The sequence below is a fragment of the Methylobacterium sp. Leaf88 genome (assembly GCF_001422795.1).
Classification (GTDB): Bacteria; Pseudomonadota; Alphaproteobacteria; order Rhizobiales; family Beijerinckiaceae; genus Methylobacterium.
Window position 1 is genome coordinate 58,928 of sequence record NZ_LMMK01000005.1, and the last position, 48,258, is coordinate 107,185.

The 48,258-nt window shown below is 69.9% G+C and carries 48 protein-coding genes; 16 read left to right on the top strand and 32 right to left on the bottom strand.

What is annotated here, in order from left to right; all coding sequences use genetic code 11:
* The 4 genes from ASF20_RS24835 to tesB form a co-directional block, all read right to left on the bottom strand.
* On the bottom strand, positions 1–1,518 hold a 1,518-nt coding region (locus ASF20_RS24835), incomplete at its 3' end, for a DNA translocase FtsK 4TM domain-containing protein (protein ID WP_244476314.1).
* Positions 1,519–1,831: 313 nt separating this feature from the next.
* Positions 1,832–3,337: an ammonium transporter gene (locus ASF20_RS03440; RefSeq protein ID WP_056212514.1), complete on the bottom strand. Its 1,506-nt coding sequence runs from the start codon at positions 3,335–3,337 to the stop codon at positions 1,832–1,834.
* 90 nt (positions 3,338–3,427) lie between these two features.
* Positions 3,428–3,766 (bottom strand): P-II family nitrogen regulator, encoded by a 339-nt coding sequence (locus ASF20_RS03445; protein WP_055948310.1) that lies wholly within the window; start codon positions 3,764–3,766, stop codon positions 3,428–3,430.
* A 342-nt stretch (positions 3,767–4,108) separates the two neighbouring features.
* Positions 4,109–4,987 (bottom strand): acyl-CoA thioesterase II, encoded by an 879-nt coding sequence (gene tesB / locus ASF20_RS03450; protein WP_056270824.1) that lies wholly within the window; start codon positions 4,985–4,987, stop codon positions 4,109–4,111.
* 261 nt (positions 4,988–5,248) lie between these two features.
* On the opposite strand from tesB, the gene ASF20_RS03455 reads away from it, so the two are divergent.
* The gene (locus ASF20_RS03455) at positions 5,249–6,505 is read left to right on the top strand and encodes an FAD-dependent monooxygenase (protein WP_056270827.1); all 1,257 of its coding nucleotides are present in this window, start codon (positions 5,249–5,251) and stop codon (positions 6,503–6,505) included.
* An 82-nt stretch (positions 6,506–6,587) separates the two neighbouring features.
* Here ASF20_RS03455 and ppa read toward each other — a convergent pair whose 3' ends face one another.
* The 3 genes from ppa to ASF20_RS03470 form a co-directional block, all read right to left on the bottom strand.
* Positions 6,588–7,136, bottom strand: a complete 549-nt coding sequence (gene ppa / locus ASF20_RS03460) for an inorganic diphosphatase (RefSeq protein ID WP_056270831.1) — start codon at positions 7,134–7,136, stop codon at positions 6,588–6,590.
* Positions 7,137–7,260: 124 nt separating this feature from the next.
* Complete coding sequence (locus tag ASF20_RS03465; RefSeq protein WP_056212522.1) at positions 7,261–7,590, bottom strand: hypothetical protein; 330 nt, start codon at positions 7,588–7,590, stop codon at positions 7,261–7,263.
* A gap of 75 nt (positions 7,591–7,665) precedes the next feature.
* Complete coding sequence (locus ASF20_RS03470) at positions 7,666–8,172, bottom strand: GNAT family N-acetyltransferase (protein WP_056270834.1); 507 nt, start codon at positions 8,170–8,172, stop codon at positions 7,666–7,668.
* A 214-nt stretch (positions 8,173–8,386) separates the two neighbouring features.
* Between ASF20_RS03470 and ASF20_RS03475 the strand changes: the two genes are divergently transcribed.
* Positions 8,387–9,112 carry a tyrosine-protein phosphatase gene (locus ASF20_RS03475; RefSeq protein ID WP_056270838.1) on the top strand — a complete coding sequence of 242 codons (726 nt, stop codon included), beginning with the start codon at positions 8,387–8,389 and terminating at the stop codon, positions 9,110–9,112.
* A gap of 85 nt (positions 9,113–9,197) precedes the next feature.
* Here the strand turns inward: ASF20_RS03475 and ASF20_RS23770 are convergent, their stop codons facing one another.
* The 5 genes from ASF20_RS23770 to ASF20_RS03495 form a co-directional block, all read right to left on the bottom strand.
* On the bottom strand, positions 9,198–9,356 hold the full coding sequence (locus ASF20_RS23770) for a hypothetical protein (RefSeq protein ID WP_156389716.1): 159 nt from the start codon (positions 9,354–9,356) through the stop codon (positions 9,198–9,200).
* 234 nt (positions 9,357–9,590) lie between these two features.
* A complete protein-coding gene (locus tag ASF20_RS03480; protein WP_244476315.1) occupies positions 9,591–9,866 on the bottom strand; it encodes a hypothetical protein in 276 nt (91 codons plus the stop codon).
* Between the two features lie 48 nt (positions 9,867–9,914).
* Positions 9,915–11,201, bottom strand: a complete 1,287-nt coding sequence (gene oxlT / locus ASF20_RS03485) for an oxalate/formate MFS antiporter (protein ID WP_056271049.1) — start codon at positions 11,199–11,201, stop codon at positions 9,915–9,917.
* Between the two features lie 304 nt (positions 11,202–11,505).
* The gene (locus ASF20_RS03490) at positions 11,506–12,363 is read right to left on the bottom strand and encodes a prephenate dehydratase (protein WP_056270842.1); all 858 of its coding nucleotides are present in this window, start codon (positions 12,361–12,363) and stop codon (positions 11,506–11,508) included.
* 24 nt (positions 12,364–12,387) lie between these two features.
* Positions 12,388–13,131 (bottom strand): 3-deoxy-manno-octulosonate cytidylyltransferase, encoded by a 744-nt coding sequence (locus ASF20_RS03495; protein WP_056270845.1) that lies wholly within the window; start codon positions 13,129–13,131, stop codon positions 12,388–12,390.
* Between the two features lie 315 nt (positions 13,132–13,446).
* On the opposite strand from ASF20_RS03495, the gene ASF20_RS23035 reads away from it, so the two are divergent.
* Positions 13,447–14,325, top strand: a complete 879-nt coding sequence (locus tag ASF20_RS23035; RefSeq protein ID WP_082501149.1) for a cytochrome c family protein — start codon at positions 13,447–13,449, stop codon at positions 14,323–14,325.
* A 102-nt stretch (positions 14,326–14,427) separates the two neighbouring features.
* On the opposite strand, the gene ASF20_RS03505 is transcribed toward ASF20_RS23035, so the two are convergent.
* Complete coding sequence (locus ASF20_RS03505) at positions 14,428–14,763, bottom strand: type II toxin-antitoxin system PemK/MazF family toxin (protein ID WP_244476316.1); 336 nt, start codon at positions 14,761–14,763, stop codon at positions 14,428–14,430.
* A gap of 40 nt (positions 14,764–14,803) precedes the next feature.
* Positions 14,804–14,971 carry a hypothetical protein gene (locus tag ASF20_RS23775; RefSeq protein ID WP_156647938.1) on the bottom strand — a complete coding sequence of 56 codons (168 nt, stop codon included), beginning with the start codon at positions 14,969–14,971 and terminating at the stop codon, positions 14,804–14,806.
* Positions 14,972–15,191: 220 nt separating this feature from the next.
* Here ASF20_RS23775 and ASF20_RS03510 point away from each other — a divergent pair, with 220 nt between their 5' ends.
* Genes ASF20_RS03510 through ASF20_RS03530 form a run of 5 tightly spaced genes read left to right on the top strand, consistent with a single transcriptional unit; the run spans position 15,192 to position 21,478 of the window.
* On the top strand, positions 15,192–17,075 hold the full coding sequence (locus ASF20_RS03510) for an extracellular solute-binding protein (RefSeq protein ID WP_056270848.1): 1,884 nt from the start codon (positions 15,192–15,194) through the stop codon (positions 17,073–17,075).
* Positions 17,072–18,931, top strand: a complete 1,860-nt coding sequence (locus tag ASF20_RS03515; RefSeq protein WP_056270851.1) for an extracellular solute-binding protein — start codon at positions 17,072–17,074, stop codon at positions 18,929–18,931. Before ASF20_RS03510 ends, ASF20_RS03515 begins: the two co-directional genes overlap by 4 nt.
* 9 nt (positions 18,932–18,940) lie before the next feature.
* Positions 18,941–20,044: a microcin C ABC transporter permease YejB gene (locus tag ASF20_RS03520; RefSeq protein WP_056212538.1), complete on the top strand. Its 1,104-nt coding sequence runs from the start codon at positions 18,941–18,943 to the stop codon at positions 20,042–20,044.
* Complete coding sequence (locus ASF20_RS03525) at positions 20,041–20,544, top strand: N-acetyltransferase (RefSeq protein ID WP_056270856.1); 504 nt, start codon at positions 20,041–20,043, stop codon at positions 20,542–20,544. The genes ASF20_RS03520 and ASF20_RS03525 overlap by 4 nt, the downstream gene beginning before the upstream one ends.
* Positions 20,545–20,587: 43 nt before the next feature.
* The gene (locus ASF20_RS03530) at positions 20,588–21,478 is read left to right on the top strand and encodes an alpha/beta hydrolase (protein WP_056270859.1); all 891 of its coding nucleotides are present in this window, start codon (positions 20,588–20,590) and stop codon (positions 21,476–21,478) included.
* A gap of 4 nt (positions 21,479–21,482) precedes the next feature.
* On the opposite strand, the gene ASF20_RS03535 is transcribed toward ASF20_RS03530, so the two are convergent.
* Genes ASF20_RS03535 through ASF20_RS03550 form a run of 4 tightly spaced genes read right to left on the bottom strand, consistent with a single transcriptional unit; the run spans position 21,483 to position 28,369 of the window.
* Entirely contained in the window at positions 21,483–23,567 is a 2,085-nt protein-coding gene (locus ASF20_RS03535; protein WP_056270862.1) for a hypothetical protein, read from the bottom strand.
* A gap of 28 nt (positions 23,568–23,595) precedes the next feature.
* Complete coding sequence (locus ASF20_RS03540; protein ID WP_056270865.1) at positions 23,596–26,415, bottom strand: DUF4159 domain-containing protein; 2,820 nt, start codon at positions 26,413–26,415, stop codon at positions 23,596–23,598.
* 10 nt (positions 26,416–26,425) lie between these two features.
* The gene (locus ASF20_RS03545) at positions 26,426–27,361 is read right to left on the bottom strand and encodes a DUF58 domain-containing protein (protein WP_056270869.1); all 936 of its coding nucleotides are present in this window, start codon (positions 27,359–27,361) and stop codon (positions 26,426–26,428) included.
* Between the two features lie 3 nt (positions 27,362–27,364).
* Positions 27,365–28,369 (bottom strand): MoxR family ATPase, encoded by a 1,005-nt coding sequence (locus tag ASF20_RS03550; RefSeq protein ID WP_056270872.1) that lies wholly within the window; start codon positions 28,367–28,369, stop codon positions 27,365–27,367.
* A 239-nt stretch (positions 28,370–28,608) separates the two neighbouring features.
* Between ASF20_RS03550 and ASF20_RS03555 the strand changes: the two genes are divergently transcribed.
* The 4 genes from ASF20_RS03555 to ASF20_RS03570 are packed head-to-tail and all read left to right on the top strand — an operon-like array spanning position 28,609 to position 31,352.
* Complete coding sequence (locus ASF20_RS03555) at positions 28,609–29,187, top strand: DUF1285 domain-containing protein (protein WP_056270876.1); 579 nt, start codon at positions 28,609–28,611, stop codon at positions 29,185–29,187.
* Positions 29,184–29,825, top strand: coding sequence for a CoA pyrophosphatase (locus tag ASF20_RS03560; RefSeq protein ID WP_056270879.1), 642 nt, complete (start codon positions 29,184–29,186; stop codon positions 29,823–29,825). The genes ASF20_RS03555 and ASF20_RS03560 overlap by 4 nt, the downstream gene beginning before the upstream one ends.
* A 34-nt stretch (positions 29,826–29,859) precedes the next feature.
* Positions 29,860–30,117, top strand: coding sequence for a DUF6111 family protein (locus ASF20_RS03565; RefSeq protein WP_056212558.1), 258 nt, complete (start codon positions 29,860–29,862; stop codon positions 30,115–30,117).
* A complete protein-coding gene (locus tag ASF20_RS03570) occupies positions 30,114–31,352 on the top strand; it encodes a CCA tRNA nucleotidyltransferase (RefSeq protein WP_056270882.1) in 1,239 nt (412 codons plus the stop codon). The genes ASF20_RS03565 and ASF20_RS03570 overlap by 4 nt, the downstream gene beginning before the upstream one ends.
* A 21-nt stretch (positions 31,353–31,373) precedes the next feature.
* Here ASF20_RS03570 and atpC read toward each other — a convergent pair whose 3' ends face one another.
* The 8 genes from atpC to ASF20_RS03610 all read right to left on the bottom strand — a co-directional run bounded on the left by atpC (position 31,374) and on the right by ASF20_RS03610 (position 38,482).
* Positions 31,374–31,775 carry an ATP synthase F1 subunit epsilon gene (atpC, locus tag ASF20_RS03575; RefSeq protein ID WP_056212562.1) on the bottom strand — a complete coding sequence of 134 codons (402 nt, stop codon included), beginning with the start codon at positions 31,773–31,775 and terminating at the stop codon, positions 31,374–31,376.
* 84 nt (positions 31,776–31,859) lie between these two features.
* Positions 31,860–32,108 carry a hypothetical protein gene (locus tag ASF20_RS03580; protein ID WP_056270886.1) on the bottom strand — a complete coding sequence of 83 codons (249 nt, stop codon included), beginning with the start codon at positions 32,106–32,108 and terminating at the stop codon, positions 31,860–31,862.
* A 4-nt stretch (positions 32,109–32,112) separates the two neighbouring features.
* A complete protein-coding gene (gene atpD, locus ASF20_RS03585) occupies positions 32,113–33,573 on the bottom strand; it encodes a F0F1 ATP synthase subunit beta (RefSeq protein WP_056212566.1) in 1,461 nt (486 codons plus the stop codon).
* Positions 33,574–33,618: 45 nt separating this feature from the next.
* A complete protein-coding gene (locus ASF20_RS03590; protein ID WP_056270891.1) occupies positions 33,619–34,494 on the bottom strand; it encodes a F0F1 ATP synthase subunit gamma in 876 nt (291 codons plus the stop codon).
* 121 nt (positions 34,495–34,615) lie between these two features.
* Entirely contained in the window at positions 34,616–36,145 is a 1,530-nt protein-coding gene (gene atpA, locus ASF20_RS03595) for a F0F1 ATP synthase subunit alpha (RefSeq protein ID WP_056179751.1), read from the bottom strand.
* A 69-nt stretch (positions 36,146–36,214) separates the two neighbouring features.
* Positions 36,215–36,787, bottom strand: coding sequence for a F0F1 ATP synthase subunit delta (locus ASF20_RS03600; protein WP_056212570.1), 573 nt, complete (start codon positions 36,785–36,787; stop codon positions 36,215–36,217).
* 255 nt (positions 36,788–37,042) lie between these two features.
* Complete coding sequence (locus ASF20_RS03605; protein ID WP_056270895.1) at positions 37,043–37,753, bottom strand: DsbA family protein; 711 nt, start codon at positions 37,751–37,753, stop codon at positions 37,043–37,045.
* Positions 37,754–37,855: 102 nt separating this feature from the next.
* Positions 37,856–38,482, bottom strand: a complete 627-nt coding sequence (locus ASF20_RS03610; RefSeq protein WP_056212574.1) for a 2-hydroxychromene-2-carboxylate isomerase — start codon at positions 38,480–38,482, stop codon at positions 37,856–37,858.
* 208 nt (positions 38,483–38,690) lie between these two features.
* Here ASF20_RS03610 and ASF20_RS03615 point away from each other — a divergent pair, with 208 nt between their 5' ends.
* Complete coding sequence (locus ASF20_RS03615; protein WP_056270898.1) at positions 38,691–39,932, top strand: argininosuccinate synthase; 1,242 nt, start codon at positions 38,691–38,693, stop codon at positions 39,930–39,932.
* Positions 39,933–39,970: 38 nt separating this feature from the next.
* On the opposite strand, the gene ASF20_RS03620 is transcribed toward ASF20_RS03615, so the two are convergent.
* The 4 genes from ASF20_RS03620 to mtgA form a co-directional block, all read right to left on the bottom strand.
* Complete coding sequence (locus ASF20_RS03620; RefSeq protein WP_056270903.1) at positions 39,971–40,867, bottom strand: NAD(P)H-hydrate dehydratase; 897 nt, start codon at positions 40,865–40,867, stop codon at positions 39,971–39,973.
* Positions 40,864–41,628 (bottom strand): histidine phosphatase family protein, encoded by a 765-nt coding sequence (locus ASF20_RS03625; protein ID WP_056270906.1) that lies wholly within the window; start codon positions 41,626–41,628, stop codon positions 40,864–40,866. Before ASF20_RS03625 ends, ASF20_RS03620 begins: the two co-directional genes overlap by 4 nt.
* A gap of 80 nt (positions 41,629–41,708) precedes the next feature.
* The gene (locus ASF20_RS03630) at positions 41,709–42,275 is read right to left on the bottom strand and encodes a hypothetical protein (RefSeq protein ID WP_056212582.1); all 567 of its coding nucleotides are present in this window, start codon (positions 42,273–42,275) and stop codon (positions 41,709–41,711) included.
* Between the two features lie 104 nt (positions 42,276–42,379).
* Positions 42,380–43,078, bottom strand: a complete 699-nt coding sequence (gene mtgA / locus ASF20_RS03635; RefSeq protein WP_082501157.1) for a monofunctional biosynthetic peptidoglycan transglycosylase — start codon at positions 43,076–43,078, stop codon at positions 42,380–42,382.
* 117 nt (positions 43,079–43,195) lie between these two features.
* Between mtgA and ASF20_RS03640 the strand changes: the two genes are divergently transcribed.
* Together ASF20_RS03640 and leuB are read left to right on the top strand one after the other, a co-directional pair.
* Positions 43,196–44,158, top strand: a complete 963-nt coding sequence (locus tag ASF20_RS03640; protein ID WP_056212584.1) for a polyprenyl synthetase family protein — start codon at positions 43,196–43,198, stop codon at positions 44,156–44,158.
* A 63-nt stretch (positions 44,159–44,221) separates the two neighbouring features.
* On the top strand, positions 44,222–45,328 hold the full coding sequence (gene leuB / locus ASF20_RS03645) for a 3-isopropylmalate dehydrogenase (protein ID WP_056270911.1): 1,107 nt from the start codon (positions 44,222–44,224) through the stop codon (positions 45,326–45,328).
* An 88-nt stretch (positions 45,329–45,416) separates the two neighbouring features.
* Here leuB and ASF20_RS03650 read toward each other — a convergent pair whose 3' ends face one another.
* Together ASF20_RS03650 and ASF20_RS03655 are read right to left on the bottom strand one after the other, a co-directional pair.
* A complete protein-coding gene (locus ASF20_RS03650; RefSeq protein WP_056212588.1) occupies positions 45,417–45,824 on the bottom strand; it encodes a hypothetical protein in 408 nt (135 codons plus the stop codon).
* 140 nt (positions 45,825–45,964) lie between these two features.
* Positions 45,965–46,660: a hypothetical protein gene (locus ASF20_RS03655; protein ID WP_056270914.1), complete on the bottom strand. Its 696-nt coding sequence runs from the start codon at positions 46,658–46,660 to the stop codon at positions 45,965–45,967.
* Between the two features lie 401 nt (positions 46,661–47,061).
* Between ASF20_RS03655 and ASF20_RS03660 the strand changes: the two genes are divergently transcribed.
* Positions 47,062–48,075: an LLM class flavin-dependent oxidoreductase gene (locus ASF20_RS03660; protein WP_056270918.1), complete on the top strand. Its 1,014-nt coding sequence runs from the start codon at positions 47,062–47,064 to the stop codon at positions 48,073–48,075.
* Positions 48,076–48,258 lie beyond the last annotated feature (183 nt).

Below are 48,258 nucleotides of genomic sequence, written 5' to 3' on the forward strand. Positions count from 1 at the left end.
AAGGCTCTGCTTGGTCTCGGCGAAATCGGCGGAGGCCAGCAATTCGCGCAAGTACACCGTCTCGCGCCGGGCGTTCGGCAGCTCGATGCCGATGGCGTTGCGGCCGGGGACCACGGCGACGCGGGCGGAGACCGCCGACATCGAGCGGGCGATGTCGTCGGCGAGCGAGATCACGCGGCTCGACTTGGTGCCAGGCGCCGGCTCCAGCTCGTAGAGGGTGACGACGGGTCCGGGACGCACGGCCAGGATGTCGCCGCGCACGCCGAAGTCGCTGAGGGTCGCCTCCAGCAGGGTGGCGTTCTGCTCCAGGGCCTCCGACGAGATCTGGCTCGAGGCAGGCAGGCGCGGCGCGTCGGCGAGGAGCTCCAGGGCGGGATGCCGGTAGTTCTCGGCATTCAGGGGTTGGGGCGGAGCCGCGCGACGGGCGGCGGCCGGGACGGGCGGCGGGGCCGCGGGCGCCACCCGGGAGCGCGCCGGCGCGGCGGCCTCGACGGGCGCGGCCTCGACCTCGTCCGTGTCGTCGGCCTCCTCGTCGCCGTGATGCACGGGCACCGGAGGGCGCCGCGACGCGGACGGCGCCTGCGGCGGCGCGTCGAAGACCGGCTCGCGCCGGCCGTCCGACGAGGCCACCCGGGCATCGGGGGCGTGAGTCGCCCAGGGGGCGTCCTCAGGGGCCGCGAAGGCGCGCTGCGCGGCGAGGGCCGGCGAGGCGCCCGCATAGGCGAGCTCTGTGGCGGCGGCCGCGCGCTCGGCGCGCCAATCGGCGATGCGCGCCGCCAGGGCTGTGCGCCCGCCCATCAGGGCCTGCGCCATCGCCCCGAGGGAGACGATGCCCAGGCTCGGCTCGTCGTCCTCGTAGCGTCCGTCCTGGCTGGCGTCGGGCCGGCCGCGCGCGGGCTGGCGCACGGGGGCCGGCGGCGCGTCGTAGGCGTCGAGATCCTCCGCATCGAGCTCGCCGACCCGGCAGGCCCCCGTGAGGCACAGGATCGCGACGCCGGCGAAGAGGAAGCCCGCGAAGGCGCGGAACGGGGTCGCCACGATCCCGAGCATCGTGCGGGCGGCATGCATCAGCGCGTCGCCGGCGACGCCGCCGAGGCCGGTGGGCAGGGGCCAGCGCGCCGTCGAGGGCAGCGCGCTCGCCACCGCGCTCGCGGCGAAGAATCCGATGATCCACAGGGTCAGGCGCAGGCCGCCCCGGGGCAGCGCCCGCGTGCGCATCAACTGGATGCCCCAGAGCGCCGGGGGCAGCACGAAGGCCAGGGAGCCGAGCCCCAGGAGCTGCATCGCGAGGTCCGAGACCACGGCGCCGCCGGTGCCCAGGACGTTGTGGGCAGGGTGGTCGGTGGCGTGGTTGAGGCTCGGATCGTCGATCGACCACGTCGCCAGGGCGACCGTCAGCGCGGTGGCACCGGCAAACAGCACGAGACCGCCCAACTCCGTCATTCGCTTGGCCAGGAACGGGCGAAAGCTGTCGACGAAAGTATCGTAGGGCGATGCGGAACGGCGAAGCGAGCGCATGCGGTACCAGACACGATGGGGAACTGTCCGGCGACGGTAGCGTCGCCGGAGTTAACGGCTGGCTAAGGTTGAGACTTCCCTGCGCGCACCGTTGCAATTCCGTCCTTCCCTGGGTCGCTCCGGCATCGAGTCATTCCGGTGCGGTGGGCGCTTCGCGGGCAGGTGGCGCGCGACCGGGCAGGTCCCGTCTCACGGCCCCGTGAGGCCGCGGGACGCCTGCGCAGAGCCCGCTCGACTGGGGGGCCGGAACGAGAAAGGCCCCGGTCGCGGGGACCGGGGCCTTTCCGTCCGACGCCCGGGGGCGTCGTATGGCTCAGTAGTTGTAGGCGCGCTCGCCGTGATCGGCGATGTCGAGGCCCTCGCGCTCCTCGTCCTGGGTGACGCGCAGGCCGATGGTGAGATCGACGAGCTTGTACAGGATGGCGGAGCCGACACCCGACCAGACGATTGTGAAGCCGACAGCCTTGATCTGGCTCATCAGGGCGGCGCTGGTCTCGTAGGCGCCGACCGCGAGTTCACCGGGCTTGGAGGTGTAGTCGGGCAGGCCGACGCCGCCGAAGTCCGGGTTCACGAGCAGGCCCGTGGCGATGGCGCCCAGGATGCCGCCGATGCAGTGGACGCCGAACACGTCGAGGGAGTCGTCGTAGCCGAGGGCGTTCTTCACCGTGGAGCACATGATGAAGCAGACCGCGCCGGCGACGAGGCCGAGGATGATCGAGCCCATCGGGCCGGCGAAGCCGGCGGCCGGGGTGACGGCCACGAGGCCGGCGATGGCGCCCGACAGCATGCCGAGGAGGGACGGCTTGCCCTTCAGCATCCACTCCACGAACAGCCAGGAAAGGGCTGCGGCGGCGGTGGCCACGAAGGTGTTGAGCATGGCCATGGCGGCGGTGCCGTTGGACTCGAGGTTCGAGCCGGCGTTGAAGCCGAACCAACCCACCCAGAGGAGCGAGGCGCCGATCGCCGTCATGGTCAGGGAGTGCGGGGCGAGCAGGTCACGGCCGTAGCCGATGCGCTTGCCGAGCATGAGGCAGCCGACGAATCCCGCGATCCCGGCGTTGATGTGCACCACGGTGCCGCCGGCGAAGTCGAGGGCGCCCCACTTGAAGAGCAGGCCGGCATCGGCATTCACCGCGTCGAGGGCCGCCTGGGCGGTCGCCTTCGAGGCGTCGTCGGTGGCGGCGGCCAGCGCCTTGGCGGCGTTGCCGACCGCGTCCGGGCCACCCCAGTACCAGACCATGTGCGCCATCGGGAAGTAGATCAGCGTGGTCCAGAGGATCATGAACACGACCAGGGCCGAGAACTTCATCCGCTCGGCGAAGGCGCCGACGATGAGGGCCGGGGTGATCATCGCGAACGTCATCTGGAAGCAGATGTAGACGTATTCGGGGATCACGACGCCGTTCGAGAAGGTGGCGACGGTGGAGTTCGCGTCGATGCCCTTCAGGAAGGCCTTGGACAGGCCGCCGACGAAGTCGTTGAGGCCGCCGCCGTTGGTGAAGGCAAGGCTGTAGCCGAAGATCACGAACAGCAGGCAGGAGATGCAGGCGATGGCGAAGACCTGCGTCAGGACGGAGAGCATGTTCTTGGTGCGAACGAGGCCGCCGTAGAACAGGGCGAGGCCGGGCACAACCATCAGCAGCACCAGGGCGCTGGAGATGAGCATCCAGGCGGTGTCGCCCTTGTTCGGGACGGGCGCGGCGCTCGCGGCGGCCGTCACGGCCTCCGCCGTGGGCGTCTGCGCAAGGGATGGCTCGATGAACAGGAGTGCCAGCGCGGCACCCCCCAGCCCGAGCGCCAGGGCATTGCGAAGCTTCATGGAAACGAGACTCCCGATCGCGGTGCGATGTTGATGTGAAGGGGACGTGTCAGGGGCGCCCGGACGCGATCGTCCGGACAGGCGGTCGCCTCAGAGGGCGTCGACGTCGGTCTCGCCGGTGCGGATGCGGACGGCCTTCTCGAGGGGCACGACGAAGATCTTGCCGTCGCCGATCTGGCCCGTGCGGGCGGCGGCCGCGATCGCGTCGATCACGCTCGCGACCAGGTCGGAGGCCACGGCCACCTCGATCTTGAGCTTGGGCAGGAAGCTCACGGCGTACTCGGCGCCCCGGTAGATCTCGGTGTGGCCCTTCTGGCGTCCGTAGCCTTTCACCTCGGTCACGGTCAGGCCGTGGACGCCGATGCCGGTCAGAGCGTCGCGGACCTCCTCCAGCTTGAACGGCTTGATGATGGCCATCACGATTTTCATGGGCGACGCCCCCTTAAGCTACGAGTTGAGTTCGACGAGGTGAACCGAGTGGACAGACACATGCGCGCGTGGAGGCCACCGGCCGGCGCACGCAAGCGTCGCGACACGATCGGACCGGCCGGTGCGCCCGGGCCGCTTCCGACCCGTTCACCCGCACCCATATTCAAGGACTATGCCAACGGAACTTTTTTGCCGAACCCACATCTGCCCAAGAAGTATCCGGTCACTGACTCATGACGCGGCGTTTCAACGGCCAAGTTTGCCCGCAGATTAGGCACAGAGCCGACCAGGCAGGCAATTCGTGCACGGCGCAGGCGTTTTTCGCCGGTTGCGCCGAGCCTGTCAGGCCTCGGCGCGGCGCGGCCGGATCATGCCTTCCTGGGCCACGGACGCCACGAGGGTGCCGTCGCGCGTGAAGATCTGACCGCGCGCGAAGCCCCGGGCCCCGTCGGCGCTCGGGCTGTCCTGGGCGTAGAGCAGCCAGTCGTCGGCCCGGAACGGCCGGTGGAACCAGAGGGCGTGGTCGAGGCTCGCCGACTGGATCTCCGGGTCGAACACGGTCTGGCCGTGCGGGATCAGGGTGGCGTCGAGGAGCGTCATGTCAGAGGCGTAGGCGAGGACGGCGCGGTGGATCGCCGGATCGTCGGGCAGGCGGTCGACGGCGCGCATCCAGACGTGGAAGCGCGGCTCCCGCGGCGCCCGGCGCAGGTAGCGCTCGATCTCGACGGGCCGCAGCTCGATGGGCCGGCGCCGGCCGAAATAGGAGAGGATCGGCGCCGGGATCGCGAGCCCGCGCCGGGCGGCGTCGGCGGTGGCGGCAGGCGCCTCCGGCACCTCCTCCGGGGGAGCCACGTCCGGCATGGTCGCCTGATGGGTCGCGCCCGCCTCCGCGTCATGGAAGGAGACCGACATCGCGAAGATCGCCCGGCCGTGCTGGTGCGCGACGACGCGGCGGGTGGTGAAGCTGCGGCCGTCGCGGATGCGCTCCACCACGTAGTCGATGGGGGCCTTCGGATCGCCGCCGAGGAGGAAGTAGGCGTGGAGCGAGTGCGGCGGCCGGGTCTCCGGCACCGTACGGGTCGCCGCCACCAGCGCCTGCGCCACGACCTGCCCGCCGAAGACCCGGAACCAGCCCGTCTGCAGGCTCTCGCCCCGGTAGAGATCCGGCTTCAGGCTCTTCAGGTCGAGGATGTCGAGGAGTTCGGTGACGATGCCGGTCATGCCGCTTCCCTGGTCGCCCGGCGATCCGCGAGCCGGGTGGGCGCCGCGGCGCCACGGGCGATCCTTCACATGTGAACCATTCCGATGGCAAGGATCGGATCGCGAGGATCGGATCGCGAGGATCGGATGGCACGGCTTCGGGCCGGTTTCGGCGACCGGCCCCAGCGACGATGGCGCGGGCCCGATCCCTGACGCCGCGCGTTGCCCCCGGCGCCGGGGAATGGCACTCCCTCCCTGGCAGCGAGGGCGGCGGGGATCGGCATGGACGGATCGGAGAAGCGCGGAAACCGGCGCAGCGTGGTCATCGCCGGCGCTGGCATTCCCGGCCTGACGCTCGCCCTTGCGCTGGCCCAGGCCAACGGCCCGGCCTTGACGGTCACGGTCTGCGATCCCGCTCTGAGCGCCGGCGCGGCGCGCCATGCCGGGCGAGCCTACGCGGTGGCGGCCGGCGGCCGGCGCATGTTCGCGCGCCTCGGCATCTGGGATGCGGCGCAGGGGGCGGCGCAGCCGATCCACGACATGGTGGTGAGCGACAGCCGCCTGTCGGACCCGGTGCGCCCGGTCTTCCTCACCTTTGCGCAGGAGGCGGAGGCCGGCGCGCCCTTCGCCCATATGGTCGAGGCCGAGCCCCTCGTGGCCGCGTTGCTCGCGGCGGCCGAGGCGGCCGGGGTGCTCTTCGAACCCACCGGCCTTCTCGAGGCCACGCCCGCCGGCGGCACCACCCGCATCGCGCTTGCCGACGGACGCGTGCTGGAGGCTGCGCTCCTGGTCGCCGCGGACGGGGCGCGCTCGCGCCTGCGCGAGGCCGCGAAGATCGGCTGGGTCGGCTGGTCCTATCCGCAGATGGGGCTCGTCGCCACGATCGGGCACGAGCGCGACCATGCGGGCCGGGCCTACGAGCACTTCCTGCCCAGCGGCCCCTTCGCCATCCTGCCCCTGGTGGACGGGGGCGCCCTCGGGCACCGCTCGTCCATCGTGTGGACGGAGCGATCGGCCGACGTGCCGGCCCTGACCGGAGGCGGCCCCGACGAGACCCTGGCGGAGATCGAGCGCCGATTCGGCCTCAACCTCGGGCGCCTGGCGCTGGAGCGGGGCCCGAGCGCGCATCCCCTCGCCTTCGGCATGGCCCGCAGCTTCCGGGGCGAGCGCCTGGCGCTCCTGGGCGATGCCGCGCACGTGATCCACCCGATCGCCGGCCAGGGCCTGAACCTCGGCCTCGCCGGCGCGGCGGTGCTGGCGGAGGCGGTGACCGACGCCCTCCGCCTCGGTCTCGATCCGGGAAGCCCGGACGTGCTGAAGCGCTACGAGCGGGGGCGCCGCTTCGACACCGTCGCGATGGGGGCGGTGACGGACGGGCTCAACCGCCTCTTCTCCAACGACGTGATGCCGCTGCGCCTCGCCCGCGATGTCGGCCTCGGCCTGGTCGACCGGCTTCCCGGCTTGAAGCGGCTGTTCATCGGCGAGGCGGCCGCTGCGCGCGGACCGCAGCCCCGGCTGATGCGCGGCGAGGCGCTCTGAAACGCGAAACGGCGACCCCTTCCGTCAGGAAGGGACCGCCGCACTGCGAATTCACCGCCTCGAAGAACGACTCGCCCGAGCTTTACTTGCCCTTGGCGGCCTTGTTGGCCTTCTCGCGCTCGATGCCCTCGAGGATCAGGCGGTGCGCCTCGTCCTTGCCGCCCCAGCGCTTGATCTTGACCCACTTGCCGGGCTCGAGATCCTTGTAGTGCTCGAAGAAGTGCTGGATCTGGTGGATCGTGATGTCGGGAAGGTCGGTGTAGTTCTCGATCCGATCGTAGCGCATGGTCAGGTGGCGCGACGGCACGGCGATGATCTTCTCGTCCTCCCCGGAATTGTCCTCCATCACGAGGACGCCGATCGGACGGGCGCTGATGATGGCGCCGGGGGCGATGGCGCGGGTGTTGGCCACCAGCACGTCGCAGGGATCGCCGTCGCCTGACAGGGTGTGCGGGATGAAGCCGTAATTGCCCGGGTAGTGCATCGCCGTATAGAGGAAGCGGTCGACCACCAGGGCGCCGGCCTCCTTGTCCATCTCGTACTTGATCGGGTCGCCACCGATCGGTACCTCGATGATGACGTTCACGTCGTCAGGCGGATTCTTGCCGATCGAGACCGCGTCGATGATCATATGTGTGCTCCCGCAAGCAGGGGCATTCCGGCCCCGTTGCCGGGTGTCTTAAGGCCCTTCCGCCGCGAAGGAAATCGTACCGTGCGGCGGGCGGCGACGTTTGCACGAAATTGTCGGGCGCGTTTCAGGGCCGGTCCGAGGGACCGAAGCGCCGGCGCCAGGCCGCGGCGAGGCGCTGGACCATGCGCTCGATCCAGCGGGCCGTGTGCTCCAGGGGAACCTTCAGGGCGGGCACGTCCTGGCTCAAGAGGGCGAGACCCAGGGGCAGCATCCACAGGCCGAGGATCGGCAGGATCGAGAAGATGCCGCCGAGGATGAAGAGGATCGCCGCCAGGAGACGGACCCAGATCCGCGACGGCTCGCGCAGCCAGTCCACGGCGCGGCGCATGCGGTCCGGCAGCTTCGCGCTGAGGTCCGTGACCCGCCTGTCCCAATCCGCCGCCGTCACGCTCATCCGTCGTCCCGCTCGCTCGCCCGAGGATCCGACTTGCCGAGCCGGACCGCAGGAGCGGCGCAGGCTTCGGCGAAGTCAGCTGAATCGGAAACCGACCTTGGGCAGAACCGTTCCGGCCATCCGGTCGACGGCCTGGCCGATCGCGATGCCGCCGAGCCCGGCATAGAAGGCGCAGGCCCGCTCGTTCCCTTCGAGCGCCCAGACCCCGACCCGGGTCAGGCCGTGGTCGGCCAGGTCGTTGGAAACCGCCCGGAACAGGCGGCGGCCGAGCCCGAGACCCTGGTAGGCCGGGCGGATGTAGAGCTCGTCGATCTCGCCGGGTGCCTGCAGGATGCGGCCCCGCGCCGGTCCGTAGACCGCGTAGCCGACGATGGTGCTCGCCTGCTCGACCACCACGAGGGGTCGGCTGCGCTGGGTGGCCCCGAGCCACCACTGCGAACTGCGCTGCGCGATCATCCGCTCCAGGGCGACCCCGGGGATGATCCCCCGGTAGGCCTCGCGCCAGGTCTCGTCGAACAGGTCCGCCAGGGGGTCGGCGTCGGCCGGACGGGCGCGGCGGATGCTGGTGGTGCTCGTTCGCATGACGGATCCCCGCGCTCGATGAAGACGATGGACGGTTCGCAATCGGTGTCGACCACCGCATCGGAGGCGACGATCCGGGCGAAGACAAGGCGACGGGGACCAACGCAAGGTCGATGCCGGTTGCTCCCCGCTCTCCACAGCGCGTTTGCCGCGGCCGCCGCGCACTGGTAGATCAGCCCCTCCCCGTCCCCGACAGAGCGGTCCCACCGTCCCCGTGTTCAACCGTTTCCTCTCGTACGAGACCCGCTACGCCCGGCGCATGGCGCGGATCGCGCGCTTCGAGCGCCCGATCGCCGGCCCGGTCTCGCGGGCCAAGGCCTGGGCGAACATGCTGCTGGTGGATCACGGGGTGTTCCGCCTCGCCTACCTGAATCGGCACCGGATCGGCGCGGGCAAGCTCTGGCGCTCCGCCCAACCGACGCCGCACCAGCTGGCCTGGTTCAAGCGCCAGGGGGTCCGTACCGTGATCTCCCTGCGCGGCGGGCGCGAGCACGGCTCCTGGCCGCTCCAGCGCGAGGCCTGCGAACGGCAGGGCCTGACCCTGGTGGAGTTCGTGCTGCGCTCGCGGGAGGCGCCCTCTCGGGAGACCATCCTGGCCGCCAAGGCGTTCTTCGACGGGGTCGCGTACCCGGCGATGATGCACTGCAAGTCGGGCGCGGACCGCGCCGGCCTCGCGGCAGCGCTCTACCTCATCCTGCACGAGGGCCTGCCGGTGTCGGAGGCCATGGGCCAGCTCTCGGCCCGCTACGGCCATTTCCGGTTCGCCAAGACCGGGATCCTCGACGCGTTCTTCGCGCTCTACCGCCGGGAGGGCGAGCCCAAGGGCCTGGATTTCCTGACCTGGGTCGAGACCGAATACGATCCCGAGGCGCTGAAGCGCTCGTTCCGCCCCGGCTTCTGGTCCGACCTCGTGGTGGACCGGGTCATCAAGCGGGAATAGCCGGGCACGAAAAACCCGCCGCGGCCGGGCCGGGCGGGCTTTTCATGGACCGTTCCCCAGGGCGTGGACGCCCGGCGGGATCGCCTCAGGCGGCGAGGCGGATCGTCGACGGGGCGTTCTCGTTGCTGGCGATGAAGCGACCGGAATTGGAAAGCGGGCCGTTGTTCGGCGTCAGGAGGTTCGCGGCCACGAAGACCAGCGAGACGTTGAGAGCGACGGCGGCGAGGACGAGAAGAGCGATCATGGGTGGTGTTCCAGGGCGATTGCGTTGCACCTGATATGGCACCGCACCATTTTCATTGGTATACCAAATTCTACACACCACTCATGCGAACCGCGCAGGGCTTTAACCGAACAGGTTTGCAGCGCGCCCCTGCTGCGCGAACACCGCATCGCTCGGCCGAGGATTTTGCAAGGCTTACCCAAAATCCGTATTAAGAATTTACTTCCCCAAGCTATAGATTTCGCAGCGCAGCATTCAGTTGAGCGACAGACTTTCGAGATCCATTGCGAAGGATGAGAGGTAGCTCGGACTTTCGCCGGTGAGGATGATCAGCGTCAGGATCAAACCTACCGCCCCCAGATACACGACCGCGAAGAGATCCTTGTCTTCCCGACCGGCCAGAACGATCCCGGCGAACGGGACCGTCTGAAGGGTGAGCGCTGCCGCTATGTTCATGGACAACCTCGGTTCCGGGACGGCCTCGACCTCGATCCGACCGTCCGTTCGATCCATCGCCCGATCGGCACGCATTCGGCCGATCGGACGTCGACGCCCGCCGCACGCGGGACGGCCTGCGCGTCAGGCGGCCTGGGCAGGCCGGGCCGCGACGGGAATCGGGACGGTCTCGTCGTTCAGGTAGCGCAGGCGCAGGGGCTTGAGCACGAACATCGCCAGGATCGCCGCCACGACGTTGAGGCCGATGATCATCGAAAACACCGCCGACCAGCCGTACTTGGCCGAGATGACGCTGGCGATCGGCACCAGGAACGCGGCGGAGCCCTTCGCGGTGTAGAGCAGGCCGGCATTCGTCGTGGCGAACTTCGAACCGAAGGTGTCGCCGCAGGTCGCCGGGAACAGCGAGTAGATCTCGCCGAAGACGCCGAAATACACCGCCGTGGCGAACACGAAGACCAGCGGATACGTGCCGTAGGTCAGGAGGGCGATGATCGCCAGGGCGGCGATCGAGAAGGCGATGAACATGGTGTTCTCGCGCCCGAGATTGTCGGAGACGAAGCCGAAGAACGGGCGTCCGAAGCCGTCAAAGATGCGGTCGAGGGAGATCGCGAAGGTGAGCGCTGCCATCTGCAGTCCAAACAGGCTGACGGGGACGTCCGCGACCTTGAAGTCGTGGGCGATCGGGGCAATCTGCGCCGCCGCCATCAGCCCGCCGGAGGCGACCATCACGAAGATCACGTACATCAGCCAGAAGACGGGGGTGCGCACCACCTCGCGCGGAGTGCGATCGACCTTGGCCTGCGGCAGGCGCAGGGTCTTGCGCTGGACCGGCCCGGCCTGGGACGGCTTGCGCAGGAAGAACGAGAGGAGGACCACGATGGCCCCCTGACCCAGTCCGAAGAACAGGAACGCATCCTGGTAGCCGTTGGTGGCGATCATCTTGGCGATCGGGACCACCGTGACCGCCGCGCCCGCACCGAAGCCGGCCGCGGTGGCGCCGGCGGCGAGGCCGCGGCGATGCGGGAACCACTTCAGGGCGTTGCCGACGCAGGTGCCGTAGACGGACCCGGCGCCGATGCCGCCGATGACGGCCGCCGCATAGAGCAGAAAGAGGGAATCGGCGTGGGCGTTCAGGAACCACGCCAGGGCGATCATGATGCCGCCGAAGCAGACCACGATGCGCGGGCCGTAGCGGTCGACGAACCAGGCTTCGACCGGCACCAGCCAGGTCTCGGTGGCCACGAAGATGGTGAACGCGAACTGGATCGCCGCGCGGCCCCAGTGAAACTTGGTGTCGATGGGGTCGACGAACAGAGTCCACCCGTACTGGAGGTTGGCGATCATCGCCATGCAGAGCACGCCGAAGGCGAGTTGCCACCATTTGGCGGACGGTGAGTCCTGAAGTTCCATCCCGAATTCCTTCTCGATCGGATCGTTCGCCCCGATCCTGCCAGCATGCATCAAATTTCTTTGTATGCAATATACCAGGGAATGAAATGTCGGTTCGGACGTGCGACGGTGACCGGACCCCGCGCGGAGGCTGGCGCCGTGTATCATCGTGCCGGTTGTGGAAGGATGCCCATGGGTCGGCTGCCGCACACCGAACGCGCGGCCCAGGCCCGCGGAACGGCCACGAGGGCCATCCGCCGCGGCATGGCGGCGGCCGGCCCCGGTGCGATCCTGCCCTTGCCGAGGGAGCGACGGGGCGGAGCCCCTATTCCGCGGCGATGCGGCTCGCCTCACGGTAGGGATGCGCCGGGTAGGTCCCGATGATCCGCAATTCGCGCGAGAAGTATCCGAGTTCGGCCAGCGCCCGCGACAGGCCCGGCTCCTCCGGATGGCCATCCACCTCGGCGTAGAACTGGGTCGCGACGAACTGGCCGTCGACCATGTAGCTCTCGAGTTTCGACATGTTCACGCCGTTCGTCGCGAAGCCGCCCAGCGCCTTGTAGAGGGCCGCCGGAATGTTGCGGACCCGGAACACGAAGCTCGTGACCATCGGGCCGGCCTCGGGCGAGACCGGCTCGGGCTCGGGCGAGAACACGACGAAGCGGGTGGTGTTGTGGCTCTCGTCCTCGACGTCGTGCTCCAGGATGTCGAGGCCGTAGACCTCGGCCGCCAGCGCGGGGGCGAGAGCGCCGCGCGTGGGATCGCCCGCCTCCGCCACCTCGCGGGCGGCGCCCGCCGTGTCGCCGGCCACGATGGGGCGAACGCCGAGACGCCGGATGATCTTGCGGCACTGCCCGAGGGCGTGGACGTGGCTGTGCACCGTCCGAATCTGCGCCACGGGCGTGCCGGGCAGGACCATCAGCTGGAAATGGATCGGCAGGAAGTGCTCGGCGACGATATGCAGGCCCGAGGTCGGGATCAGGTGGTGGATGTCCGCCACCCGGCCGGCGATCGAGTTCTCGATGGGTATCATCGCCCGCGTCGCGCGGCCCTCCTTCACGGCCGCGAAGGCGTCCTCGAAGGTCGGGCACGGCAGCGGGGTCCAGTCCGGATAGGCCTGGGCGCAGATGATGTGGGAGTTCGCGCCGGGCTCGCCCTGGTAGGAGACGATGTGTTGGGGCATGCGGGCTGGTCTTTCCGGGGCGCTTCAGTTCAGGCGGCGGGCCGACAGGATGGCGCGGGCGCGCGTAAGGTCGGCGGGGGTGTCGACACCCAGAGGCAGGTCGTCGACGACGATGGCGTCGATGCGCATCCCGGCCTCGAGGGCGCGGAGCTGCTCCAACTTCTCGCGTGTCTCGAGCTCGCCGGGCGGCAGGGCCATGAAGCGGGCGAGCGCCTTCCGGCGATAGGCGTAGAGGCCGATGTGATGGTAGAGCGGCCCCTCCCCCCAGGGCGCCTCGGCGCGGGTGAAGTAGAGCGCGCGCAGGCGGCGGGTGCCCACCGTGTGGCCGACGAGCTTGACCACGTTGGGATCACGCCTCTCGGAATCCTCGGTGATGATGGCGCAGAGGGTGGCGATGTCGACGGAGCGGTCGGCCAGCGGCAGGATCGCCGCGCCGATGATGCCCGGGTCGATGGTCGGTAAGTCGCCCTGGACATTGACCACCACGTCGTGGTTGCCCTGCGGATCGATGATCTCCAGGGCCTCGGCCAGACGATCCGATCCGGAGGGATGGTCGGCCCGAGTCAGGACCGCGAGGCCGCCCACGGCCTCGATGGTCTCGACGATGGCGGGCGTGTCGGTGGCCACCACCACGGGGCCGATGCCGGCCTCCACGGCGCGGCGCCAGACATGCACGATCATCGGCTCTCCAGCGAGATCGGCCATCGGCTTGTTGGGCAGGCGGGTCGCGGCCATGCGCGCGGGAATGAGGACGATGGGATCGGACATCGGTCTGGGCCCTGCTCCGGCTGGGGCCGGTGCTTACCAGCGGCGCCCCGGGTTGTCATGCTGGCGATGTGGCGCCGGGCCGGGAAAGCCGCGTCGGGCGAGGCGGGAACCGGATGCGCCCGCCCGCGTCTGAAGAAGTGAGGGATGGCGGCGACACCTGCCCGTCTGCGACTACGCGAAGCGTGACTCGGCCATTGTCAAGATCGGGCTTCAGCGGCTAAGCACCCTCGACCGTTTCCAAAGTCCGGCCCAGGTACGCGCTGGACTTCGCCCTGAATTCTCCCCCTCAGGCCGGCCGCACCGGAGTTGTCGAGAATGGACTCTTTCGAGCTGAACAAGGTCGCGGGTGCCGCGCTCGGCGCGCTGCTGTTCGCCGTGGGGTCGGGCTTCGTCGCCGAGCTGATCTATCATCCCAAGCCCGCGGGCAATGCGGGCTATGCCCTGCCCGAGCCGCAGCCGAAGGCTGCCGGTGGCGCCGCGCCCGAGGCGAAGGCCGAGCCCCTGCCGATCCGTTTGGCCAGCGCCACCGTCGAGAAGGGCCAGGCCGCGGCCAAGAAGTGCGCCTCCTGCCACAGCTTCGAGAAGGGCGGCCCGAACAAGGTCGGCCCCCATCTCTGGGGCGTCGTCGACCGCCAGCGCGCCCACGAGCCCGGCTTCGAGTACTCGGCCGCGCTCAAGGAGAAGGGCGGCACCTGGACCTACGACGAGCTCGACCACTTCCTGACCAACCCGAAGGGCTACGTCCCCGGGACCAAGATGGCCTTCGCGGGCATCACCTCGCCGACCGAGCGCGCCGACGTGATCCTTTACCTGCACAGCCTCGCCGATACCCCGGCGCCGCTGCCGGCCGTGGAAAAGAAGGCCGAGGGCGACAAGCCGGCCGAAGCCCAACCGGCCGCCGCAAAGACCGGGGATGCCAAGCCGGCCGAGGCCAAGCCCGATCCCGAGTCGAAGCCCGCGGCGGAAGTGCGGCGCGAGCAGGCGCCGAAACCTGCGGACGCCTCCAAGTCGACCGAGGACCAGAAGCCGGAGGTCGCCAACCCGGCGACGGCCGCCAAGCCCACCGTCGCGGGCGAAGAGGCGAACAAGCCGGCATCCGTGAAGCCCGCCGACGATACCCCGGTCGGGGCAGCCCCCGCCGCGCCTTCCGCTCCGGCCGCAACCGTGCCGGCCGAGAAGCCGGCCGGGCAGTAAGACGACTGTCTTCGCCGCTGACCGAGATGCTCTGAGCGAGATATCTGGAGAGTGACCAAGGCCGGGCCAGAGCCCGGCCTCTTCGTTCGAGGTAACCCTGCGTCAGCGGTCGAGGTCGAGGAATTCTTGCATGGCTTCTTCGAGGCGGCGCATGTAGGCGTCCTCCAGACGCCCGTCGATGCTCCCGACCTTCACGCGCGGGACCGCGACGATCTTGTCGACCTGGATCTGGCAGGGTTCGCGAAGTCCGTTGGCTGGGCTCGGCTCAACGTCGATCCGAAGCATCGGCGCCCCCAGCACACGCGCGCTCGTCATCAGGCACAGCGTGAGGCTGTCCGTGTGGAGAAAGCTGTCCGCCTGGATGACCACGGACGGTCGCGGTTTGCTCGTATAGCTTACCTTGGTGGCGAGGATCACGATCGCCTGCCGTCCGGTCACGACCGAGCTTCCGCATCCCCGAGATCTTGTAGGTCTGCGATCAGAGCCTCCGTCTCATCCGCGTCCGGCGGCTCTCGCGCACGTAGGCTTGAACGAGGGCGCGCAGCGCCCCGGACGGGGTGGTGCTGTCCCGCCACGCCGCATCCGCGAAGGCCTGCTTCAAGCGCTCATCGAGCCGTACCTGCAAAACCGCGCTGTCCTGGGCCATGATGGCTCCTTCATGACGCTTCTGTCGTACATGGGAAGCATACCACCGGGCCTATGGCTTGAGGCGCCGCGCCGCGGTCGCTCGCTCGCAAATCGGGACGGGGCCGTGCGCGCACGCGCCGGCTTGGCGTTCGCGGCCGGTCCGTCCTAGAACACCCGCCTGCCGTCGCCGGTGCGGCGGCGGACCCGCGCACCCGGAATCCGGAGACCGCCTGCCCGTGATGCGAATTGCCCTGATCGGACGCCTCGTCGCCACCCTCGCCTTCCTGGCCTGTGGCCTGCCCGCCCGGGCCGCCCCCGATCCGGATCCCGCCGCGCCGAAGGGCGCCTGGATGCCCGCGATCACGCTGATGGGCGAACCGAAATACGGCTCCGACTTCAAGCATTTCGATTATGCCGACCCGAGCGCGCCGAAGGGCGGCCTCGTGCGGCTGGGGGCTCAGGGGGGCTTCGACAACTTCAACTACGTGGTCTCGGGTCTGAAGGGCGATCTCGAGGGCGGAATCGTCCAGATCTACGATACCCTGATGACGGAATCGGCCGACGAACCGTTCACGTCCTACGGCCTCCTGGCGGACGGCGTGCGCCTCGCCGACGACCTGTCCGCCGTTTCCTACCGCCTGCGCGAAGGGGGCCGCTGGCATGACGGCCAGCCGATCACACCGGAGGACGTGGTCTGGTCCTTCGACGTCCTGAAGGCGAACAGCCCCTTCTATTCGGCCTATTACCAGACCGTGACCAAGGCCGTCGTCACCGGCCCGCGCGAGGTGACCTTCACCTTCTCAGAAGCCGGCAACCGCGAGCTGCCGCAGGTACTCGGCCAGCTGCGGGTGCTGCCCAAGCACTGGTGGACCGGTACCGACGCGCAGGGGCGGCCGCGCGACGTCACCCAGACCACCCTCGAGATCCCCCTGGGCTCGGGACCCTACCGGTTGGCGAAGTTCGAGGCTGGGCGCAGCGCCACCTACGAGCGGGTGGCGGATTACTGGGGCAAGGACCTGCCGGTGAATGTCGGCCGCAACAATTTCGGCACGATGCGCAACGAATATTTTCGCGACGCGACGGTGCTGATCGAGGCGCTGAAGGGCGACCTGTTCGACTTCCGGGCCGAGAACGTGGCGCGCAACTGGGCCACCGCCTACGACACTTTCCCCGCCGTGAAGGAGGGCCGCCTGATCAAGGAGGAGTTCCCGGATCGCGGCAACGGCAACATGCAGGCCTTCGTGTTGAACACCCGCCGGGCGAAGTTCGCCGATCCGCGGGTGCGCCGAGCCTTCAATCTCGCGATGAACTTCGAGGAGATGAACCGGTCGCTGTTCTTCGGCCTCTACAAGCGGATCGACTCCTATTATTTCGGCTCGGAGTTGGCTTCGTCCGGCCTGCCCCAGGGCGACGAGCTGGCGATCCTTGACGGCGTGAAGGACAAGGTCCCTCCTTCCGTCTTCACCACGCCCTACACGAACCCCGTCAACAGCACGCCGGACGCGGTGCGCGCCAATCTGCGCGAGGCCGTCGGCCTCCTGAAGCAGGCCGGCTACGAGCTGCGAAACGGCCAGATGACCGACGTCAAGAGCGGCGAGCCGCTCACCGTCGAGTTCCTGGAATTCCAGAGCGTGTTCGAGCGGGTCGTGCTGCCCTACGCGGCGCAGTTGAAGCTCATCGGCATCAACAGCACCCTGCGGGTCATCGACCAGGCCCAGTACCAGAACCGCCTGCGCGCCTTCGATTTCGACATCACCACGAGTTCGTGGCCGGAATCCCTCTCCCCGGGCAACGAGCAGCGCGAGTACTGGGGTTCGGCCTCCGCCGACAAGGCCGGCTCGCGCAACCTCATCGGCATTAAGGACTCAGGCGTCGACGCCCTGGTGGAGAAGGTAATTTTCGCGAAGGATCGCCCGGGCGTGCTGGCGGCGACCCATGCCCTCGATCGGGTGCTGCTGGCCCACAACTTCGTCGTGCCGCAATGGGGCTCGAACGTCTCGCGCACCCTGCGCTGGAACCGCTTCGGGCACCCGGCGGTGCTTCCGAAATACGGCAGCTCGGGCTTCCCCGCGACCTGGTGGTACGACGAAGCCCTGGCGGCCAAGACCGGGGCCCCACGTTGAGCGCCGGCCCGACCCGGCGTGCGGTCGTCGCAGGCGCCGGTGCCCTCGGGGCGACAATGGTGCTGCCGCCCCCCGTCCGGGCGGCGGCCCGCACCAGCCACGGCCTGTCGAGCTTCGGCGACCTGAAATACCCGGCCGACTTCCCGAACTTCGACTACGTCAACCCGGACGCGCCGCGGGGGGGGCGCTTCTCGGCGCAGCTCGCCGCCACCCTGGGCAACCAGGCCTCCGACACCTTCAACACCCTGAACATCTACGTCCTGCGCGGCGACGGCGCCGCCGGCATGAACCTGACCTTCGACTCGCTGATGGTCCGCGCCCTCGACGAGCCGGACGCCCTCTACGGGCTCCTAGCCCGCTCGGTGGAGATTTCCGAGGATGGGCTGACCTACCGCTTCAGCTTGCGGCCGCAGGCCCGCTTCCACGATGGCGCGCGCCTCACCGCCCACGACGTGGCGGCCTCGTTGCGCCTCCTGAAGGAGAAGGGCCACCCCGAGATCTCGCAGGTGATCCGCGACCTCGCCGAGGCCGTCGCCGAGGACGACGCCACGGTGACCCTGCGCTTCGCGCCCGGCCGAAGCCGCGATCTGCCCCTCTTCGTCGCCACCCTGCCGGTGTTCTCCGCCACCTACTACGCCAAGCGCGATTTCGAGGCCTCCTCCCTGGAGCCACCCCTGGGCTCGGGGCCCTACCAGGTGGGCCGCGTGGAGGCGGGCCGCTTCATCGAGCTGGAGCGGGTGAAGGATTACTGGGGCGCCGAGCTGCCGGTGAATGTGGGCCAGAATAATTTCGACGCCATCCGGTACGAGTATTTCCGCGATCGCCAGGTCGCGTTCGAGGCCTTCAAGGGCGGCGCCTTCACCTTCCGCGAGGAGTTCACCGCCCGGGTCTGGGCCACGGGCTACGACTTCCCCGCCGTGCAGGAGGGCCGCGTCCGCAAGGAGACGGTGCCCGATGCCCGTCCCTCGGGCACGCAGGGCTGGTGGATGAACACCCGCCGCGAGGCCTTTCGCGATCCCCGGGTACGCGAGGCGATCGGCCTGTGCTTCGACTTCAACTGGTCGAACGCCAACCTGATGTACGGCGCCTATCTCCGCACGGCCTCCTACTTCGAGAACTCGGACCTGAAGGCCACCGGCCGCCCGGCGCCGGAGGAGCTGGCCCTCCTCGACCCGATGCGGGGCGACCTGCCGGCGGAGGTCTTCGGCGAGGCCTGGAGCCCGCCGAGTTCAGACGGTTCGGGCCAGGACCGCGCCCTGCTCAGCCGCGCCGTGACCCTGCTGCGGGAGGCCGGCTGCACCCGCGACGGCGGCGTGATCCGCTTGGCCTCAGGCAAGCCGCTGGAAATCGAGTTCCTCGACAACGACCCGGTGTTCCAGCCGGTGACGCAGCCCTTCATTCGCAACCTCGGCCTGATCGGCATCCGCGCCAGCATCCGGCTGGTCGATCCGTCGCAGTACCAGGCCCGGGTCAAGGATTTCGACTTCGACCTCACCGCCCGCCGCTTCGCCAGCGGGCTCACGCCGGGGCCCGAACTCCGAGAGGCCTACGGGTCGCGCGCCGCCGGCACGCCCGGCTCGAGCAACCTGGCGGGCATCGCGAACCCTGCCATCGACGCCCTGATCGAGCGGGTGACGGAGGCGACCTCTCGCACCGACATGATCCAAGCCGCGCGCGCCCTCGACCGGGTGCTGCGGGCCGGCCGCTACTGGGTACCCATGTGGTACAAGGCCGATCACCGGCTGGCCCTCTGGGACGTCTACGGCCGCCCGGCCAAGGGGCCGACCTACGATCTCGGCGCGCCGAGCGTCTGGTGGTACGATGCCGCCAAGGCCCGGCGCATCGGCCGAACCTGAGGGACACCCGTGCTCGGCTACATTCTGCGCCGCATCGCGCTCATGGTCCCGACCATCTTCGGGATCATGCTCATCACCTTCGTCATCGTGCAGTTCGCCCCCGGCGGCCCGGTGGAGCGGGTGCTGGCCCAGCTCCAGGGCCAGAACGAGGGAAGCCTGTCGCGGGTGACCGGCGGGGCCGGCGACCTCGGCGGCGCCGCCCGCAGCGGCGGCGGAGGCGAGGCGAATGCCCGCTACCGCGGCGCGCAGGGGCTCGATCCGGCCTTCATCAAGAAGCTCGAGCAGCAATTCGGCTTCGACAAGCCGGCGCCCGAACGCTTCGCCAAGATGATCTGGGATTACGTCCGGTTCGATTTCGGCAACAGCTATTTCCGCGACGTATCGGTGCTGCAGCTGATCCGCGAGCGCCTGCCGGTGTCGATCTCGCTGGGCCTCTGGATGACCCTGATCTCCTACGCGATCTCGATTCCGCTGGGCATCCGCAAAGCGGTGCACGACGGTTCGCGCTTCGACCTCTGGACCTCGACCGTGGTCATCATCGGCTACGCGATCCCGAGCTTCCTGTTCGGCATCGCGCTGATCATCCTGTTCGCGGGTGGGTCCTTCGTGCAGATCTTCCCGATCCGGGGCCTGACCAGCGAGAACTTCGAATCCCTGAGCCTTTGGGGCAAGGTGGTCGACTACGCCTGGCACATGACGCTGCCCCTGGCGGCCCTGGTGCTCGGCGCCTTCGCGACCTCGACCCTGCTGACCAAGAACTCGTTCCTCGACGAAATCCGCAAGCAGTACGTGCTCACGGCCCGGATGAAGGGCCTGTCCGAGCGGCGGGTGCTGTACGGGCACGTCTTCCGCAACGCCATGCTGATCGTCATCGCGGGCTTTCCGGCGGCCTTCATCTCGGCCTTCTTCACGGGCTCGCTGCTGATCGAGACGATCTTTTCCCTCGACGGGCTCGGGCTCCTGTCCTTCACCTCCATCGTCGGGCGCGACTATCCGGTGGTGTTCGCGACCCTGTACATCTTCTCCCTGCTCGGGCTGGCGGTGAACCTGCTCTCCGACCTGATCTACACCTGGATCGACCCGCGCATCGATTTCTCGGCTCGGGCGACGTGACCACCCTCCCCCTCGTCATCCGGCACGAGCACGCGAGCGACGCCGAGGCGATCGAACGGCTCCATGCCCGCGCGTTCGGTCCGGGCCGCTTCGCCCGCACGGCCTACCGCCTGCGCGAGGGGACCGCACCGGTCGCCGAGCTCTGCTTCACCGCCCTGGTGGCGACCTACCTCGTCGGCTCGGTGCGGGTGGGTCCGGCCGAGGCGGGCGATCCGCTCCTCGTGCTCGGGCCGCTCACCGTCGATCCCAGCTTCGAGGGGCGCGGTATCGGCGCCGCCCTGATGACGGCCTGCCTCGACGCGGCGACCTCCGCCGGCCACGGCCTCGTCATCCTGATCGGCGACGCGCCCTACTACCGGCGCTTCGGCTTCGCGCCGATCCCGCCCGGGCGTCTCATTCCGCCCTCCCCCGTCGACCCGGCCCGCTTCCTCTGGCGCGAACTGCGCGCCGGCGCGGCCGCAACGGTCTCGGGGAACGTCACCGCCCTCCGCCGGCGTTGACTCCGCCGAGGGCGCCGACCCGGCGCCGGCAGGGATGGAAACGATGGACGCGACGGCAATCCGGCACGACACGATCACGGCGAACGGCGTCGCCCTCCATGTGGCGCGGCTCGGGCACGGCCGCCCGCTGGTGCTGCTGCACGGCTGGCCGGAATTCTGGCTGACCTGGGAGCCGGTGATGCGGCGCCTCGCTGGCCGCTTCGAGCTCATCGCACCGGATCTGCGCGGCTTCGGCGCCAGCGAGAAGCCGGATGCGCTGCCGTCCGCCAAGGCCGGCGCGGAGGTGCACGCCGACGATGTCGTGGCGCTGCTCGATGCCCTCGGCCTCGACCGCGTCGGCGTCGTCGGCCACGATGTCGGGGCCTACGTGGTGCAGGCCCTCGGCCGGGCGGCCCCGCAACGGCTCACGGGGCTCTTCACCTTCAATTGCCCCTATCCGGGCATCGGCCCACGCCTCGCCGCACCCGAAATGCTCGCCGAAATCTGGTATCAATCCTACCACGTGAAGCCGTTCGCGGCGGCGCAGGTCGGGGCCTCGCGCGAGGGCTGCCGGCTCTATATCGGTCACTTCCTGCACCACTGGGCCGGCGGGAACCCGGCCGCGTTCGACGATGTGCTCGACGCCTTCACCGACAACTTCCTCGCCCCCGGCAACCTCCAGGGCGGATTCAACTGGTACGTCAGTTCACAGGCCGGCCGCTTGGCGATGATTCGTGGCGAGGCGCCCGTGCTGCCCCCGATCGGCGTGCCGACCTGCGTCCGCTGGGGCGTTTCCGACCCGCTCTTCCCCTACGCCTGGACGGATCGCCTCGGCGAGACATTCTCGGACCTCGACCTCGCGCCGATGCCCGGCGTGGGCCACTTCCCTCACCGGGAGGACCCCGACCGGGCTGCGGCCGAGATCGCGCGATTCTTCGAGCGGCTGCCGGCGTGACGCGTCACACGGCTTGGCCGCGCCGGCCCTCCACCAGCCACATCGCCAACACGGCACCGGCCAGGGCGACGAGCGCCCAGAGGCCGAGGGCGAGGGGATAGACCTCGACGCCGCGGATGTTGGCACTGTCGCTGGGGCGGAAACCGATCCAGTCGGCGCCGCCGAGACGGCCGCTGCGGACGGACTGCAGGCGTGGCACCACCGTGCCTCCAGCGGCGTCCGCGATTCGGCGGATCGAGCCGCCGGTGCCTTCGGCGAGCGCCTTCAGGCGCTCGGTGTCGCTGAAGACGTCGGCGAGTTCACGCGGGTTCGGCGGACCGACGCTGACGAAGGCGACGAGGCTGCCGGACCGCAGGGTGTGGAGGCCGAGCTCGGTCGCCTCGAAGGTCGTCGAGAACAGGCCCGGCTCACCCTGGGTCAGCGTCAGGGTGCGCTGGCGACCAGTCGGACCCGTTACGGAGACGGGCTCGGCCGTGTCGGCCATGGTCTGGCGCTCCACGCGGACCTCGCGCCCGTGCCCCGTGGTCTGGGCCCGCAGGGCCTCCTCCTCCAGGGCCGGCTCCTTCATCAGCCAGTGACCGAGCCGCCGCAGCAGATCCAGATAGGGCCCGCCCTCCTGGTAACCGCGCGCCCACAGCCAGGCATGGTCCGAGGTGAGCAGGGCGACCCGGCCCTTCTCCTCGCGCGACAGGGCCAGCAGCGGCAGGGCGTTCGGACCCTGCAGGATGGGCTGGATGCCGGGCCTCACCTGCGTCGAGACGATGCGGAGCCAGTCCCCCCAGGCCGGCGGCGAGGCCTCCGAGCCCGGCAGGGCGCGGGTCACCGGATGGCGGTTGCCGATGTTCGTGAGGGCCGCCTTATACGGCTGCTCGAGCACCCGCCCGTTCGGCTCGCCGGGCAGGATCGCGGCCAGCCGCGTACGCGACAGGCTGGAGGGCGAGGCGAATTCGGGTCCGGCCGCGATCAGCAGGGCGCCGCCCTCGCGAACGTAGCGGACGATGTTGTCGAAATACGCCGAGGGCAGCACGCTCTGGTTCGCGTAGCGGTCGAAGATGATGAGGTCGAAATCCTTGATCTTCTGGACGAACAATTCGCGCGTCGGGAAGGCGATCAACGAGAGCTCGGAGATCGGCGTCCCGTCCTGCTTCTCCGGCGGGCGCAGGATGGTGAAGTGGACGAGGTCGACGTTGGCGTCGGACTTCAGGAGGTTGCGCCAGGTGCGCTCGCCCTGATGCGGCTCGCCGGACACGAGGAGCACCCGCAGCTTTTCGCGGATGCCCTCGATCGGCAGGACCGCGCGGTTGTTGATCGTGGTGAGCTCGCCGGGAAGCGGCTCGACCTCGATCTCCACGACGTTCGGGCCGCCATGCTCGATCCGCATGGTCAGGGAAAAGGGCTGGCCGGTGGGGAAGGTCCGGCGGCCGACCTCCTCGCCGTCGCGGCGGACGGTCACGGTGGCGCTGCCGGTTCCGCCCCGCTCCATCACCTCGGCCCGGATGGTGAGGTCGCGCCCGACGATGCCGAAACGCGGCGCCTCGATCAGCTTGATCTGCCGGTCGCGCTCGTCCGGATGGCCGGTGACGAGGACGTGGAGCGGCCCCTTGAGGCCCAGGGCCGCCGCCGAGGCCGGGATGTCGTGGACCACGCCGTCGGTGAGCATGACGACGCCCGCCAGGCGCTCGGCCGGCACGTCGGCCAGCGCCTGCGACAGGGCGGTGAACAGCCGGGTGCCCTCGTCGCCCTCCTTGGCGTCGGGCACGTCGATGAAGCGCGGCTCGATGTTGGTCAGGCCCCCGAAGCGACGCTGCAACTCGGCGCGGACCGCATCGGTCATCGCTGGCCGGTCGCCGAGGGCCTGCGAGCCCGAGCGGTCGACCACGATGGCGGCGATGTCCTTCACCGGTTCGCGATCCTCGCGCACCAGGGACGGGTTGGCGATCGCGAGAAGCACCAGGGCCAGGGCGAGCGCCCGCAGGATCGCGGTGCGACCCCGGGCCAGGAAGGCCAGCACGGCGAAGACCACGACGAGCACGCCGAAGGCGATCAGCACCGGCCAGGGCACCAGGGGGCTGAAGCTGAGGCTCAGCATAGGCGGATGGCCTCCGGTGAAAGGGTCATCACTGGCCCAGGCGCTCCAGTAGCGCCGGGACGTGGACCTGGTCGGCCTTGTAGTTGCCGGTGAGGGTGTAGATCACGAAATTAATGCCGCCGCGGAAGGCCATCTCGCGCTGGCGCTGGTCGCCGCCGACGATGGGGTAGAGCGGCTCGCCCCGCTTGCCCACCGCCCAGGCGGCCGCGAGATCGTTGCTCGTGATCACGATCGGCGAGACGCCGTCGCCGGCCCGCGCGGGCCGGCGCTCGGAGCCTTCGCCCGCCGGCGGCAGGGTCTCGACCCAGGTCTGGCCGGTGGCGTAGCGGCCCGGAAAGGTGTCGACGAGGTAGAAGGCCTTGGTCAGGACGTGGTCGGGCGGCACGGGCTCGAGTTCGGGGACCTCCAGGGTCGCCAGCATCTTGCGGAGATACGCTCCTTCCGGCGTCGGCGGACCGCCCGGCCGCGCGGTGAGCGCGTCGCGGGTGTCGAAGATCACCGTGCCGCCATTGCGCATGAAGGCGTCGATGCGCCGGATCGCGGTTTCGCTCGGCTGCGGCCGCCCGGCGACGATGGGCCAGTAGATCAGCGGGTAGAAGGCGAGCTCGTCCTTGGCGGGATCGATCCCGATCGGGTCGCCGGGCTCCAGGGCGGTGCGGCTCGCCAGCATCTGCGTCAGGCCCGTAAGTCCGGCCCGGCTCGCGGTGTCCGCCGCCTCGTCTCCGGTGATCACGTAGGCGAGCCGGGTGGCCAGGGCCGAGTCGAAGGTGCCCGCGCGCACCGGCGGGGCCGGCTGGGCCTGAACCGGCACGGGCGTGCCGATCAGCGTGCCGAGCGCCAGGCCGGCGACGAGGAGCGCGGCCGGGCGCGAGACGAAGCCCCGTCCGCGCCGCAGGAAACCGCTGAGCCAGAGGCCCGCGAGGGTGTCGAGGATGAGGAGCATCAGGGCCAGGGTGAAGAGAAGGGCGCGCAGGTCGAGGGTCTCGGCACCGGCGAGCGAGCCGAGGCGGGCGCCGGAGAGGGCCGCGAAATCGAGGGGCTTCAACCGATCCGCCGCCGCGAGGGCGTTGACCGCGATGCCGCCATCGGCCGGGCCGTAGAAGCCCGGCGGGTGTTCCAGCGTCGCGCGATCGGTATCGTCGGCGGAGACCGCGGTGGCGCCGGCCGGCGGCGCCCCGAGTGCGCCGAACCCGTCGAGGGTAAGGCGCGGCGCCAGCACGGCGGTCGCCCGCGCGGCGGCATCGCCCTCCGGCAGGGCCTTGGCCCCCGCGAGATTCACCACTCGGCGCAGCATGTCGATGAACAGGCCCGACAGGGGCAGGTTCGACCAGGTGGTATCGGCGGTGACGTGGAAGAGCACGACGAGGCCCTGGCCACGCTTCTGCGCCGTGACGATGGGCGTGCCGTCCTGGAGCGAGGCCCAGGTCCGACCCGGCAGGTCGCCGTCGGGCTCGGCCAGGATCTGCCGGCGCACGCCGATATCGGCCGGCGGGGTCAGGCCGGCGAAGGGACTCTCGGGCGCGAAGGGCGCCAGGGTCTTGGGGCTGTCCCACGAGAGGGTGCCGCCGAGGGTGCGGCCGCCGCGGCGCAGGCGCACCGGCACCAGGGGGTCGTTGCCGGCGGCGAGGCGCGGTCCGGCGAAGCGCAGGAGGAGGCCGCCCGCGTCGACGAACTGCTCGACACGGGCCAGGGTCGGACCGTCGAGGGCGCCGACATCGGCGAGGACGAGGACCGAGACCTGGTTGTCGAGGAGCTGCCCGATGGATTCCGCGATGCCCTTGGCACCCCGGGGCTCCTGCACGTCGGCGTAGGGACCGAGCGCGCGCGACAGGTAGTAGGTCGGCGCCAGCAGCGGCTGGGCCTGGTCGCTGGTTCCGCCGAAGACGAGGCCGACGCGGCGGCGCTTGCCGCGCTCGTCCACCAGGGTGACGGCGCCGGCCGAGCGCTCGGCCGCGACCTCGATCCGGCTGATGCTGTTGCGCAGCTCCACCGGCAGGTCGAACCCGACCTCGGCCTCGGTGGCGTTCGCCCCGAAGGTGAAGGCGTGCTCGGCCAGGGGCAGGCCCTTCTGGTCGACGGCGCGCACGAGGCCGGTGTCGCGGCCGTTCGGGGCCGCTCGCAGGACATGCGCGGTGAGCTGCCCGCTGGCTTCTGCGGCCGAGAGCGCGAGCGCCGGCGGCTGATCGGCCTTCAGGATGGTGAGCGCGGCCCCGGTCCGGCCGACGAGGTCGGCGAAGCGCTTGCCGAACGTCTCCTCGCCTGGGCCCGCGACGCCGTCGCTGATCCAGAGGATCGCCGTGCTCGGGCTGCGCTCGAGGAAAGCGGTGAGCGATGCCAGGTGCGCGCCGCGATCGGCCAGATGCGGACGCGGCGCAATGGCGCGCAGGCGCTCCAGGGCGGCGGACGGGACCTTGGCCTCCAGGGCCGCCGCCGGCTCGGCCAGGGCCGTCACCGCCACCGGACGGCCGTCGCGGGCCGCGCTCTCGATCGCGTCCGTGGCCACCCGCAGGCGGTCGCGCCAATCGTGGGCGGCGGTGAAGCCGTTGTCGAGGACGACGAGGAGCGGCGTGCGCCCCGCGGCGGCGCCCGTGCCGGAGGGGTTCCAGACGGGGCCGGACACCGCCAGGATCAGGCAGGCGGCGGCGAGGATGCGCAGGATCAGCAGCCAGGGCGGCGTCCGGGCCGGCGTCTCGCGCTTGCCCAGCAGGTCGGCCATGATCCGCAGGGGCGGGAAATCGATGCGGCGCGGGCGCGGCGGGGTCACCCGCAACAGGAACCAGAGGGCCGGCAGGGCGACGAGGGCGGCAAGCGCCAGGGGCGCGGCGAAGGTAAGGGGCAGTCCGAGCATGCGGCGATCCTCAGCCGGTCCCGCGCGCGGCGGCGACGAGGGTGAGAAGGCGCAGGGCCGCCTCGCTCGCCGGACGGTCGGTGCGATGGATCGTCAGGGTCCAGCCCTGGGTCCGGGCGATCTCCGCGAGGCGATCGCGATGGGCGGCGATCCGCACTCGATAAGCCTCGCCCCAGGCGCCAGCATCGCCGACATTGAGGCTGAGCTTCGACTCGAGGTCGTGCAAAACCGCCTGACCCGTGAACGGAAAGGTTTCCTCGACGGGATCGACGATCATCACGAGGTGACCCCGGGTGCCTCGGCCGGCGAGCCGGTCCACCGACGCCTTCACGGCATCGGGCGGCGACAGGAAATCGCTGATCAGCACGGCCTCGTCGAACCGGCCCGGCGTGGCGGGCGGCGGAGCATCGTCGTCCTGACCCTTGGCATCGGCGGCGAGGGCCTGGGCCATGGTCTCGACGATGCGTCGGGAGGCGGTGGCGCGGGTGAGGCCGAGCAGGCCGGTGCGCTCGCCACCCTCCACCAGGGCGTCGGCCAGGGCGAAGCCGAGCACCAGCGCGCGCTCCACTTTGGGTGCCTGTGCCAGGTGCGAGGCGAAGCCCATCGAGGCCGAGCGGTCGATCCAGAACCAGATGTTGTGGGTGGCCTCCCACTCGCGCTCGCGTACGTAGAGCCGATCGTCGCGAGCCGAGCGGCGCCAGTCGATGCGCGCGGCGGCCTCGCCGGCGACGAAGGGCCGGAACTGCCAGAAGCTCTCGCCCGGCCCGGCCCGGCGGCGGCCGTGGATGCCATGAGCCAGGGTCGAGGACACCCGGCGGGATTCGAGGATCAGCCGCGGCATGCGCTCGGCCAGGGCGAGCGCATGCTCGGTCTCGCGGCGTCCGGGATTGCGGGCGCTCCGGTCGAGGACCTGGGGGGCGCCGCCGCCGGGCCGGGGAATCGCCATGCCCTAGAGCTTGCCGGCGAGCTGGGCGATGAGGCCCGAGATCGTCTCGCCATCGGCGCGCGCCGCGAAGCTCAGTGCCATGCGGTGCTTGAGCACGGGCTCGGCCAGGGCCTTCACGTCGGCGATGGACGGGGCGACGCGGCCCTCGATCAGGGCGCGGGCGCGCACCGCCAGGGTCAGGGCCTGGCTGGCGCGGGGGCCCGGCCCCCAGAGGAGCTTGCCCTTGAGAGACGGATCGCCGCCCTCGGGGCGGGCGGCGCGCACGAGGTCGAGGATGGCATCGACCACCGCATCCCCGACGGGCAGCCGGCGCACGAGGCGCTGGGCCGTCAGCAGGGACTCGGTGGACATCACCGCCACCGGCTTGTGCTCATCGACGCCGGTGGTCTCGATCAGGATACGGCGCTCGGCGGCGCGGTCGGGATAGCCGACGTCGATCTCCAGGAGGAAGCGGTCGAGCTGCGCCTCGGGCAGCGGATAGGTGCCCTCCTGCTCGATCGGGTTCTGGGTCGCCAGCACGTGGAACGGGCGCGGCAGGTCGTGGCGCTCGCCAGCCACCGAGACGAAGTTCTCCTGCATGGCCTGCAGCAGCGCGGACTGGGTCCGCGGGCTGGCGCGGTTGATCTCGTCCGCCATGAGGAGCTGGGTGAAGACCGGCCCCCTGACGAAGCGGAACGACCGGTGGCGATCGGCGTCCTCGTCCAGGATCTCGGTGCCGAGGATGTCGGACGGCATCAGGTCGGGCGTGAACTGCACCCGGCGGGCATCGAGGCCGAGGACGGTGCCGAGGGTCTCGACCAGCTTGGTCTTGGCGAGCCCCGGCAGGCCGACCAGCAGGCCGTGGCCGCCGGCCAGGATCGTCACCAGGGCGAGGTCTACGACCTGCTCCTGGCCGAAGATGACCTTGTGGATCGCCTCGCGGGCCTGCCCCACCGAGCCGAGGCAGGCTTCCGCCGTGGCGACGATGCCGTCATCGAGGGTGGTGGCCGACTGGGAGCCCTGAATCATGCGTCTCGGTCCTGACTTCTCCGCATCGGCCGGCGAGGGCCGCGCGCGGCGGGAATGCGCCATCGAGGGGCGGGCCTGGCGTCGGCCGTCTGTCCGGGAGTGTGGCGCCCTTTGCGGCACGCTGGCAAGGTCGGCGCGACGACGCAGGGTTCGGACCTGCGCGCGCTGGCCTTCGTCGGCGCGGAGAGGACGTCGCGCCGCCGTTCCCCCGCCGTCCGGATGCGCTATCTTGTGACCGCATGACCGAACCGACCCCTCCCGTCGCCGATCCGACGATCGACCGCCTCAGCGCCGCCCTGGGCGATGTGGCGCGCCGCGGCCCGCCGCCGCTGGAGCGCTGGAATCCGCCCTTCTGCGGGGCGATCGACATGCGGATCGCCGCCGACGGGACCTGGCACCACGACGGCAGGCCGATCCGCCGTACGGCCCTGGTCAAGCTCTTCGCCTCGATCCTGCGGCGCGAGCCCGGTGGCGGCTACGTGCTGGTCACCCCGGTGGAGAGCGTCGGCATCACGGTGGAAGATGCGCCCTTCGTAGCCGTGGAGATGGCGGTCGAGGGCGACGGTCCGGGGCGGCGCATCGCCTTCCGCACCAATGTCGACGACCTCGTGCCCGTGGAAGCCGGCCATGCCCTGCGCTTCGAGCAGGATGCGGGGGGCGGCCTGCGCCCCTACGTTCATGTCCGCCGCGACCTCTGGGCGCTGCTGACCCGGGCGCTGACCTACGACCTCCTCGCCTTGGCGGAGGAGCAGGACGGCTGGCTCGGCGTCATGGCCGGCGGCATCTTCCACCGCATCGCGCCCGCCGAGAGCGCATGAGGCAGGACGCTGCGCTGGCGGACCTCGTCGCCCGGGCCTCCGCGTACCTGTCGGCGGAACCGCCGGGCGATGGCTCTCCGACGGCGAACCCGCGGGGCGACCACGACCTCGACGGAACCGATGGGGCGGTGGTGCCGGAGCGCCCCCACCGGCGCGCGGCGGTTCTCGTGCCCGTGCTGCCCCGGGCCGAGGGCCCCCATGTGCTGTTCACCGTCCGTGCCGCGCATCTGCGCGATCATTCGGGGCAGATCGCCTTCCCCGGGGGTAAGATCGACGCCGGCGATCCGAGCCCGGCCGATGCTGCCCTGCGCGAGGCTCGCGAGGAAGTCGGACTTCCCGCCGAGGCGATCCGTGTGCTCGGCTACCTGGATCCCTATCTCTCGGCCACGGGATTCCTGGTCCTGCCCGTGCTCGGTCTCGTCGACCCGGAGGCAGACCTGTCGCTGAACCCCGACGAGGTCGCCGCCACGTTCGAGGTTCCGCTGAGCCACCTCCTCGATCCGGCCCAGCGCCGCATCGAGAGCGCGATCTGGCGCGGTCGTCACCGGCGCTACTACGCCATCACCTACGGCGCGTTCCGGATCTGGGGCGTCACCGCCGGGATCGTCAACAACTTGCAGGAGCGCCTCTTCCCGTGACGCAGCGCCCATCCCATCGCGATTCGAGACGTTCATGATCCGCCGCGTCCTCGAAGAACTCCTGATCTTCCTCTCGCCGTTCCTGCTCTACGCCCTCTACCTGGCGGTCCGCGGACGCCGGCCCGACCACGGCGTGCATTGGGACGGGCAGGCCTTCCGCCTGACCCTGGCGGGCATCGTCCTCGTCGTCCTCTCCCTGGTGGCGACGGGGCTCTTCAGCGAACGGCATCGTGGCGGCTACGTACCGCCCCACCTGGAGAACGGCCAGGTCGTGCCCGGGCGGTTCCAGTGAGCGGACACGTCCTCGATGGAGCGGGCCTCGGCCACCTTCTCGACCGACCGGGGGTCCGTCGCGTGCTCGGCGCCCTGTCCGCCGAGGGCGAGGCGACCCGGCTCGTCGGCGGTTGCATCCGCGACGCTCTGCTCGGGCGCGCCGGCGACGACATCGACCTCGCCACCACGCTGCTGCCCCCGGCGGTGATCGCCCGGGCCGAGGCGGCCGGCCTGCGCGCCATTCCCACCGGGATCGAGCACGGGACCATCACGCTGCTCGCGGGCGAAGCCTCCTTCGAGGTCACGACCCTGCGGGAGGATGTCGAAACCGACGGGCGCCGCGCCGTGGTGCGGTTTGGGCGCGACTTTGCCCTCGATGCGCAGCGCCGGGACTTCACCATCAACGCGCTCTCCCTCACGCCCGACGGCACCCTCCACGACACGACCGGCGGGGTCGACGATCTGCGGGCGGGACGCGTCCGCTTCATCGGCGAGGCCCGGACCCGCATTCGCGAGGATGCCCTGCGCATCCTGCGGTTCTTCCGGTTCCATGCCCGCTACGGCGCCGGACCTCCCGACCCGGAGGGCCTGTCGGCCTGCATCTCCGCCCGCGATGCTTTGGATGGGCTCTCGCGCGAGCGCATCCGAGCGGAATTCCTCAAGCTGCTCCTCGCGCCCGGCACGGCTGCGGCCGTCGCGATTTTGAGTGAGACCGGACTGCTGTTGCGGCTGATCGGCGGATTCGGGGATCTCGAGCGCTTCGCCCGCGCCCTCGCGGATGGCTCGGAGACGTCCGCGATCGACCGACTGGCGGCGCTGGCGGTGTGGTCCGCTGCGGATGCCGCACGGCTGGAGGCCGAGTTACGGCTCTCGAGGACCGACCTTGACGCCCTCGTGGCCTATGGGCGCGCCCTCGATGCTCTGCATGGACGGGCCATGATCGACGACACGGAGATCCGACGCTTGGCCGCCGATCACGACCGCCGGGGCCTCTCCCTGGCGCGGACGACCACCCGGAGCGAACCGATGCCGAACTTCTCGCCGGGGGCGGAACGCTATCTCGACGATCTGGCGAGCGGCCGCGTCGGGGCGCCGAAATTTCCCCTCGGGGGGGCCGATCTGGTGGCGCGGGGCGTTCGGCCCGGTCCCGAGATCGGTCGTCGACTCGCCCGGGCCCGGGCCCTGTGGCTGGATCTGGGCTGCCCGGACGATGCGTCCGCGCGCGAGGCCTTGCTCGCGCACGCGGCCAGGTAGGACCTCGCAGACGATCGGCCTTCAGAGCTTGAGCGCGACCTTGGCGTCGCGGAGCTGGACGATCTGGCCGGTGAGCTCGTCCTTCTTGGCGAAATCCTCGGTGGCGTCGCGCAGGAGTTCGACCGCCTCGATGTCGCGGTCGAGGGACTCCGGCGAGATCTCCTCGAAGGGGTTCGCACGCTCGGCAATGACGGTGACGGAGGTCGGGCCGATGTCGGCGAAGCCGCCGCGGACCAGGACGCGCTTGCCGGTATGGCCGGCCTCGTTGATCACGATGACGCCGACCTTGAGGGCGGTGAGCACGGGAGCGTGGCCGGGGAGCACGGTCATTTCGCCCTCGATGCCGGGCAGCTGCACGGCCTCGATCTGGCCGGAATACAGCGTCCGCTCGGGACCGACGAAATCGAACTGGAAGGTGGCCATGAGGTCGAGGATCCCGGCTCGGGTTGTCTGTGCGGAAGGACGGCGCGCCGTGCCCGAGAGGGGCGCGCGCCGTCGTGTTCGTCGTCAGGCCCTGCGGCGATCGGCGACGAAGCCGATCCCGAGGCCCAGCACCGCGCCGATGACGGCGAAGATGCCGATATGCTGCATCTGGCCCGTGGTCAGGGAGCCGCCGCGGGTTCCCGCCGGCGAATCCCCCTGAACCTCGAGGCTGAACGACCCGATCTTGATCTCGGCGGCCTCGGGCCGGGTGAGATACCCGGCGAGACCGCCGACCACGAGACCGACGAGAAGGAGAACGGCTTTGAGGTTCAAGACCTCAGGCCGCCGCGGCGATCTTCTTCGCCTTTTCCTTGGCGTCCTCGATCGTGCCGACCATGTAGAACGCCGCCTCCGGCAGGTCGTCGTACTCGCCGTTCACGAGACCCTTGAAGCCCTTGATCGTGTCGGCCAGCGGGACCTGGATGCCCGGCGAGCCGGTGAAGATCTCGGCCACCGAGAAGGGCTGCGAGAAGAAGCGCTCGATCTTACGGGCACGGGCGACGGTAAGCTTGTCCTCTTCCGAGAGCTCGTCCATGCCCAGGATCGCGATGATGTCCTGCAGGGCCTTGTAGCGCTGCAGGGTCTGCTGGACTTTGCGGGCGACGTCGTAGTGCTCCTCGCCGAGGACGGCGGGGTTGAGCATGCGCGAGGTGGAGTCCAGCGGATCCACGGCCGGGTAGATGCCCTTCTCGGCGATCGAGCGGGACAGCACAGTCGTGGCGTCGAGGTGGGCGAACGAGGCGGCCGGGGCCGGGTCGGTCAGATCGTCGGCGGGCACGTAGATGGCCTGCACCGAGGTGATCGAGCCCTTGGTGGTGGTGGTGATGCGCTCTTGGAGGGCGCCCATGTCAGTGGCGAGCGTCGGCTGGTAGCCCACCGCCGACGGGATGCGGCCGAGGAGCGCCGACACTTCCGAGCCGGCCTGGGTGAAGCGGAAGATGTTGTCCACGAAGAACAGCACGTCCTGGCCCTGGTCGCGGAAGTCCTCGGCGATGGTGAGGCCGGTGAGGGCGACACGCGAGCGGGCGCCGGGGGACTCGTTCATCTGACCGTAGACGAGGGCGCACTTGGAGCCCTCGGCGGAGCCGTTGTGCTCCTTGGGGTCCATGTTCACCTTGGACTCGATCATCTCGTGGTAGAGATCGTTGCCCTCGCGGGTCCGCTCACCGACGCCGGCGAACACCGAGTAGCCGGAGTGCACCTTGGCGATGTTGTTGATGAGCTCCATGATCAGCACGGTCTTGCCGACGCCGGCGCCGCCGAACAGGCCGATCTTGCCGCCCTTGGCATAGGGGGCGAGGAGGTCGACGACCTTGATGCCGGTGACGAGGATCTGTGACTCGGTGGACTGCTCGGAATAGGCGGGCGCCGGCTGGTGGATGGCGCGGAGCGTGTCCGACTGGATCGGGCCGGCCTCGTCGATCGGCTCGCCGATGACGTTCATGATGCGGCCGAGGGTGTTGAAGCCGACCGGAACCTTGATGGCCTCGCCGGTGTCGGTGACTTCCTGGCCGCGGACCAGGCCTTCCGAGGTGTCCATGGCGATGCAGCGCACGGTGCTCTCGCCGAGCTGCATGGCGACTTCGAGAACGAGGCGGCTGCCGTTGTTCTTGGTCTCCAGGGCATTCAGGATCTCGGGCAGGTGGCCGTCGAAGTGAACGTCGACCACGGGGCCGATGACCTGGGTGATCTTGCCGACCTTGTTCGAGCCGGCGCCGGGGATCGCGGTGTTCGCCATGTTACGGGTCCTTTGGATATGTTGCGGTCAGGGCGTCGTCTGCGCTTAGAGCGCTTCGGCGCCCGAGATGATCTCGATGAGTTCCTTGGTGATCATGGCCTGACGCGTCCGGTTGTAGATCTGCGTCTGCTTCTTGATCATTTCGCCCGCGTTGCGCGTGGCGGAGTCCATGGCGCCGGTGCGAGCGCCCTGCTCGGAAGCGGCGTTCTCCAGGAGTGCCCGGAACACCTGGACGGTGAGGTTGCGCGGGAGCAGCGTGTCGAGGATGGCCTCCTCGCTCGGCTCGAACTGAAGGGCGGCGTCCGGCGCCGTGGCGCCGGTCTCCGGCAGCTCGGCCGGGATGAGCTTCTGCGCCGTCGGGATCTGCGAGATCACGGAGCGGAATCGCGAGTAGAACAACGTCGCGACATCGAACTCGCCGGCATCGAAGCGGGCGATGATGCTGTCGGCGATCTCGGCGGCGAACTCGTAGTCGACCGCCTTGTTGCCGCGCAGGTCGCGGTTCTCGATGATCTCGTCACGGAACTGGCGGCGGAGGAGGTCGTAGCCCTTCTTGCCGACGGTGATCATCTTCACCGTCTTGCCCTCGGCCATCAGCCGGCGGGCATGGTCACGGGCGAGACGGGCGATCGAGGAGTTGAAGCCGCCGCACAGGCCGCGATCGGCCGTGCAGACGATGAGCAGGTGGGTCTTCTCCGCGCCGGTGCCGGAGAGGAGTCGGGGCCCCTGCACGCCGCCGACGAGGTTCGCCGCGAGGTTTCCCAGAACCTGGGACATCTTCTCGGCATAGGGACGCGCGCTCTCGGCGGCCATCTGGGCGCGCCGCAGCTTGGCGGCGGCGACCATCTGCATCGCCTTGGTGATCTTCTGCGTGCCCTTCACCGAGGTGATGCGGTTCCGCAGATCCTTCAAACTCGCCATGGGGTGACTTCCAGATCCATCCGCTGCCGCTCAAGGCGAGGCGCCCGGACGATCCGGGCGCCTGCGCTCGCTCAAGATCCGGTCGCCCGCAGGCGACCGGGTTCGCTGTCGATGCCGCGACTTACGCGAGCGACTTGGCGACGCTCTCGACGACGCCCTTCAGCGTCTTGGCGCTGTCGTCCGACAGGTCCTTCGAGTCGCGGATCTTGGTGAGCAGGTCGGCGTGCTTGGTGCGCAGGGCCGAAAGCAGGGCGTCCTCGAAGGGACGGACCTTGTTCAGCGGCAGGGTGTCGAGGTAGCCGTTCACGCCGGCGTAGATCACCGCCACCTGCTCTTCCATCTTCAGCGGCGAGAACTGCGGCTGCTTCAGGAGCTCGGTCAGGCGCGAACCGCGGTTCAGGAGCTTCTGGGTCGAGGCGTCGAGGTCCGAGCCGAACTGCGCGAAGGCGGCCATCTCGCGGTACTGCGCGAGCTCGCCCTTGATCTTGCCGGCGACCTTCTTCATCGCCTTCGTCTGGGCCGAGGAGCCCACGCGAGAGACCGAGAGACCGACGTTCACCGCCGGGCGGATACCCTGGTAGAACAGGTCGGTCTCGAGGAAGATCTGGCCGTCGGTGATCGAGATCACGTTGGTGGGGATGTAGGCCGAGACGTCGTTGGCCTGGGTCTCGATGACCGGCAGCGCGGTCAGCGAGCCGTTGCCGGCGGCATCGCCCATCTTGGCGGCGCGCTCGAGCAGGCGCGAATGCAGGTAGAACACGTCGCCCGGGTAAGCCTCGCGGCCCGGCGGACGGCGCAGCAGCAGCGACATCTGGCGGTAGGCGACGGCCTGCTTGGAGAGATCGTCATAGACGATCACGGCGTGCATGCCGTTGTCGCGGAAGTACTCGCCCATGGCGCAACCGGCGAAGGGTGCGATGAACTGCATCGGCGCGGCGTCGGACGCGGTGGCGGCGATAACGATCGAGTACTCGAGCGCGCCGTTGTCTTCTAGCGACTTCACGAACTGGGCGACGGTGGAGCGCTTCTGCCCGATGGCGACGTAGACGCAGTAGAGCTTCGCGTTCTCGTCGGTGCCGGCATGGGCCGGCTTTTGGTTCAGGATCGTGTCAAGGGCGATGGCGGTCTTGCCGGTCTGGCGATCGCCGATGATGAGCTCGCGCTGGCCGCGGCCGACGGGGATCAGGGCGTCGATGGCCTTGAGGCCGGTGGCCATCGGCTCGTGCACCGACTTGCGCGGGATGATGCCCGGCGCCTTCACGTCGACGCGGCGACGCTCGGTGGTGGCGATGGGGCCCTTGCCGTCGATCGGGTTGCCGAGGGCGTCGACGACGCGGCCGAGCAGCGCCTTGCCGACCGGCACGTCCACGATCGCGCCGGTGCGCTTGACGGTCTGACCTTCCTTGATGTCGCGGTCGGATCCGAAGATCACGATGCCGACGTTGTCCTGCTCGAGGTTGAGGGCCATGCCGCGCACGCCCGACTCGAACTCGACCATCTCACCGGCCTGGACGCTGTCGAGGCCGTAGGCGCGGGCGATGCCGTCACCGACGGACAGAACCTGACCGACCTCGGTGACTTCGGCTTCCTGGCCGAAATTCTTGATCTGATCCTTCAGGATCGCGGAGATCTCGGCGGCGCGGATGTCCATCGTCGGGCCTCTTGTCTTGGATTGAATGAATGGGGTTGGGAACGGGAAGCGGTCGGGCCTCGAGGGCCCTTACCGGGCTTCCCGCATCGCGAGGCGAATTCCGTTGAGCTTGGTGCGCAGGGACGCGTCCACCATGCGGCTGCCGATCTTGACCACGAGGCCGCCGATCAGGCTGGGGTCGATCTTGAGGTCGAGGTCGATCTCGGCGCGCGCCACGTCGCGCAGGGAGGCCTTGATCTCCTCCACGACGGCGTCGGAGGGACGCTCGGCGACGGTCACCTCGGCGCGGACGATGCCCTTCGACTCGCGCACCAGGGTGCGGAAGGCGCGGATCATGTCGGGAAGGGCGAACAGTCGACGGTTGGCGGCCGCGAGGCGGATGAAGTTGCCGCCGATGCCGCCGATGCCGGACTTCTCCAGCAGCGAGACGATGGCGGCCTCCTGCTCGGCGCCCGTGAAGATCGGGCTGCGCACGAAGCGTCGCAGGTCGGCGCTCTCCTTGAGCATCGCGTCGAACCGGTCGAGGCTCGCCGCCACGCCATCGACGTCGCGCTCATCGCGCGCCAGCTCGAACAAGGCCGACGCGTAGCGTGCCGCTACGCCTGCAACCGGGGAACCCGCCTCGGAACCGTTCTGCGCCACGCGCCGCTCTCTCTTCAATCCTGCCTGAGGGCTCCGGCCGCGTCGCGCCGTGTTCGGCGCGGGCTCTGAAACCGTCAGGATTGGGAACGTGCCGGTCTGCGCGGGCCATGAAAAGCCCGCCCTTCCGGCGCGGCGAGGGCCTAGCATGCGTGTCCGGGGGGCGCAAGACGATGGAACTTGCGCCGGTGCGTTGTGCAACGCGAGATGCCGAACCCTGTTCCGATGCGGACAAACGGTGGCGAAGGTGAGGCCGCCTCAGCAGGCGATGCGGTCGCAGCGTCGGGTCGCGGCGACCATCCGCGCGAGGGCCTTCGGGCCGGGATGGCCGAGAAGCCCCGTGTTGCCGAGCACGTAGGAGGGGGTCGCGGCGAGCCCGAGATCGGCGGCCATGCGCATCTGCGCCTTGAGGGCGAGCCGCACCTCCTCGCTGTCGGCGATGCTTTCGATCTCGGCGGCGGGCACACCGAGCTTGGCGGCGGCCTGGAGGGCGCCGGGCCCGTCGATCTTGCCGGGCTTGGCCAGCAGCGTTCGATACAGGCTCCAGGCCGCTGCCGATCCGAGCTTGCGCTGGATCGCAAGGGCGACCTTCGCGGCCTGGGCCGATTGCACCGCGAGAATGGGATTGTTGATCAGGCCGATTCGCAGCGATGGATCGCTCTCGCTGAGGGAGACCATGTCGGCCGCCGCCTTCCGGCAATACGGGCAATTGTAGTCGAAGAACTCGTACAGGGTCGTCTCTGCCTCGGCCGGTCCGACATAGGTGACCCCGCGCAGAGCTGGAATCTCGCCGACGATCTCGCCGGGCAGACGCATGTTCGCGACCGGCCGGCCCTCGTCGTTGTCCACCTTGAACGCCTGGCCGTAGCCCTGTGCCACACTCTCCCCGGCGATCGCGAGGCCAGCGGCAAGGCCGGTGGAGGCGAGGAGGAAGCGCCGGCGGTGTAGGCCCGGTAACGCGAAGCTCATGGGGCGGCCCTGGTAGCGTGGGGATCGGGGAAGCGTGCGGAAAGCCGCCCGGCTTCTAGACCCGCCGGTGCCCGACCGCCAGCGCCGCCGCGCCGCCCCGCCTCAGCGCATCGCGCCGGGCCGGTCCCCCGCCGCCCAGGCGAGGGCCTGTTCCAGGCGGTCGTTGCCCCAGAACAATTCGCCGTCGCCGGCCAGGAAGGTCGGTGCACCGAAGATCCCGCGGGACCGCGCCTCCTCGCCGTTGACGCGCAGCCGCCCCTTGTTCGCCTCCGCCGCCGCCTGCTTCAGGATAATCGTGCCGTCGAGGCCGAGGCCGTTGAGGATCGACACCACGGCGGGCGGCTCGGCGATCGACTGCCCGCGGGCGAACTCGGCCTCGTAGACGGCCTTGGAGAAGGGCACGAGCCAATCGTGGTCCATGCCGTAGGTCGCCGCGCGGGTGGCGCTCAGACTGTTCTGCGGGAAGGGATCGGGGCGCTTGACGGGTGGGAGGCCGAGCCGGGCCGCCTCGCGCTCGACGTCGCGCCACATGTGGCGCCCCTTGGCGGCGTAGAGGTTGAACGGCGAAGAATTCCAGCCCTGCGCGGCGAAGATCGGCCCGACCAGGAACGGGCGCCAGCGGATCTCGACCTCGGCCGCCGCCGCCAGGGCCTCGATCCGCATGGCCGAGAGGTAGGAATAGGTCGATGCGAACTCGTACCAGAATTCGAGGGTCGGCCTGCGCGGCATGCGTCGAATCTCCGGGGTCGAGAACGGTCGTGAGTGTCGCCCGCCCGAGGGCTCGCGACAAGGCGGTTCACGCTCACGGCCACGCTGAGCGAACGCGTCCGACGGCACAGCGGTTGCACGGCCCCGCGCTCCGCTGATAAGCCGCGGCAATCACGACGCGGAGGCGCGCGACGCCGACGCACACGACGCCCGAACCGGAAGCGAGCTCATGACCGACGCGAACCCGAAGCCCGTCAACAAGGTCGTGCTCGCCTATTCCGGCGGACTCGACACGTCGATCATCCTGAAGTGGCTGCAGACGACCTATGGCTGCGAGGTCATCACCTTCACGGCCGATCTCGGCCAGGGCGAGGAGCTCGAGCCGGCCCGCAAGAAGGCGGAACTGCTCGGCATCAAGCCCGAGAACATCTTCATCGAGGATCTGCGCGAGGAATTCGTGCGGGACTACGTGTTTCCGATGTTCCGGGCCAACGCTCAGTACGAGGGTGTCTATCTCCTGGGCACCTCCATCGCCCGGCCGCTGATCGCCAAGAAGCAGATCGAGATCGCCGAGAAGCTCGGGGCGGACGCCGTCTGCCACGGCGCCACCGGCAAGGGCAACGACCAAGTCCGGTTCGAGCTCGGCTACTATGCCCTGAAGCCCGACGTCACGGTCATCGCCCCCTGGCGCGAGTGGGACCTGAAGAGCCGAGAGCAGCTGATCGCCTTCGCCGAGCAGCACCAGATCCCGATCTCCAAGGACAAGCGCGGCGAGAGCCCCTTCTCCGTGGACGCCAACCTCCTGCACGCCTCCTCGGAGGGCAAGGTGCTGGAGGACCCCGCCGACGAGGTGCCGGATTACGTCTACTCGCGCACTCGCTCGCCCGAGGAGGCGCCGGATACGCCGACCGTGATCACCATCGGCTTTGAGAAGGGAGACGCCGTCTCCATCGATGGCGAGCGGCTGTCGCCCGCGAGCCTGCTCGCCAAGCTCAACCAGCTCGGCCACGACAACGGTATCGGTCGCTTGGACCTCGTCGAGAACCGCTTCGTCGGCATGAAGAGCCGCGGCATGTACGAGACGCCGGGCGGCACCATCCTGCTTCCCGCCCATCGGGCCATCGAGTCGATCACGCTGGACCGGGGTGCCGCACACCTCAAGGACCAGCTGATGCCGCAATACGCGGAGCTGATCTACAACGGCTTCTGGTTCTCGCCCGAGCGCGAGATGCTGCAGGCCCTGATCGACAAGAGCCAGGAGATGGTCACCGGCGAGGTCCGGCTGAAGCTCTACAAGGGCGGCGTCCATGTCATCGGCCGCACCAGCCCGAACTCGCTTTATGACCAGGACCTCGTCACCTTCGAGGAGGGCGCCGTCGCCTACGACCACCGCGACGCGGCCGGCTTCATCAAGCTCAACGCCCTGCGCCTGCGCACCCTCGCCCAGCGCAGGAAGAAGCTCGGCGCCTGAGGCGAAACCCGCCGGGTCCCCTCCCCACGGGGACCCGGCTAGACGGACCGACTTGCGGAGAAGCCCTGGAGGATCTGGGGCACCTCGCCGGAAATCTGCCGGGCGAGGAATCCCACGGGCCCGACCGATTTCGCGAGCCGGGCGCCGGCGTCACCGTGGAGGTAGACGCCCCACAGAGCGGCGGTCAGCGGATCGACGCCCCGGGCGAGGATGCCGGTGATGACGCCCGCGAGGACGTCGCCCGAGCCGGAGGTGGCGAGGCCGACGCCGCCGCCATCGTAGTGCCAGTGCGCGCCGTCGGGGGCGACGATCCAGCTCTCGGCGCCCTTCATGATGACCACGGCCCGCAGCATTTCGGCAGCGCGCCGGGCCGCCTTCAGGGGTTCTGCCTCTACGGCCCCGCGGTCCCAGTCCAGGAGCTGCGCCATCTCCCCCGCATGCGGTGTCAGCACCGGCGGAGCGAGAAGGGCGCGCACCGTCTCGGCATGGGCAGCAAGGCCGCAGATGGCGCCGGCATCGAGGACGTAGGCGATCTCGTCCTGGTCCGCGAGCAGCGTGCGGACCAGCGTTGTGGTGATCGCGCAGGTGTTCATGCCGGGTCCGAGCAGCACCGCGTCGCAGCGCCGGGCCGCCTCGGCGATGCGAGGGGCCGCGGCCTCCGCCTCGATCTCGCCCCCGCCGGTCTCCGGGAGACCGATCACCATCGCCTCGGGCACGGCCAGGGCCATCGCCACGGCGACGCTTCGCACGGAGGCGATCTTCAGCTTGCCCGCACCGGCCCGCAGGGCCGCAACGCCGGCGAGGAAAACGGCGCCCGGCACCTCGGCGCAGCCGCCGAGGACGAGAACGCTGCCGCGGTCGTCCTTGCTGCCGGCCTCCGGGGTCGGAAGCGGACGCGCCCGCAGGCACGCGGCGTCGAGTTCGCTCCCGGTCATCGCACGTCTTCCGTCAGCGAGGGTTCGGCGGTGACGGGAGCGCCTGCCCGCTGGACCGGGGCGACGAAGTTGTAGCGCGCGAGATGGAGGCGGCCGGTGGAACCCGTTTGTGCCCGGAAGGCATATTCCGTAACGGAGCAGTTCAGGACGTCTCCCTCGGCATCGATGCCGAGGATCTCGGCCTCGCTGAGGTTCTCGATGAGGTAGCGCAGACAGAGCACCACCACCTGGTGGGCGACGATCAGGACGCGCTTCTCGCCGTGGTGCAGGGAAATCGTGTCCATGGCGCCGCGCAGACGCAGGATGACATCGCACCAGCTCTCGCCGCAGGTGGGGCGATAGTAGAATTTTCCGAGGCGGGCCCGCAATTCGGCCTGTTCCGGATGAAGCGCGTCGACGCCCGTGCGCGTGAGCCGGTCGAGCATCCCCAGTTCCTTCTCGCGCAGTCGCTCGTCGACGGTGTCGTCGGCCGCGTCCGATGCGAGGCCGCCGGCCCGGCGAATGCCCGCGACGGTCTGCTGTGCCCGGAGGTAGGGCGAGCTCAGCACCACGTTCGGACGCTCCGCGTCCGGCATCTCGGAAAACCAGCGCCCCAACGCCTCGGACTGCCGACGGCCGCGATCGCTCAGGGGAACGTCGACGTCGCGCTCCGGGATGTCGATGCGTTCCAGCCCAGCGTCATGGGCGGCATCGCGCGCGACGTTGCCCGCGCTCTCGCCGTGTCGGACGACCCAGATCCGGCTCGGCCAGCGTTGCAGCATCCGTCACGTTCCTCGGCTTGTTCTCCACCGCCAACGTTCCTGCAGGCCGATCCGTTCGCTTGCTGCGTCGTTCGCACCCCTCAAGCTGGCTGCCAGCCCGAGGTGCCGCGGGAGAAGTCGCCCGGGCCGAGATCGGCGTAGCGCAGGAAGATCTGGAGCACCGGCTGCATCTCGCGGTGCCCGGTTGGCAGGCCGACCCCCGGGCCGTAGGGCGCGTCCGTGTCCACGGCCGGCACGTCGCGGGCGGCGTCCCAGCGGATCGCCAGGGCTTTGACGCGGGCGACCTGCTCGGCCGCGACGTCGAAGGTGACGTGCTCGGGCGTCTCACCGGTGGCCTCATCGCGAAAGACGTCGCCGACATCGTCGGAGGCAAGCTTCGCCAGGGTGTTGTGATAGGCGTAGCGCCCCGGCTTGAGGACGGCATTGGCGGTGAAAACCGCAAGGGCATCGCCCAGAGCGCGGTGCTCCTCGTCGGCCCCGTCGTCGTCGCCGGTGACGTTGAAGATATCGCCGTCGCGGTCGGTGCTGCCGTAGGGCGCGTCGGGGTGGACGATGGGCGCACCGACGCCCTCAGGGTTCCAGGCCACCACCATCCGGCGAATCAGCGCGATGCGCTCGAGGGTGAGTTCGAAGGTCGGCTGGGTCATCGTCGGTCTTTCGCCCATGGGGTCGCGCGGGGGCAGGTCGTGGTCGCGGGGGCTCAGCACCGCGATGAGGATGGGCGGCAGGTAGCCGATCCCGTGGCCTCGGGCTACCGCTTCAGGCAACCCATCAGCCCCGAGACGCCGTTCATCCGCGCTTGGATCCGAGCGGCCTGGGCCCGGACGCCACGCGAGGGCAGAGCCGGATTGCGCAGGATCGGGTTGGGCAGCACGGCGGCCAGCAGCGCCGCCTCCCCGCGGGTGAGGGCGCGGGCCGGCTTGCCGAACCAGCGCCGGGCAGCGGCTTCGGCCCCGAACACCCCCTCCCCCCACTCGGCGATGTTGAGGTAGATCTCCATGGTGCGCGGCTTGCCCCACAGGGTATCGGCCACGAGGGCCAGGGGGATCTCGAGCGCCTTCCGGATCACCGATCGGCCCGGCCACAGGAAGACGTTCTTCACCGTCTGCATCGGGATGGTCGAGGCGCCGCGGCTCGGGCCCTCCTCGTCGTCGACCACGTCCCGCAGGGCGCCCCAATCCACGCCGTTGTGCAGGCAGTAGCGCTGGTCCTCCGACGCGATGACGGCCTGGACGAGGTAGGGTGAGATGGCCTCGAGCCCCACCGCCTGCCGGTCGACGGAGTGCAGCGTCAACCATCGCCCCAGCATCAGGGTTGAGGGCGGGGTCAGCGCACTATAGACGAGCGCGAGCGACAATAAGAGGACGAGGCCGATGACGGGGAGGAGCAGGATGAGGTTGACGATCCGTCGCAAGCCTCTCGCCCGTGTCCTGCCGGATGCCTCGCGCATCGGCAGCGGGCGCGCCGAAACCTGCCGCAACGGCTGCTCCGCGCTCTCCTCCCGATCCTGAATTCGAACCTCCCCCGCCCACGACACGACACCGTCTGACCGAAGGCCCGACCGAACATGACCTCAACGCAAGGATCCCACGCTTCGGTCAAGGCGGATGCCCCGGTCGACGCGTTTTCCCACAGGCTTGCCACGGTTGCGGACACGGTGGAGGCCTACCTCGCCGAGCGCCTGACCCCAGAGACGCAGGCCGGCGAGATCACCCGTCCGGTGCGCCTGATGGACGCGATGCGCCACGCCGTGCTCGGCGGCGGCAAGCGCCTGCGCCCGTTCCTGGCCATCGAGACCGCCCGGATGCTCGGCGGGACAGAGACCGGCGCCCTCGCAGCCGGCTCGGCCATCGAGCTGGTGCACTGCTACTCCCTCGTCCACGACGACATGCCCGCCATGGACGACGACGACCTGCGCCGCGGCAAGCCCACCGTGCACAAGGCCTATGACGAGGCGACCGCGATCCTGGTGGGCGACGCCCTCCAGACCCTGGCCTTCGAGATCTTGGCCGACGCCGCCTGGCAACCCGATCCTGCCGTGCGCGCGGACCTCGTGCTCGGTCTCGCCAAGGCCTCGGGCCTCGGCGGCATGGTCGGCGGCCAGCTCCTCGACCTCGGCGCCGAGGGTCGCTTCGGTCCCGTCTCCCTCGATGTCGACGATACGCTGCAGCTTCAGGCCATGAAGACCGGCGCGATCCTGGCCTTCTCGGTGGAAGCCGGTGCGATCGTCGGCGGCGCGACCCCGGACCAGCGCAAGGCGCTGCTGCGCTACGGCCACGCCCTGGGCCAGGCTTTCCAGATCGCCGATGACATCCTCGACCGCGAGGCTTCGTCCGAAGCCATGGGCAAGGCCACCGGCAAGGACAAGGATGCCGGCAAGGCGACCCTGGTCGACCGCCTCGGCCTCGACGGCGCCCGTGCCGAGTGCGACCGCCTCGTCGGCGTCTGCGAGGAGGCCGTGGCATCCTGGGGCGACAAGGCCGAGACCCTGCGCCAGGCGGCGCGGTTCACGGTGGCGCGCAAGGTCTGACGCCTGATCCGACGGCGGACCGCCTGCCCCCCGTCCTTCGAACATCCATCGCGAGTTGATCCCATGACCCCCTACAAGCTCCTCCTCCTCCCCGGCGACGGCATCGGCCCCGAGGTGATGGCAGAGGTCGAGAAGGTGATCGGCGTTCTGGATGCGCTGGGTCTCGCCCACTTCGAGATCGAGCGCGACCTCGTCGGCGGCAGCGCCATCGACGCCCACGGCAAGCCGCTGACGGACGAGGCCCTGGCCCGGGCCGATGCCGCCGATGCCATCCTGCTCGGCGCGGTGGGCGGCCCGAAATGGGCGGATGTCGCTTACGAGATCCGGCCCGAGGCAGGGCTCCTGCGCCTGCGCAAGGATCTGGGCCTCTTCGCCAACCTGCGTCCGGCGATCTGCTACCCGGCCCTCGCCGAGGCCTCGGCCCTGAAGCGCGAGTTGGTCGAGGGCCTCGACATCATGATCGTGCGCGAGCTCACGGGTGGCGTCTATTTCGGCGAGCCGAAGGAGATCACCACCCTGCCGGACGGCTCGAAGCGCGCCGTCGACACCCAGGTCTACACCACGGCCGAGATCGAGCGGATCGCCCACGTGGCCTTCGACCTCGCCCGCAAGCGCTCGGGCCGGGTAGCCTCGGTCGAGAAGCACAACGTGATGAAGTCGGGCGTCCTCTGGAAGGAGGTCGTGACCCGGGTCCATGCCGAGTACAGCGACGTGAGCCTGGAGCACGTGCTCGCCGACAACTGTGCCATGCAGCTGGTCCGCCGCCCGAAGCAGTACGACGTCCTCGTCACCGACAACCTGTTCGGGGACGTGCTCTCGGACGTGGCGGCGATGCTCACCGGCTCGCTCGGCATGCTGCCCTCCGCCTCCCTGGGCGCCGTCGATGCCAAGGGCAGCCGCAAGGCCCTCTACGAGCCGGTCCACGGCTCGGCACCCGACATCGCCGGCAAGGGTTACGCGAACCCGATCGCCATGATCGGCTCGCTGGCCATGTGCCTGCGCTACTCCTTCGGCCTGGGTGAAGCCGCCGACCTTCTGGACTCGGCCGTCACCCGCACCCTCGCGTCCGGCGCCCGCACACGGGACATCGCTGCTGAGGGAACGGCTCCGATCAGCACCGCCGAGATGGGCGACGCGATCATCCGCGAATTGAGGCACGCCGCCGCCTGATTCAGGTGCGGATGTCGCAGCGAGCGACGTCCAAACGAAAACGGGCCCCGTGAGGGGCCCGTCGCATGTCCGGCTTTTGAGGCTGGAATTAGTAAGGGTTGCCGAAGCGCGAAACGTAGGAGGTCGGGTCGATCGCGTCGATGGCCGACAGGTCGACGTTGCGGATCGCGCTCGAACGGGCGCCGACGAACGGGCCGTTGGTGATCGGATCCGACAGGATGCCACCGCCGAAGCGATCGTTGCGGCCATAGGGGGGCGAGTTCAGGTAGCTCGCAGTGATGAACTGCGGGTTGGTTGCCGGGTTGCTGACCGAGCCGTTGTTCGCCTCGACCACGTTGCCGGCATCGAGCCAGCTCCGCGGACGGATGCGGATCGGCAGGGGCTGGCTGACGCGGTAGCCGGCCGGCGCATAACGCCCCTGGGCCTCGGCAGCGGTGTTCGCGCCGACGGCTGCGAGCGTGAGGGCACCCATCAGGGCAATCGAGACAGAGCGCATGACGCACCTTCGTTGAAGCTGTGGGACTGTAGGCCGGGCTTCCTTAAGAAACTAAGGCCTTCGCATGGAGGGAAGACGTGCCAGCCCGGCCGAGGTTCCCGGATTATGGCCGCGCTTCGCGCGATCGCCGCAGTTTAGCCTCATTTTTTCGTGTGGCCCGACTTTCTTGTGGCCCGACTTGGGATCGATCCGGTCTCGCTTCCGATATCCCGCGGCGACACCGTCGCGACAAGGGCAGGCGGCCCACATCCGGGATCGCGCCGGGCCTCGAAGCTCGCGAAGGCGGCCTCTCGCTCCGGAGAAGCTTGACCGTTCAGCACGACCTTGTCGAGAAGACAGGTGATGGCCCGCGGCTCCGGCGCCTGTCCGAGGGGCGCGCAGAGCCAGCCGTCCAGGCGCAGCGCGCCGGAGTTCAGGCTGGCAAAGCCCGTGCAGGCGCGCTTGCCCTCGCCACCGAGAGTGAACTGGAGGGTCTCCATGGGGCCGAACTTGGTCTCGATGGCACCGCGCTCTCCGGTGCGGATCACGGCCAGGGCCTGACCATCCGCGGCCCGTCGGGCCAGGGTGATGAACAGGCTAGGGCCCGGCTCGGTCTCGGATGCTTCGGTCAGGGTCAGGCGCAGGTATGGTGCCTCGATCGTATCGAAGCCGCCCTGGACCAAAAGGTCCTCCCGACGGCCGCTCGACGGATTGAGCCGGGCCGCCTCCGCGCGCGGCGCCTCGATCGCCTCGGGGTCGTTCAGGCGGAAGCGGGGCGCCGACAGGGCGAGGGGCATCGCGGGGCGCACGGCCTGAGCCGAGACCGGCACGAAGCCGGGCCCGGGCGGTGCCTCCATGGCCGAAGCGGCAGGGTCGGGCCCTCCTCCCCGTGCCGCCAGACTCAAGACCGCGACCACGGCCCCCGCTGCCAAGACCTGCATGAGGTGGCGGACCGACGGACAAGGAAGCCGCATCCGCTCTGTAGCCGTCGCGTCCGTTCCCAATCCGTCTCGCTCGAAAACCGTTCGCATCGCGTTCCGGGGTTCTTCGGCGACCGCGCGCCGCCCGAGCCCATCCTGCTCCCCACTCCGGCAAACCGGGGTTTCCGGATCGGGTGCGGCCTCCGCCTTTCCGACGACAGGGTGAATCGTTGGTATCGACCCATGCGGGCGACACATGCCGGCCCGTGCTTGCAGCGGGCCCTGCCCATCGCGATCTCTCGGTACGGGGCCCACCGCGCGACACACAGAAGGACTTCATGATCCCCCTTTCCGTCCTCGACCTCGCCTTCGTGCCCGAGGGCGCGACGCCTGCCGATGCCCTGCGAAACAGCGTGGATCTCGCCCGCCACGCGGAAGAGCACGGCTATCGTCGCTTTTGGCTCGCCGAGCACCACAACATGATCGGCGTCGCCAGTGCGGCGACGGCTGTCGTGATCGGGCACGTCGCGGCTGGCACACGGACGATCCGCGTCGGCGCGGGCGGCATCATGCTGCCGAACCACGCCCCCCTGGTCATCGCCGAGCAATTCGGTACCCTGGAGACCCTGTTCCCCGGCCGGATCGATCTCGGCCTCGGGCGCGCGCCCGGCACCGATCCGCGCACCACGCGCGCGTTGCGGCGCTCCCCAGATGCCGCCGACACCTTTCCGCAGGACGTGGTGGAACTGCAGGCCCTCTTCGACGACCCGCAGCCCGGACAGACGGTCCAGGCAGTTCCGGGGACGGGGCTGAAGGTGCCCCTTTGGATCCTCGGCTCGAGCACCTACGGCGCGCAGCTCGCCGCGATGCTGGGACTTCCCTACGCCTTCGCCTCGCATTTCGCGCCCGAGCAGCTCTTGCCGGCCCTCGCCCTCTATCGCGAGCGTTTCAAACCGTCAGCGCAGCTCAGCCGCCCGCACGCGATGGTCGGCATCAACGTGGTGGCGGCCGAGACCGACGCCGCGGCGCGCCGGCTCTTCACCTCGGCCCAGCAGCAGTTCACCAACCTCGTGCGCGGCACGCGCGGCCTGCTGCGACCGCCGATCGACGATATCGAGACCTATTGGGCCCCGCACGAGAAGGCACAGGCCTCGCGCATGCTGGCCCGCAGCCTGGTCGGCTCGCCCCAGACCGTGCGAGCGGGGCTCGCCGAGCTGATCCGGGAGACGGGCGCCGACGAGATCATGGTGGCGGCGGCGATCCACGACCAGGGTGCGCGACGAACCTCCTACGCCATCCTGGCGGAGGCGCGGGACGCCCTCGAGGCTGCCCCGGCCGCCCTGGTGGCGTGATCGGAGCGTCCAACCCTTGACAGAGGCGGGAGCGAGGCGTCTTGCTCCCGCCCTTGGCGACTCATGCTGCGATGCGGCGGGCGCCAGACGGCGCGGACCGGGATCGGGCCGCGCACCTTCGCGGCCGGCGGGCCGCCGGCCGCCGTGGGCGGCTCGGCGCACGGCAGGGAGGCTTGAGAACGG

Bases quoted from the DNA above. Each gene is read 5' to 3' on its own strand.
- ASF20_RS03555 (WP_056270876.1), top strand. From the start codon at position 28,609: ATGACCGAACCGACCCCTCCCGTCGCCGATCCGACGATCGACCGCCTC.
- ASF20_RS03535 (WP_056270862.1), bottom strand. From the start codon at position 23,567: ATGCTGAGCCTCAGCTTCAGCCCCCTGGTGCCCTGGCCGGTGCTGATC.
- ASF20_RS03550 (WP_056270872.1), bottom strand. From the start codon at position 28,369: ATGATTCAGGGCTCCCAGTCGGCCACCACCCTCGATGACGGCATCGTC.
- ppa (WP_056270831.1), bottom strand. From the start codon at position 7,136: ATGATCATCGACGCGGTCTCGATCGGCAAGAATCCGCCTGACGACGTG.
- oxlT (WP_056271049.1), bottom strand. From the start codon at position 11,201: ATGGAACTTCAGGACTCACCGTCCGCCAAATGGTGGCAACTCGCCTTC.
- mtgA (WP_082501157.1), bottom strand. From the start codon at position 43,078: ATGCGCGAGGCATCCGGCAGGACACGGGCGAGAGGCTTGCGACGGATC.
- ASF20_RS03455 (WP_056270827.1), top strand. From the start codon at position 5,249: ATGGACGGATCGGAGAAGCGCGGAAACCGGCGCAGCGTGGTCATCGCC.
- ASF20_RS03545 (WP_056270869.1), bottom strand. From the start codon at position 27,361: ATGGCGATTCCCCGGCCCGGCGGCGGCGCCCCCCAGGTCCTCGACCGG.
- ASF20_RS03445 (WP_055948310.1), bottom strand. From the start codon at position 3,766: ATGAAAATCGTGATGGCCATCATCAAGCCGTTCAAGCTGGAGGAGGTC.
- ASF20_RS03650 (WP_056212588.1), bottom strand. From the start codon at position 45,824: ATGCGCTCTGTCTCGATTGCCCTGATGGGTGCCCTCACGCTCGCAGCC.
- ASF20_RS03480 (WP_244476315.1), bottom strand. From the start codon at position 9,866: ATGCGTGCCGATCGGGCGATGGATCGAACGGACGGTCGGATCGAGGTC.
- ASF20_RS03610 (WP_056212574.1), bottom strand. From the start codon at position 38,482: ATGCCGCGCAGGCCGACCCTCGAATTCTGGTACGAGTTCGCATCGACC.
- ASF20_RS03625 (WP_056270906.1), bottom strand. From the start codon at position 41,628: ATGCTGCAACGCTGGCCGAGCCGGATCTGGGTCGTCCGACACGGCGAG.
- atpD (WP_056212566.1), bottom strand. From the start codon at position 33,573: ATGGCGAACACCGCGATCCCCGGCGCCGGCTCGAACAAGGTCGGCAAG.
- ASF20_RS03615 (WP_056270898.1), top strand. From the start codon at position 38,691: ATGACCGACGCGAACCCGAAGCCCGTCAACAAGGTCGTGCTCGCCTAT.
- ASF20_RS03470 (WP_056270834.1), bottom strand. From the start codon at position 8,172: ATGCGAACGAGCACCACCAGCATCCGCCGCGCCCGTCCGGCCGACGCC.
- ASF20_RS03630 (WP_056212582.1), bottom strand. From the start codon at position 42,275: ATGACCCAGCCGACCTTCGAACTCACCCTCGAGCGCATCGCGCTGATT.
- ASF20_RS03540 (WP_056270865.1), bottom strand. From the start codon at position 26,415: ATGCTCGGACTGCCCCTTACCTTCGCCGCGCCCCTGGCGCTTGCCGCC.
- ASF20_RS03620 (WP_056270903.1), bottom strand. From the start codon at position 40,867: ATGACCGGGAGCGAACTCGACGCCGCGTGCCTGCGGGCGCGTCCGCTT.
- ASF20_RS23770 (WP_156389716.1), bottom strand. From the start codon at position 9,356: ATGATCGCTCTTCTCGTCCTCGCCGCCGTCGCTCTCAACGTCTCGCTG.
- ASF20_RS03495 (WP_056270845.1), bottom strand. From the start codon at position 13,131: ATGTCCGATCCCATCGTCCTCATTCCCGCGCGCATGGCCGCGACCCGC.
- ASF20_RS03640 (WP_056212584.1), top strand. From the start codon at position 43,196: ATGACCTCAACGCAAGGATCCCACGCTTCGGTCAAGGCGGATGCCCCG.
- ASF20_RS23775 (WP_156647938.1), bottom strand. From the start codon at position 14,971: ATGGCCCAGGACAGCGCGGTTTTGCAGGTACGGCTCGATGAGCGCTTG.
- leuB (WP_056270911.1), top strand. From the start codon at position 44,222: ATGACCCCCTACAAGCTCCTCCTCCTCCCCGGCGACGGCATCGGCCCC.
- ASF20_RS03560 (WP_056270879.1), top strand. From the start codon at position 29,184: ATGAGGCAGGACGCTGCGCTGGCGGACCTCGTCGCCCGGGCCTCCGCG.
- ASF20_RS03655 (WP_056270914.1), bottom strand. From the start codon at position 46,660: ATGGAGGCACCGCCCGGGCCCGGCTTCGTGCCGGTCTCGGCTCAGGCC.
- ASF20_RS03590 (WP_056270891.1), bottom strand. From the start codon at position 34,494: ATGGCGAGTTTGAAGGATCTGCGGAACCGCATCACCTCGGTGAAGGGC.
- atpA (WP_056179751.1), bottom strand. From the start codon at position 36,145: ATGGACATCCGCGCCGCCGAGATCTCCGCGATCCTGAAGGATCAGATC.
- ASF20_RS03510 (WP_056270848.1), top strand. From the start codon at position 15,192: ATGCGAATTGCCCTGATCGGACGCCTCGTCGCCACCCTCGCCTTCCTG.
- ASF20_RS03565 (WP_056212558.1), top strand. From the start codon at position 29,860: ATGATCCGCCGCGTCCTCGAAGAACTCCTGATCTTCCTCTCGCCGTTC.
- ASF20_RS03605 (WP_056270895.1), bottom strand. From the start codon at position 37,753: ATGAGCTTCGCGTTACCGGGCCTACACCGCCGGCGCTTCCTCCTCGCC.
- ASF20_RS03440 (WP_056212514.1), bottom strand. From the start codon at position 3,337: ATGAAGCTTCGCAATGCCCTGGCGCTCGGGCTGGGGGGTGCCGCGCTG.
- ASF20_RS03660 (WP_056270918.1), top strand. From the start codon at position 47,062: ATGATCCCCCTTTCCGTCCTCGACCTCGCCTTCGTGCCCGAGGGCGCG.
- ASF20_RS03465 (WP_056212522.1), bottom strand. From the start codon at position 7,590: ATGAGCGTGACGGCGGCGGATTGGGACAGGCGGGTCACGGACCTCAGC.
- tesB (WP_056270824.1), bottom strand. From the start codon at position 4,987: ATGACCGGCATCGTCACCGAACTCCTCGACATCCTCGACCTGAAGAGC.
- ASF20_RS03490 (WP_056270842.1), bottom strand. From the start codon at position 12,363: ATGCCCCAACACATCGTCTCCTACCAGGGCGAGCCCGGCGCGAACTCC.
- ASF20_RS23035 (WP_082501149.1), top strand. From the start codon at position 13,447: ATGGACTCTTTCGAGCTGAACAAGGTCGCGGGTGCCGCGCTCGGCGCG.
- atpC (WP_056212562.1), bottom strand. From the start codon at position 31,775: ATGGCCACCTTCCAGTTCGATTTCGTCGGTCCCGAGCGGACGCTGTAT.
- ASF20_RS03530 (WP_056270859.1), top strand. From the start codon at position 20,588: ATGGACGCGACGGCAATCCGGCACGACACGATCACGGCGAACGGCGTC.